Origin of the sequence: Psychromonas marina, from assembly GCF_030161115.1 — a bacterium.
In the GTDB taxonomy this organism is placed as follows: Bacteria; Pseudomonadota; Gammaproteobacteria; order Enterobacterales; family Psychromonadaceae; genus Psychromonas; species Psychromonas marina.
The window spans coordinates 288,358-346,028 of record NZ_BSPQ01000013.1; the positions used below are offsets into that span (position 1 = coordinate 288,358).

Annotated in this window: 38 protein-coding genes and 1 pseudogene (2 of these 39 only partly in view); 11 read left to right on the forward strand and 28 right to left on the reverse strand. The window is 38.3% G+C overall.

Features of this window, described 5'->3' with window-relative positions:
* A protein-coding gene (locus tag QQK09_RS13325) for a DUF748 domain-containing protein (protein ID WP_284204646.1) crosses the window boundary here: on the forward strand, nucleotides 1-396 show its 3' end. It extends 2,562 nt beyond the left edge of the window; the window shows 396 of its 2,958 coding nt (coding positions 2,563-2,958); the start codon falls outside the window, past its left edge; it ends in the stop codon at nucleotides 394-396.
* A gap of 16 nt (nucleotides 397-412) precedes the next feature.
* Nucleotides 413-1,042, forward strand: a complete 630-nt coding sequence (locus QQK09_RS13330) for a YccT family protein (protein ID WP_284204647.1) — start codon at nucleotides 413-415, stop codon at nucleotides 1,040-1,042.
* 141 nt (nucleotides 1,043-1,183) lie between these two features.
* On the opposite strand, the gene QQK09_RS13335 is transcribed toward QQK09_RS13330, so the two are convergent.
* The 12 genes from QQK09_RS13335 to QQK09_RS13390 form a co-directional block, all read right to left on the reverse strand.
* Nucleotides 1,184-1,411, reverse strand: coding sequence for a glutaredoxin family protein (locus tag QQK09_RS13335; RefSeq protein ID WP_284204648.1), 228 nt, complete (start codon nucleotides 1,409-1,411; stop codon nucleotides 1,184-1,186).
* Nucleotides 1,412-1,451: 40 nt separating this feature from the next.
* Entirely contained in the window at nucleotides 1,452-1,931 is a 480-nt protein-coding gene (locus tag QQK09_RS13340; protein ID WP_284204649.1) for an FKBP-type peptidyl-prolyl cis-trans isomerase, read from the reverse strand.
* 73 nt (nucleotides 1,932-2,004) lie between these two features.
* The gene (locus QQK09_RS13345; protein ID WP_284204650.1) at nucleotides 2,005-2,862 is read right to left on the reverse strand and encodes a DUF7281 domain-containing protein; all 858 of its coding nucleotides are present in this window, start codon (nucleotides 2,860-2,862) and stop codon (nucleotides 2,005-2,007) included.
* Nucleotides 2,863-2,921: 59 nt separating this feature from the next.
* On the reverse strand, nucleotides 2,922-4,163 hold the full coding sequence (locus QQK09_RS13350; protein ID WP_284204651.1) for a hypothetical protein: 1,242 nt from the start codon (nucleotides 4,161-4,163) through the stop codon (nucleotides 2,922-2,924).
* Nucleotides 4,163-4,786 (reverse strand): hypothetical protein, encoded by a 624-nt coding sequence (locus tag QQK09_RS13355; protein ID WP_284204652.1) that lies wholly within the window; start codon nucleotides 4,784-4,786, stop codon nucleotides 4,163-4,165. Before QQK09_RS13355 ends, QQK09_RS13350 begins: the two co-directional genes overlap by 1 nt.
* Nucleotides 4,779-8,474: an ATP-binding protein gene (locus QQK09_RS13360; RefSeq protein WP_284204653.1), complete on the reverse strand. Its 3,696-nt coding sequence runs from the start codon at nucleotides 8,472-8,474 to the stop codon at nucleotides 4,779-4,781. The genes QQK09_RS13355 and QQK09_RS13360 overlap by 8 nt, the downstream gene beginning before the upstream one ends.
* Nucleotides 8,475-8,682: 208 nt before the next feature.
* Nucleotides 8,683-9,588: an ROK family protein gene (locus QQK09_RS13365; RefSeq protein ID WP_284204654.1), complete on the reverse strand. Its 906-nt coding sequence runs from the start codon at nucleotides 9,586-9,588 to the stop codon at nucleotides 8,683-8,685.
* Nucleotides 9,589-10,187: 599 nt separating this feature from the next.
* On the reverse strand, nucleotides 10,188-11,300 hold the full coding sequence (locus tag QQK09_RS13370) for a DUF4056 domain-containing protein (protein ID WP_284204655.1): 1,113 nt from the start codon (nucleotides 11,298-11,300) through the stop codon (nucleotides 10,188-10,190).
* A 38-nt stretch (nucleotides 11,301-11,338) separates the two neighbouring features.
* Nucleotides 11,339-12,505, reverse strand: coding sequence for a BamA/TamA family outer membrane protein (locus QQK09_RS13375; protein ID WP_284204656.1), 1,167 nt, complete (start codon nucleotides 12,503-12,505; stop codon nucleotides 11,339-11,341).
* 66 nt (nucleotides 12,506-12,571) lie between these two features.
* On the reverse strand, nucleotides 12,572-15,664 hold the full coding sequence (locus tag QQK09_RS13380; protein ID WP_284204657.1) for a multidrug efflux RND transporter permease subunit: 3,093 nt from the start codon (nucleotides 15,662-15,664) through the stop codon (nucleotides 12,572-12,574).
* Nucleotides 15,664-16,773, reverse strand: coding sequence for an efflux RND transporter periplasmic adaptor subunit (locus tag QQK09_RS13385; RefSeq protein ID WP_284204658.1), 1,110 nt, complete (start codon nucleotides 16,771-16,773; stop codon nucleotides 15,664-15,666). Before QQK09_RS13385 ends, QQK09_RS13380 begins: the two co-directional genes overlap by 1 nt.
* Before the next feature lie 362 nt (nucleotides 16,774-17,135).
* Nucleotides 17,136-18,329: an acetate kinase gene (locus tag QQK09_RS13390; RefSeq protein WP_284204659.1), complete on the reverse strand. Its 1,194-nt coding sequence runs from the start codon at nucleotides 18,327-18,329 to the stop codon at nucleotides 17,136-17,138.
* Nucleotides 18,330-18,644: 315 nt separating this feature from the next.
* On the opposite strand from QQK09_RS13390, the gene QQK09_RS13395 reads away from it, so the two are divergent.
* Nucleotides 18,645-21,401 (forward strand): bifunctional diguanylate cyclase/phosphodiesterase, encoded by a 2,757-nt coding sequence (locus QQK09_RS13395; protein ID WP_284204660.1) that lies wholly within the window; start codon nucleotides 18,645-18,647, stop codon nucleotides 21,399-21,401.
* A gap of 9 nt (nucleotides 21,402-21,410) precedes the next feature.
* Here the strand turns inward: QQK09_RS13395 and QQK09_RS13400 are convergent, their stop codons facing one another.
* From QQK09_RS13400 to QQK09_RS13410, 3 genes are all read right to left on the reverse strand, one after another.
* A complete protein-coding gene (locus tag QQK09_RS13400) occupies nucleotides 21,411-21,962 on the reverse strand; it encodes a DUF1415 domain-containing protein (RefSeq protein ID WP_284204818.1) in 552 nt (183 codons plus the stop codon).
* Between the two features lie 85 nt (nucleotides 21,963-22,047).
* The gene (locus tag QQK09_RS13405) at nucleotides 22,048-22,692 is read right to left on the reverse strand and encodes a cupin domain-containing protein (protein WP_284204661.1); all 645 of its coding nucleotides are present in this window, start codon (nucleotides 22,690-22,692) and stop codon (nucleotides 22,048-22,050) included.
* Between the two features lie 43 nt (nucleotides 22,693-22,735).
* Nucleotides 22,736-25,651: a UvrD-helicase domain-containing protein gene (locus QQK09_RS13410; protein WP_284204662.1), complete on the reverse strand. Its 2,916-nt coding sequence runs from the start codon at nucleotides 25,649-25,651 to the stop codon at nucleotides 22,736-22,738.
* Between the two features lie 257 nt (nucleotides 25,652-25,908).
* Between QQK09_RS13410 and ylqF the strand changes: the two genes are divergently transcribed.
* From ylqF to QQK09_RS13435, 5 genes are all read left to right on the forward strand, one after another.
* Complete coding sequence (gene ylqF / locus QQK09_RS13415; RefSeq protein ID WP_284204663.1) at nucleotides 25,909-26,853, forward strand: ribosome biogenesis GTPase YlqF; 945 nt, start codon at nucleotides 25,909-25,911, stop codon at nucleotides 26,851-26,853.
* 140 nt (nucleotides 26,854-26,993) lie between these two features.
* A complete protein-coding gene (locus QQK09_RS13420) occupies nucleotides 26,994-27,644 on the forward strand; it encodes a hypothetical protein (protein ID WP_284204664.1) in 651 nt (216 codons plus the stop codon).
* Between the two features lie 652 nt (nucleotides 27,645-28,296).
* Complete coding sequence (locus QQK09_RS13425) at nucleotides 28,297-29,769, forward strand: hypothetical protein (protein WP_284204666.1); 1,473 nt, start codon at nucleotides 28,297-28,299, stop codon at nucleotides 29,767-29,769.
* 208 nt (nucleotides 29,770-29,977) lie between these two features.
* A complete protein-coding gene (locus tag QQK09_RS13430) occupies nucleotides 29,978-31,801 on the forward strand; it encodes a polysaccharide lyase family 7 protein (protein ID WP_284204667.1) in 1,824 nt (607 codons plus the stop codon).
* 1,072 nt (nucleotides 31,802-32,873) lie between these two features.
* Nucleotides 32,874-33,605, forward strand: coding sequence for an oligogalacturonate-specific porin KdgM family protein (locus QQK09_RS13435; RefSeq protein WP_284204668.1), 732 nt, complete (start codon nucleotides 32,874-32,876; stop codon nucleotides 33,603-33,605).
* Between the two features lie 907 nt (nucleotides 33,606-34,512).
* Here the strand turns inward: QQK09_RS13435 and QQK09_RS13440 are convergent.
* On the reverse strand, nucleotides 34,513-36,291 hold the full coding sequence (locus tag QQK09_RS13440; RefSeq protein ID WP_284204669.1) for a sodium:solute symporter family transporter: 1,779 nt from the start codon (nucleotides 36,289-36,291) through the stop codon (nucleotides 34,513-34,515).
* Between the two features lie 1,834 nt (nucleotides 36,292-38,125).
* Between QQK09_RS13440 and QQK09_RS13445 the strand changes: the two genes are divergently transcribed.
* Both QQK09_RS13445 and QQK09_RS13450 read left to right on the forward strand, forming a co-directional pair.
* Nucleotides 38,126-39,136: a porin gene (locus QQK09_RS13445; RefSeq protein WP_284204670.1), complete on the forward strand. Its 1,011-nt coding sequence runs from the start codon at nucleotides 38,126-38,128 to the stop codon at nucleotides 39,134-39,136.
* 1,058 nt (nucleotides 39,137-40,194) lie between these two features.
* On the forward strand, nucleotides 40,195-41,205 hold the full coding sequence (locus tag QQK09_RS13450) for a porin (protein ID WP_284204671.1): 1,011 nt from the start codon (nucleotides 40,195-40,197) through the stop codon (nucleotides 41,203-41,205).
* A gap of 779 nt (nucleotides 41,206-41,984) precedes the next feature.
* Here the strand turns inward: QQK09_RS13450 and QQK09_RS13455 are convergent.
* From QQK09_RS13455 to QQK09_RS13495, 9 genes are all read right to left on the reverse strand, one after another.
* Entirely contained in the window at nucleotides 41,985-43,781 is a 1,797-nt protein-coding gene (locus tag QQK09_RS13455; RefSeq protein WP_284204672.1) for a sodium:solute symporter family transporter, read from the reverse strand.
* A 579-nt stretch (nucleotides 43,782-44,360) separates the two neighbouring features.
* Complete coding sequence (locus tag QQK09_RS13460) at nucleotides 44,361-45,074, reverse strand: FadR/GntR family transcriptional regulator (protein ID WP_284204673.1); 714 nt, start codon at nucleotides 45,072-45,074, stop codon at nucleotides 44,361-44,363.
* A gap of 316 nt (nucleotides 45,075-45,390) precedes the next feature.
* Nucleotides 45,391-46,398 carry a LacI family DNA-binding transcriptional regulator gene (locus QQK09_RS13465; RefSeq protein WP_284204674.1) on the reverse strand — a complete coding sequence of 336 codons (1,008 nt, stop codon included), beginning with the start codon at nucleotides 46,396-46,398 and terminating at the stop codon, nucleotides 45,391-45,393.
* A 227-nt stretch (nucleotides 46,399-46,625) separates the two neighbouring features.
* Nucleotides 46,626-47,927, reverse strand: a complete 1,302-nt coding sequence (locus QQK09_RS13470; RefSeq protein ID WP_284204675.1) for a carbohydrate porin — start codon at nucleotides 47,925-47,927, stop codon at nucleotides 46,626-46,628.
* 284 nt (nucleotides 47,928-48,211) lie between these two features.
* Complete coding sequence (locus QQK09_RS13475) at nucleotides 48,212-49,144, reverse strand: ROK family protein (RefSeq protein WP_284204676.1); 933 nt, start codon at nucleotides 49,142-49,144, stop codon at nucleotides 48,212-48,214.
* An 88-nt stretch (nucleotides 49,145-49,232) separates the two neighbouring features.
* Complete coding sequence (locus QQK09_RS13480) at nucleotides 49,233-50,324, reverse strand: ABC transporter ATP-binding protein (RefSeq protein ID WP_284204677.1); 1,092 nt, start codon at nucleotides 50,322-50,324, stop codon at nucleotides 49,233-49,235.
* A gap of 171 nt (nucleotides 50,325-50,495) precedes the next feature.
* On the reverse strand, nucleotides 50,496-51,365 hold the full coding sequence (locus QQK09_RS13485) for a carbohydrate ABC transporter permease (RefSeq protein WP_284204678.1): 870 nt from the start codon (nucleotides 51,363-51,365) through the stop codon (nucleotides 50,496-50,498).
* Nucleotide 51,366: 1 nt separating this feature from the next.
* Entirely contained in the window at nucleotides 51,367-52,353 is a 987-nt protein-coding gene (locus QQK09_RS13490; RefSeq protein ID WP_284204679.1) for a carbohydrate ABC transporter permease, read from the reverse strand.
* A gap of 52 nt (nucleotides 52,354-52,405) precedes the next feature.
* Nucleotides 52,406-53,650: an ABC transporter substrate-binding protein gene (locus tag QQK09_RS13495; protein WP_284204680.1), complete on the reverse strand. Its 1,245-nt coding sequence runs from the start codon at nucleotides 53,648-53,650 to the stop codon at nucleotides 52,406-52,408.
* Nucleotides 53,651-54,404: 754 nt separating this feature from the next.
* Between QQK09_RS13495 and QQK09_RS13500 the strand changes: the two are divergent.
* A pseudogene (locus QQK09_RS13500) lies at nucleotides 54,405-54,760 on the forward strand (GGGtGRT protein).
* A 181-nt stretch (nucleotides 54,761-54,941) separates the two neighbouring features.
* Here QQK09_RS13500 and QQK09_RS13505 read toward each other — a convergent pair.
* From QQK09_RS13505 to QQK09_RS13515, 3 genes are all read right to left on the reverse strand, one after another.
* On the reverse strand, nucleotides 54,942-55,823 hold the full coding sequence (locus tag QQK09_RS13505; protein WP_284204681.1) for a LysR substrate-binding domain-containing protein: 882 nt from the start codon (nucleotides 55,821-55,823) through the stop codon (nucleotides 54,942-54,944).
* A 66-nt stretch (nucleotides 55,824-55,889) separates the two neighbouring features.
* Entirely contained in the window at nucleotides 55,890-57,299 is a 1,410-nt protein-coding gene (locus tag QQK09_RS13510) for an FAD-dependent oxidoreductase (protein WP_284204682.1), read from the reverse strand.
* A gap of 172 nt (nucleotides 57,300-57,471) precedes the next feature.
* Nucleotides 57,472-57,671 carry the 3' end of an EamA family transporter gene (locus tag QQK09_RS13515; protein ID WP_284204683.1) on the reverse strand. The gene runs 700 nt beyond the window's last position, so only the last 200 of its 900 coding nucleotides appear in the window; its start codon lies off the right edge, out of view — the gene reads right to left on this strand; the stop codon is at nucleotides 57,472-57,474.

The window sequence follows — 57,671 nt, forward strand, 5'->3', positions numbered from 1 at the left end:
CAACAAGCATTGGCGAAGCAACTCGACTTATCGAATAAGGATGAGCAGCAGCAACTTAATGCAATGGAGTCCTTATATAGCGATAAAAAAGGCGAAAAAGCACTCAAAACATTAAAACAGCAGTTATTAGCCGCGCAAGATGAGCAACAAAAGGTTGACGAAAAGCAGTTTCAACAGCAATATCAACAAGTATTGTCTGATCAACTAGTTATACTGCAGCCAATTGAAACATTGCAGCTTAGCGAACTTGCACAGCAAAGAATCAGCATCATTAAAAATGAGTTGATAACAATAAATAAAGTAGATAATCAGCAAGTTTTTGCACTACAACCTTCCTTAACAGGCAGTGCTGAAGGATCAGTTATTAATACTATTTTTAGTCTAACCAGCAAATAATTTAAAAGGGATATTTATGAAGAAGATTGCCACTATTTTAGCGTTAATGTTCATGCACAATAGTTATGCATTAGAAGTACAAGGAATTAATGGCGTTGAAATTTTAGCGATAGATGGGAAGAAGGTAGGTTCGTCTTTGTTTAGTAGAGATAAAGAACTTGACCTCCCTGCCGGTGAGCATCAAATCGTGGTTCGTTTTTCAAAGAAATTTTATAATGATCTGCAAGTACAAAGTCGCCCCTCTATTTTCAATATCGACTTACAACAGGATACAAAAATATCTGTTTCTGGTCTGAATACAGATTACAAAGCGGAACGTGCTATCCGTGAGGGCATTGAATGGCAGGTGATCTCTGAAGATAGCGAATACAGCATAAAAGAGAGTGATATCTTGATGGATAATGGATTTCTTCCTTATAGCAATATTGAGGAAGTGATTTCTACATACAATCAGCAAAACAGTATCACAGCACCTGCAACTGTTGCAGCTGTAAGTGCCGCTGTTGCAATACCCGTCGTTGCACCTACTGAAGTCGCACCTGCAGTAAGTGAAACAACTATTCCCTTACAAACGCTCTATCAGCAAGCATCGCGTGAAGAGAAAAAAGCATTCCGTATCTGGTTACTAGAGCAGGATATGAAATAATACCGCTAATTCGACATGATTGTCAGCTAATAAAAAAGCACTTCCCTATATCATATAAGGAAGTGCTTTTTATTTGCAGCAGAAGTTAATAGTGCCTCACGAAGAGTGTTACTGGCACCTAAAAACAGAGAACTGCTTAATCTAGCCCTGATACAACTTATTAAATTTCGCTATCGAAAAACCACTCAAGTAATCTTCACTCACTTTGATGATAGGTACGCCACGAAACCCCGTTTTAGCAAACTCTTTTTGTCCAGACGGACTTTTAACATTCACTAAACGAAATTTGATATTTTTAGATTCAAAGTATTGCTTTGCGCTATCACAATGCGGGCATTGTGCCATTGAATACAGGGTAACTTTTTTCATACTTTATTCCTAAAAATGTTTACTACTCGTGGTTTAGCAACTAGTGCCCACAACCGCCTTCAGCGTGAAGATGACCATGCTCAATCTCTTCAGCAGTGCCTTCACGTACAGACATTACTTCGATAGCAAAGGTCAGTGTTTTACCTGCAAATGGGTGGTTAAGGTCACAATCAACATTAAATTTACCCACTTTAACAACCGTTACTTCTTGTGAACCTTGGTTTGAGTTAACCACGACAACCGAACCAACTTGCAATTTACCTTCAAATTGAATGTGTTTCTTAGGGATACGTTGAATACTATCTTCACGGATCTCACCATAACTTTGTTCAGGTGTTAATGTCACTTCTAATGTATCACCAACCGTCTTACCAAGAAACGCTGCTTCAAGAGCTGGAAATACATCACCGTGGCCGTGTAAATAACCCAATGGTTTAGCATTAAGACTAGATTCAATCTGTGTACCCGCTTCGCTTAATGTGTAATGGAATTCAACGGCGCTATTTTGAGTAATTAACATAATGGTCTCTTTATTGTGTATTAGATATTTAGGCGCATATTTTAGCATGTTTTTAAGGGAATGAAGCGAGCAGTTATGAGGTTAATGGTGATAAACAGAGTTTTAATGAGTGCGCAAGCATATGTTCTTGTTTTAAGGTGATTTGTGATGCTTTCATTTTCATAAAAAGCGATGCACAGTACGTAGGAAGTTGCTGATTATTAAGGTAGCAGATCGCTTTTTGTTGCTTAAACCACTCCTGTTCAGGACCTTTTAATTCAATGTTCAAATCTAAACCATCAGCAATGGTTAGCCACTGAGTCGCACCCGATGTCAGGCTAATTTGTATTCCACTCGGATCAAGATCACTGAAACAGATCAGTTGATGGGAATCTTTAAAACGTCTAAAAAAAGAGTATGCAGTGCCTGTTTGTTGTTGCACTTGCAGATCACCGCGATATACCCACAGCGCTTCGCTTAAGGACTCAGGAATATTTAAACGCTTCAGATTTGCCATCACAACCAGGTTTTCAACGAGCACAATTTGTTGATGCTCAATAGTGTTTATGTCAGTCGCACAAACGTATTGACCAAGAGAAGTAAGTTCGCTAATTGACGTGATTTGTTGGTTAATGCGAAAATTATTGAGGCTATTGAGCAAAACAAAATCTTCACTGACCTTCAAGGCACCACCTTTCTCATCGCGCTGTGTGATCGCTTTTTCATCACGCGTTTTCTGGAGGGGATAGCTATCACGGTACAAATGAATTCCATCATGTTCACTAGCAACCAACTCAATTAACTGTTGCTTATCTTTCTCATTAAAATAGAACCAACCACTTTCAATGCAACCGATACCAAGGCAGGCTAATTTTTCAAAAGAAGAACTCGCTTTGAATTTTCCACAAACACGTAAATGCTTTTGACAATATTCAAACAGCCCTTTCTTCATCGCCCTACTCCCCTAGTCCTATTAATTCAATTTTCGTAGTTCAATTTATCGTTCAATTCTCATCTCAACAAGACCAATACATCACTATAAGTGTAGTTGGCATCAGTACCAGGAAGAACCGTACCTTTAGGTTTGATGTCTAAGGCATCCTGTTGATCATTGGTGAGTTTACAGTAGCTACTAAATACCAATTCAACCCACTCTTTAGGATCGATCAGCTGATCGCTCACAATCCAGCTTTGTAATGCACTTTGCCAGTAATTGATGGCAGAAATCGGCTCACCATGTTTAATTACCTGTTCAAATAATTGCTCTGTTTGCTCTTCAAAAAAGTCATGGTCAATGACCAACTCAGGCAGTTCTTCAAACTCAAGATCACTGCTTTCACGTTCCACCAAGCGCTCTGATTTGGCCTGTTTGCGTAGTGCTTGCACCAATGCAATGAGTGGTGTTTCTAATTCAGTGTTACGTGTATCGACATAGCTTTTTAATGGCATTGCAGGTGCTAGTTTTAGCGTTTCTGGTAATTGATCATCTTCAAACAATGTTTCGCTGATCTCAAACTCAGGGTGCTGCACTAAGTAGCGTGCCATGTTACGTAATAAACTGGCTTGCTTTTCATCACGACGCAGGCGGAATAGACTCAGACGCATGTTATCGATAATAAAGCGTAATCGCGGTAGAGTTTGGTTAAACCAATACACAAAACCACTTATCTTACGCGCAAAATCACTCGGACACGCCCAATCAGCCCACTCGTAACAGCTTTCAGGATCAATCTGTTGTAGTTCAGTCAACAGTTTTTGTGCATAGGCTAAGGCGCGTTCATTTTCACGTACCTTAGCGCTCAAGGTGCTCACAAAACCAAACTGGCTAGAGATAGCATGATGCATATTCTCTAGGCTGACATTAAGGTTATCTTTGGCTTCATAAAGTAGGTCATCAAGTTGATCTAAGTAGTATTCGGCATCATCATGCTGATTGCTCTGAACCGCCATCTGATAATCAATCACCATTTCATTAAGGGTATCGATCACTTTACCCATATCACTAAGTTGGCGATAGCTGCTCTGCTTGCGCATCAAACGATTTAGCATACGCTTTAACTCGGCGGTGACACGGTAATCGCCAATTTCATCATCAGGTCGCAATAAACCACTTTTGTGCAAACTACCTATCTTGCGTGATTCACTTTGTAGTTCGTTGACACTGCCATAGACATAAGCATCAGCAAGTAGCTGGTCATGAGCACCTATTTGGCGTAACAGATCCGCGACATCGGAAGCGTTATAAGCAGCCATTAAAAGAGTAACTCCTCTTGCGTTTGTTCAATGCTCTCTGGCAATTCAACACGCTCAGAGTCATTTAAGAACTCAATGAGTAGATAGATAAGGTCAAAACGTGCCGTGGCATAATAACGACTACTACCACTATTCTTACGCACTAAATAGCCCATCTCTTCCAATTTTTGAAAGATAAATACCAACTGCTCACGTGATTCAAGTTTATTGGTTTTAAAAGGTTTAACGGCGCTTAAACGATGTAATTGCTCACGTAGGATCTGATCATGTTCAAAGGGGTCAAACAACGCATTAATATTAACCATCGATTTTGCACGCAGCGGCAAGTCGGTTTGTGTTGCGCTTAATAGCAACTCTAAAAACTCCACCAAGGGACGAAACGATGAGCGGATTTCTAGAAACAGCTGCGTTAACTCGCCACTATTTTCTTGATCCACCGTTTGAAAGGTCACGTAATAGGCATCTGCACTATCTAGGTAAGTTAGGTTTCTATCTAGGTTCGATAAAAAATCTTCAACGCGTTCACGGTTTTCAGCAGCACTAAGATACTCAAACTGATCTGCAAAGGCGGTTTCACAGATGATTTCACCGGTTAACAATTTTTGTAGTGTTTGTTTAAACATTGTTTGTCTCCGCTTGCGCTGACTGCTGCAACTGCTTACGTTTTGCTAATAATTCATCGATGCGTGACTGCGGGATTTGCGCATGGAATATCTTATTATCTTTGATCTTATAATGACGATGATACAGTGACAGAATGTGGCGATCGGTCGACGGTGAAGCTGATAACATGCGGATATGGTTATCAGAGAACATTTTCAACAACAAGTCGATATTTTCAGCAGCCAACTCACCTAACTCATCCACGGGAAGAATAATCGTTGATGGCGACTGTGTTTCACCTCGTAACATTCCAAGAATACCCGCATACAGCGATAACATTGCTAAATAGGATAACCCTGTTGAACTGATCTTTTTCAGCTGACGTGCATTGCGTGCATATTTAAGCTGACCTTTTTCACTGATGGAAAATTCAATATCAAACAGGTTATGGTGTGCCAATACAAAACCATCACTTGGCAAATAAGTCGATAGCTTCTGCATCGCATAAACCAAATCATCAGGAATATCTCCCATTCCCTCGCGTAGATCATCTCGATGCTGTTCAAACAGTTTAGCGAACTGCTGTAACGGCCCCCAATATTCAAGCTCTTCTTGCTTCATCACCGTATATACATTGATGTCCGCAAGCGCTTCAAAGTGTGCCAATGCCGTTACATTTTTAGATAATTGTTTACCGATGCTTTTGATACGGCGACCAAAATTCTCAATGTGTTGATAGAACTCATTGATCATATTGGCGTTGACCGTCACCAACTGATAGGTGTTTTTCTGTTTCTGCTCAGCGCTGCTTAGTAGGTCAGTAATCGGGTCACGATACTTAAACAGATTACGTGCACCTTGGAAGTTATCGTTATCAGCGATGAGTTTCTGCCAATTTTCAAACAGTTCACTGCTTGCATGGTTCTTTTTAAAGGTTTCATTAAAACGCTGCAGTTGCCCTGCTAAACGTTTCTCGACTACCTCGAACTGTTTTAACCAATCAAAACAGAAACTGACGGTAAGATCCGCTTCGTTGTTTGGTTCATTTTCGCTTTCTAAAACAGAGATACCACTCTTTTCGCAGAGATGTTGGCTATCACTGAGTTGAGTAAGCAGTTCAGCAGTTGAACGCAGTTGTGTATTTAATTTTTTAAGTGATTTCTGGTTGTTGCTAATCGCATTACCCTTTTCACTTTTCAGGTCTTCAAGGCTATTTTCAAAACCACGTTTCTCAATTTCACGGTTTTGATTAACCTCAACCAACTTATCACGGTGCAGATAACGCTCATTCATGAACTGCGCATATTCACGCGCTTTACGCGACAAGATAGCACATTCATCAAGGGCTTTTTCAAGCTCAATACGCTGCTGTGTACGCTTGTCTACTTCACCATCAGGATCAAGTTCATTGAGTGCCGTGCTATGTTGTTTCTTGTAATCACGTAAACGCTCCGATGCGCTTTGCTCAATCTTTTGCAGTTGATTATCCAATTCTTCTAATTGGATATCACGATCCGATTCAACCACCATGCGTTGCTCGAGCATCATGTTATGCAGTGCAAGACGTTCGCTTTGCTGCTGCTCTTGAAAGGCTTCGATCTTAAGTCGATTGTCCTTTTGCTGACTATTGAGCTTTTTTAACTGCTCTTCAAAAGCTAACTGCTGTACTTTTATTGCGCGTGCTTTTTTATCCTGAAGGTGGACTTGTTGCGTTTTTAATTGTTCAAGCTTCAACTCATTTTGCTTACAGCGCTGCTGCGCTTCTGCAATGGTTAGCCCCAAAGCCTGAATGTCTTTATTAGCGATTTTTATCTGCTCTTCTAGCGTAGTGATGTTAGTAGTGATCTGTAATACTTTTTCATCTAATAGCTGTGCTTTTTCTCGCAGTTGATCTTCGCTGAGTTGTAAATCACTCTCTTGCAGCTGTAACAAATCGACCTGTAAACCATACATGTTAGTAGACTCACCACACCACGTCGGCGCAAGATCGGTGCGGTTAAGCAGATCAGTTGATAATAAACGACCAATATTATCTTTCCATGTACTCGCGTCAGGCTGATGGCTGAGGAAATGTTGCAATGACCCCTCTGGTGGCCTTAATTGGCATTCTACATCATGAATTTGTTGTTTTAATTTGTCGAGTGAACGCCCTTCTTTTTGGTGTTTCTCAAGCAGTTGTAGTCGTTGAGATTCAAGTACGCTGAGTTTACTATTGAGCTCATTTTGTTGCCCTAAAATCAGTGAGTGTGTTTCATGAGTCTCACCTAGGCTCGATTGATTTTCTTCCAACGCGCTTAACAGTTCAGGTTCAATGCTTGGATTACGTTGTTGCTGCTGAACCTGTTGAACTTCATTTTCTAGCGCTTGCTTGTGCATATTAAGTTTTAGATCAGTCGCATTTAACTGTTCATTCAAACTCGCTAGCTGTGCTTGCTGGTTTTCTGCAATAACTGATAGTTGTACGCTTGCAGATTCTTTAATGCTGAAGCGTTGCTCTTTGTTGGCACTCACATCAACCATTTTTTGCTGCTTAACTTGGCTTATTAACTTTTCAAATTTACTTTGAATCTTACTGATATTACCTTCAAAGGCAGCAATGATCTCATTAACTTCATTGAGTTGTTGTTGAATACGTGGTGCTTGGTCGGCCTGTAGCTGAAAACTCGCAGCATCATTGTCTTCATAATTCATTTTATCTTCATCAAGCAAGTCGATACGGCTTTGATCCGCTTCTATTTGTGCAGCTAACTTGCTGATGTCTTTGCTAAATATTGCAGATGAATCTTTAAGCTGTGTTTCTAAGCTGTCGAGCTCCGTGATCGTGGTACTCTTTTGCGTTTGGTAATTCTGTTGTTTCACTTGCAATACTTTCTGATGAGCAACCATCTCAAAATGTAAATGCTGAAGCTTATTCAACAGGCTATCTAAGCTAGTGAAATCGGTTTGCCAAAGCGCTATTTTATCGGCCACTTTTTGAATGGCACGACTCGCTTGAATATCTGCAAGCCAATGGCTGATATCCTCTTTATTAAGACTTATCTTCTCTTTTTCATCAATGTTATTTCGTGCGAGATGATCACTGGCTATCTCCACCAGCATCTTTTTAACCGCATCAAAATCAAGGTTCTTTTCAATCGTGCCATTCACCACTTTATCGATATGTGGCGCTGAGCTATCGGAGAATGAGAAACGCATTTGTAATTGACGAATATCCTTTATCTTACGACCACTGCGCAGGTTCTGTATCACTTGGCGGTATTTATCGACACCTAAGTAACTTGAACAAAAAGCGCCTTCACGACGATAATTACTTTCAATTTCTTTGATGGTTAAGCGTTTTTTATCATCGATAAAATGATGACTCTCGTAAGCACCTTCAATGAATTTATAGTGAACACCGCGACCATCACTGCAACTCGCTAACACGATACATTTTTGCCCATAAGGACGCTGGTATTCATAAACTAATAAACTGGTATCACGTGGCAGGTAATAATCAGCAAAGTTTTTAGCTTGATCCACCTTACTGACGATGTCACTTGGGCGCATACCATAAAACAGCGGTAACAGACGCATCAATGACGTTTTACCTGCTCCATTGGTGCCTTCGAGTTGAGTATGTCCAGTTAAATCAAGTTCGTTGACCTGTTTTTTCCAAAAGCTATCGATAAGAATGATACGCAGTAGTTGATAGGCTTGATGGGCCATAGAAGTTCCTTTATGAACGAATTTTAAGCAAAAATATGAGAAAAGTGTTAGCGAGCTAATTTATAAGGATTGATGAGGTTTGTCGATCTTTTTAAGCTAAGATTGTGTGTTAATGAGGGAGATTTAAGCGGATATAAAAAAGCGAGACAAAAATAATATGCCTCGCTCTTTAAAAAATCGCTAACTTGCTAATTGGAATATGGAAAAATTACTTTTGGTAGTTTAATAATGCAGCACCACGTACACCACCTTCACCACCAAACGTCGCTTTAGCCACTTTCGGTAATTTGACATCATTTAACAGATGTTTTGGTAAACGTTGCGTAAACTCATCAATCAGAATTTCAAACTTAGATAAGCCACCACCAAAAATAATGGCATCTGCATCGAGTACCATGATAGCGGTAGCAATACCTGCAGCCAAAATGTCAAAATAGATATTAATGACCTTTTGTGCAATTTTATCGCCAGCTCGAAATTTATTTAGAATGGCAGGACCCTTTAATGGACTGCTTGCATAATGCTCATATAAATTACCTAAACCAGTACCTGAAACGTAGGTCTCTAAACACATTTGGCGACCACAGCCACAGGTTAAATTTGGTAACTCTGGATATTTTTTTAATATCGTTGCAGGGAGCGGGTAATGACCAATTTCGCCGGCAAAAGAGTTTTGGCCAACAAGCGTTTTACCATCAATGCAAATAGCGCCGCCAACTCCTGTTCCTAAGGTTACACCCAATACCGTTTTACAACCGTCTGCACTGCCACCAAAATATTCAGATAATAGAAAACAGTTAGCATCATTTTCAATTTTAACTTCTCTATCAAGGATTGCAGAGAGATCTTTAAACAGTGGTCTCCCTTTTAAAGCAGGGACGTTTGCACAATATAACGTCATATCACTCGCGTTAATTGCACCAGGAAAACCTAAACCGACCTGACCTTTGCAATTAAACTTGGCATCGGCTTGATGCACCATCGTTTCAATACTGGAGAGAAAAGTCTGATAATCATGAGGGGTCGGGATCTGATCTTCAAATAAGCAACTGAGTGCTTCATCATATACACAAAAAGCAATTTTAGTACCACCAACATCAAAGCCATAAAGCATAATTATTTCCATTTTATTACGAATATTAAATTAGTTACATATATTACATAAACTTGTCACATATAAGTAGGATCTATATCAAGAGCTAACCAATAAAATAACAAATGATATTCTTTTAATTCTATTTTAACAATAACTTATGGACTTTACCCTTTACTTAACAAAATTTTAATCAGTGTAAATATAAAATTATTAGCTATTTTCATTATACAAGTTCGATATTTTCATATGCTTTAATGAACAAGTTCTTATACCAATAGAATTTAAAAGGTGATCAGAGTTTGCGTAGTGAAAATTATGACTAATAAGGTAAGAGGTTTAGCCTTTCGAGAGATTAACTTTGTTAATTCTTTAATAGTTTTTCTCACTTCATAAAACCCTATAGCACGATTTTGAACAGCTTGAGCTGGCCACACAGTGGTGAAGAGCAGGATGTTAGGGATAATTTAATACCGCTATTGATTGGCTTATTTTACATTGAGGTTGTGTTTAGTCATTCGAGACAAAAAGACTGAGGTGGTTAACAATAGGTATATACAAGTAGAGGTAATATCAGCCCATATTACTTTTGGGCTGATAAATTTAATCAGAAAAAGTGTTTATTGGCCTTTGATAAGATGATTATTACTTAATTTCTCTTTATCATCAGCAGCCTTAGCGAAAGCGGCTATGTCACTTAAGTCAGCGACGGTCCATGTACTTTTATTTGTTAGTTGAGCCGGTAATGCTTTAAAATGCCTCTCATGGTTAGTTGCAACAAACGTAGCGTCCCCCCACTTTTCAAGATACGCATAGGGTTCAAGTGAAAGTGTTTCTCTCTCATCACTATCTCCCCAATGTGGTGTGATGGTTAAGCGAGGTTGATAATCACGGGTTTTAACCACCCATTTGTCGGGTAAACGTTTTTTACTATCCCACCAATGACCATCAAGTCCATCCATCACTTCTTTCGTTCTAGCTCCGTCTTGCGCACCTAATTCTTTTAAATGCTTAAGAAATGCTATCGGGTACTGAATCTGATAGTCTGCGAGCGTTAAATCTGGATTAGCTTCTATAATTTCCATCGCAATAATCGCCCCCAGCATATTTGAATACAGATCTTCAGGAGAATAAGCAGAAGGATATTCTTTAAAACCAGCTACCGAGGTAAAACCAAACCACTGTGCAGCCTCATGCCACTGTGCTAAACGAAATGCGAGTATACCGCTTAAATTTATCTCCGCTTTTAGTTGCTCTTGTGCATTAAAGTCAAAGGGAATTGGATACAAATTAATAACACGTTCACGCAGTTCAGCCTCTAACACACGCTGCATTTCAATGCCTAAATTACCGCGAATTTGGTTATAAAGATAAAAAGTATTGTCACCTGTATCACGGACATGTGCAGTATCAATAATACCACCTCGAGACGTGTAAATAAGTCCATTTAACTCTTCAGCATTTCCAGCTAAGCTTGCCATCACCCCTTGTGTACCATCATTATAATGGTGAGAAGCTAAGTCTGAAACTTCGACAATATTATTTACTCTAAAAAAAGGGACAGGAATAATGCTAAGTTTGGATTTCATATTGATGCCAAAAGCACAACAAGGTCGCAAACCAGATGGGGCATCGACGACAACATCAACCTCATTTTTAGGTTCTGACTTTTCAGCATAACTGAGCGGGGAGAATAGATAGATGCAACTTAGTAAGACTATTTTTAATTTCATATTTACCTTCTTAATTTTTATTAGTTTTTTTATTGATTTTAAAATGCTTCATAAACATTAAAATACACTACAGAATCATCGCCAAAGGCGAGATCTAAACGAACATTTACTCTCGGTTTAAATGCAAAACGATAGCCAAGTCCATAGGTCGGTAGCCATTCATCTTCAAATAAAGAGTCAAAATGTTCGCCGACATTACCTGCGCCAATCCAAGCAACCATCCCATGTCGTTCGTTAAACCGATGACGATACTCGACCTGCGCTGCAATTTGGTATCGATCCCGGTATTGACCACTGTAATAACCCCTCATGCGTTTATCCCCCCCCAATTTGCTCATTGCAAACCAAGGTAATTCATCCTCATCACTAAGGCCTTCATAATACAGGTCGAAAGCTAACACATTATCATCAACCACATTAATGTATTCTCTGTAGTTAAAAATTAACTCTTGATAATCATAATCACCGCCGAATACATCAAAGTACTGACGTTGCTCAAGGCTAATATAGCGACCACTATAAGGGTTTCTTTCATAGTCACGCGTATCATATTCCAAAGCTAACAGCATACCGAGATTAGTTTTATCTTCTAACTCTTCACTGGTCAGTGCCGTCCCTTCTGCCTCTTGGTTATATAAGAATGTACCGGTAATACCTGCTTTAATAAAATAGTGAGGAATGAATTGATAAGAGATAGTGGGTGCTAAATTTAAATATAGCGCAGTATGTTTAGTTTGCTTACTGTCATTTTCAGCGGCTTCTTTCCCCACTCCCCAATATTGATCAGGAGAATGAGAAAGAGCACCTTCAAATCCCAATTTGATCATATTCTGATTTAGAAAAGTAGAATTGTTAACACCGACCCCAAAAGAGCCTTTAGATGAGCCATAAGCGCTGATAGTGAGAGTGGATAGTTGATTACCTGTGTCTAATCCTTGTGGCGCATACAGTCCAATGGCAGCAACACCAATCCCAAAGCCTTGTTCTGGGTTTGAAAATGGACCGGGTAACACGCCCCAGTCTATACCATCACTAACATCGACAGAATCACTGGCCCCCAAAGCAGCTAATAAACTGTCAAACCACCCTATAGATTCTGAATCCGGCGGGGTTGCTTCGTTAACATCGATGGCTTCATCCGCATTAACTTGGGAATATAAAGAAAGAGACAAAATTAAGAGTAAATATTTAAACGGTGAATTCATGTAATTATCACTTTCAAAAAGTTGGATACCAACTACTTTAATGTAATTGGTATCGCTTAAAAGATGTTAGTGAGTTTTTCTTAACTCCTCCTCTAACATCGCTTCAACATAACCGGGTGAGTGTGTTTTTCCTGATATTAAGCGATACATAGCAGGAATAACAAACAACGTAACAAAAGTGGCAAATGCCATACCAAAGAAGATAACCGTACCGACAGCAATACGGCTTTCAGAGCCCGCACCAGATGACAGTAGCAATGGAATCGCACCTGCAAGTGTTGTAAACGCCGTCATTAAGATCGGACGTAAACGTCGCGCAGAAGCATCAATAATCGCTTGCTCAATCTCTCGACCTTGGTCGCGTAACTGGTTGGCGAACTCGACAATTAAAATACCATTCTTCGTCACCATACCAATCAGCATGATCATACCAATTTGACTATATATATTAAGCCCTTGGCTCATAAAATACAAACCAATAAAACCACCAAATACTCCCATTGGTACCGTAAACATCACCACTAATGGGTTAATGAAGCTTTCAAACTGCGCAGCGAGCACTAAATAGGCGACTAATAGTGCTAAGCCGAAGACAATCAACACACTGCTGCTATTCTCTTTGTAATCTTTCGACTCCCCCGAATAGGAGATAGAAATATCAGCGGGTAATTGTGAAATTGCTTGTTTATCTAAGAAATCTAATACGTCACCAAGCGTATAACCTTCGGCGACATTACCAGATAAAGTAATCGCTTTTTGTTTGTTGTAATGAGATAACTTGCTCGCCGAAGCGACCTCTTCTATTTCAGTAATCGTATCAAGCGTAATTAAATCCCCTTTATTACTGCGCATATAGATACGGCTTAAATCGGTCGCGTTATTAAAACTGTTTTCATCACCACGTAAGTAAACATCATATTCTTCACCACGATCGATATAACTGGTTTCACTGCTACCACCTAACATCACTTCCAGAGTCGTTGATATATCCGAGACACTGATCCCAAGCTCTGCAGCAAGTTGTTTATTCATCGTCACCACTAGCTCTGGTGTTTTTTCATTATAGTCAGTATCACCACCCACTAATAAGCCTGCTTGCTCAGCGTCTTGTCTTAATACCTGTGCCCACTTTTCAAGTTCAGGATAATCAGATCCCCCTAATACAAACTGTACTGGATCACTTGAACCACCTCTAAAACCAGGCATCATAGCGCGTACACGCACATCAGGAATATCTTTTAAGGCATTGTTAATTATCCCTAGGGCATTTTGTGCACTGACCGTACGTATTCCCCAATCCTCTAAAATCATGATCACAAAACCAGTTTGATCTCCCGCATTACCTCCAAAAGCAGGTGCTTGAGTACTAAAAGATTTGATGATGCCTTGGCCAACTAGAGGAAGAATTCGCTGCTCAACAATATCCATGTTTGCATTCATACGATTATAACTGGTACCTTCTGCGCCTTTTACAAACGCAAACAACACTCCTCTATCTTCCTTTGGCGCTAATTGTGATGGCACTTGTTGCATTAATACAACACTTCCCCCAATACAGGCAATAATGACTAACGGTGCGAGAACACGGCGCTTTACCGCTTTACTAACTAACTTACGATAAGCCATCTCGAGGCGATAAAACATCGCTTCAACTTTTAAATTAAAACGACTTTGTTTGGTATTATTTTTTAGTATTTTACTGGCAAGCACAGGTGTTAATGTTAATGCGATCAACGAAGAAAATATAACCGACATCGCCAATAATACTGAAAACTCAGTAAACAATAACCCCACCATGCCATCCATAAAGGAGATAGGTAAAAATACCATCACCAATACCAATGTTGTTGCTACCACCGCAAAACCAACTTCACGTGTGCCTTTGTAAGCAGCAAGTAAGGGAGGCTCTCCCCGCTCAAGATGATGAAATATATTCTCAACCACCACGATCGCATCATCAACCACCAGCCCGATTGATAAAATAAGTGCCATTAAGGTAATTAAATTGATGGAAAAACCAAAGTAATAAGCGGCTATAAAAGAGGAAATTAACGATACGGGTACGGTGATCGCTGGAATAATGGTCGCACGTGCTTGCCCGATAAAGATATACAGCACTAATATCACTAATCCGCCAGTGATAAACAATGTGTTGTAAACTTCGGAGATGGATTTTTCAATGAACACAGTCGAATCATAGTCAACGTATAAGCTTGTCCCTTCTGGTAAAAAGTCTTGTACTTTATCAACCTCTTTACGTACTTGAATAGCAACATCAAGCGGATTTGAATCTGACTGCGGGATAATGCCTAAGCTTAAATTAACCTGACCATTACTTTTAAAAGAGGAGTTTTCATTCTCAGCACCAATGGTTACCTGAGCAACATCTTTAAGGTAGATTGGCGTGCCATCATTACCTCGGCGAACAACCAAATAATCAAAATCTTCTGGCTGTGCATATAAACGCGCTGTTCTTACCGACATGACCGTTGTGTCGTTACGTACTTCACCACCTGGGTCTTCAACATTTTCGGACTTTAATGCATTAGTAATATCGACACTGGTTACACCACGCCCAGCCATTAAATCAGGTAATAGCTTAACGTACATAACTTTATATAAACCACCACTTAAGCTTACTGAACTAACACCCGAAATTTGACCAAATCGATCTTCTAATACGCGTTGCGCATAGTCTGTAAGCTGTACTCTATCCATCTTATTAGAGTTTAAATTGATATACAGTGAAGCCTCACCGCTACCATTATTTTTAGATACCGTTGGATCATCCGCTTGATCGGGTAAATTACGCTTCGCTTTTTCAACTGCATCACGTATATCACTGACCCCCTCAGTCAAATCCCAACTTAAATCAAAAGTCACCGTAATACGTGACATCCCGTTGCGCGAAACTGATTGGATTTCATCGATACCACTGATACCTGATATCTGGTCTTCAATCACCGTAGTAACCTGACTTTCCATGATAGACGCTGCGGCCCCATCATAACGAGTCATCACCGTAACGACCGGACTCTCGATATCAGGCATCTCTCGTACAGCCAGTTTTTCAAAAGAAACTAAACCAAAAACACATAATAAAAGGCTCAGTACAATCGCCACGACCGGTCGTTTGACTGAGGTATCAGAAAGCCACATTATTTAGTCTCCTGATTTGGTTGCTCTGTCGTTTGCTGTTTACCTTTTTTGTTTGCTACCGATATGTCTTCAATACTTAGGTCTTTAACTTTCAGTCCATCAGACATATTCACCAGACCTTGCACAACAATTTTGTCACCCACTTTAACGCCAGATTCAATTAATACGCTGTCTTCAACACGCCCACCTAACATTACTTCAGTACGTTGCACGGTATTTTTATCGGTAATACGATAAACAAAACGTTTAGTCCCTGAGTATTCAATTGCTTGCACAGGAATAATTGGCTCATTAATCACAGGAAATGCTATTTTTGCAGACATCAACATGCCCGGTTTTAAGGACTTATCTTGGTTATCAAATTTCACACGAATACGTAAATTGAGCGTGTCAGGATTAATACGCGAATCGATAGCAACTAACTCACCGGTAAACTGTGTATCAGGCCAAGCACGATTAGTCGCACTCACTTGCATACCTCTAGAAAGTTGCGATAAATAATGCTCTGGTACCTGTAGGTCAAGGGTCATTGTTGACAGATCATCTAGGGTTAGCATTTCAGAACCAATTGATACAATTTGCCCACGGCTAAAATCTAACAAACCGATCGTGCCAGAGAAAGGTGCTTTTAAATAATGATAATTAACATCGGTTTGTATCGAGGTTAAACGTGCTTTTGCAATATCTACCTGCACAATTTGAGCATCTAAAGCCGATTGAGTAACAGTATTACTTTTAACCAACCGTTCATGTTCATTTAATTTTCTTAGTTCATCGGCTAAATACGCTTTTGCTTCTAATAATGCAGCCTGTACTTTTTTATCATCTAACTTAAACAGTAACTGCCCCTCTTTCACCGTCTGATTTGCTTTTACATTGATGGTGCTGACCTTACCTGATACTTGTGTTGCGATGCTTACAAATTGATCTGATTGTAATTTACCGATTAATGAAAGATGTTGTGTAATTTCATGATAGTCAACAACCGTGCTGTATACAGGAATAACAGGTGCACTTCGTTTGCTGGCGCTAGGGTTAGCAAATAGCGATGAACTGCTCCATGTAGATAAAATGATGACCACTGTAGTCAATAAAGCAGATTTCTTCATTATTTATGTTCTTCCGATTTGAGGGGATAAATTAGCACTAAAAAAATAATAATAACAATAAGTTATAATTATTATTTAAACAAAACAATTTGTCAGGAATATGTCGAAAAGAGAATAAATTGTGACAGATTGTGTCTGACAAAGGCTTTCTGACACACTTTGACACATATGCGGTTAAAAATCATGCTACCACGGCACATAGGGTATTTTGATTGGTAATTGGCAGTGTGAATAATTGATGGTCAGGAAGGGATTGTAAGGGGGTAGGATGACAGGTTTAAAACGCAACATATAAAAAAGCCAGTATCGCTACTGGCTTTTCATGTTATTAATTACCCAATCACAATGTGATTGAGAATTAATTACTTGGAAGTTAATGCTAATGTATCTTGAGCAATTACCCATTCTTCATTAGTTGCAATAACCATTGCAGGTGTACTGTCAGCAGTAGTGATAATACCTTCAGTACCGAAACGGTTTTTCAAGTTTGCTTCACTGTCTACGTTGAAACCAAGTAGGCTTAAACGCTGAAGTGTTAATTCACGGATTGGTGCAGAGTTTTCACCGATACCACCAGTGAATACAACAGCGTCTAAACGGCCGTCTAATGCAGCAGTGTAACCTGCGATGTATTTAGCAAGACGGTAACAGTAAATTTCCATTGCACGTTTTGCAGCAGCGTCAGTTAGGTAGTTATCTTCAACGTAACGACAGTCACTTGTTTTTTCAGTTAGACCTAAAAGACCTGATTCTTTAGTCAACATTGTGTTGATTTCATCGAATGAATAACCAAGTTGATCATGTAAGTGGAAAATGATCGCAGGGTCGATATCACCACAACGTGTACCCATTACAAGACCTTCAAGTGGTGTCATACCCATTGAAGTATCTACTGATTTACCATTTTTAATCGCACAAACACTACCGCCATTGCCTAGATGACAATTGATAATGTTTAGTTCATCAAGTGGCTTGTCTAAGATTTTAGCAACTTCAAGGCTGATAAAGTAATGACTTGTACCGTGCATTCCGTAACGACGGATACCATTTTCAGCGTACAATTTGTACGGAAGTGCATATAGGTAAGCATGTTCAGGCATTGTTTGGTGGAAAGCAGTATCGAATACAGCAACATTTTCTAATGTTGGGAATGCAAACTGTGCAGCTTCAATACCTTCAATATGTGCAGGTGTATGCAAAGGAGCAAGTGTAATGCTTTTAAGGCTTGTCATGAAATCTTCACAAATAACAGCTGAAGAAGTAAATTTCTCGCCACCATGAACAACACGATGTCCAATTGCATGGATACTATTTTTAAGCGCTTCTTTACCCGCTAGAATTTCATCTACGATGTAAGCTAATGCTTCTTTATGAGCAGCCTGACCTAGTTCAGCTTTACCTTTAACGCCTTCTAGCTTCCATTTGATAGAAGCATTTTCTAAATGAAGACATTCAGCAAGGCCAGTTAGTAGCTCATCACCACTTACAGTATCGATAATGGCAAATTTCAGAGAAGAACTACCGCAGTTAAGTACAAGAATCAGCTTATGGCTCATATCCAGATATCCCTTAATATAAAAGTGTATTTAATAAATAGTTGCAGGTTATGAAAAGCACAACCCGAATAAACACGGCACACTACACAGTAAGGACATAGATCACAAGAACAGAATTAAATCATGAGATAAAAAATATATTTACAGCCCACAAAAGAATACACTGAACTTTCAAAACCCTTGTTTATTCAGAATCTGATTCGTCATCACCCCTACAAAGGTCAAATTAAAGTAATTATAGTTTGATTTTTTTGTGTGTTTTTTCATAGATGTGCTTAACTCATTAGAAATTCACTGAAAATGATGAGCCGCTTTATGGGTATTAATAGTATAGATAATAAAGCAGTGTTTTCTTTCAAGTGGTATGAAAGCCTAAAATTCAAAATAGCAGCTCTATTTTTAGTGCTATTTTTTATTATTGCGCTCTCCGTAATGCTGATCTTAAACACTTTTGCAGAAAAAATGATCCAAGATGAAGCCTATTTACGATTAAATAATGCCAGTAGCGAAGTCATTTCCGAGCTAGAAAGGCATACCATACTGAGTTCAACATTAGTTGATACTATGGCTAATCTTGCTGAACAACTGCCTTATGATAGCGAATCATACTATGCCCTATTCCCACAAGTAATTAATTATAAAGGCACAGAAGCTTTCATTGCAGGAGGCGGGATTTGGCCAGCCCCTTATGAGTTTAATGAAGAGGTCGAAAGACATAGTTTTTTTTGGGCGCGTGATAAATCAGGAAAGCTTAATTTCTATAATAATTACAATGAGAAAATGGGCATGGGTTATCACCATGAGGAGTGGTATGTGCCCGCAACACATCTTTTAGAAGGCGGTGTATATTGGTCTAAATCCTATACAGACCCTTATTCTCTAGAGCCGATGGTCACCGTCAGTGCACCAATCACAAAAGCCAAGAAAAATATTGGTGTTGCCACCATTGATCTTCGCTTAGATGGCTTACAGCAGCTGCTCACTAAGGTAACAAAATCATTTGGTGGGTATGCTTTTGCCATTGATCGTAATGGCACATTTCTCTCCTACCCAGAAATAGAACAAGTTATCTCTACGGTCAAAAACCGAGATGGCAGTGAATTAAAATCATTTGTCAATTATCAAGACTTTTCACAACAATATCCTACATTTATGCCATTAAGTCAGTTGTTAGACGAACAACGTCAGTCATTGCTCAGTAAATTAGAAACTAATACGCGTTTTGGTAAAAAGTTATCCGCGACTATTGCACTCAATAGTTATCAAATAAGTGAAGAGGAAGCAAACCTTATCGTCGCGTCATTATTCCATTCACGTAGTAATGCAAATGATGAGACGAAACGCGTTAATGTACAGTTAAAAGATGATCTACTACTCCATGAACCAGTCTTCGTTTCTATCAGAGTCATGCCCGATACCTACTGGAAAATTATTACGGTCATGCCATACAGCCAAAGCGTCGGGGCAATAACTGCTACTTATAAGCAGCTTATTTTTTACACTTTTATTGCGCTACTGTTTACCGTTTTCATTATTTGGCTGGTAATACGCCATATAGTAAGCTCGCCAATTAGTCATTTAGCCCAGCAGGTACAATATCAAGTAGACGACGATCATAGCCCGATGAAGTTATTTGATACATCTGCAAAAGGAGAGCTAAAAACACTCGTTGAAATTTTCAACCAACGCACCGCGCAATTACTACATAGTCAGAAGAAGGTTGAAAAACTGGCACATTTTGATGCGTTAACAGGGCTACCTAATCGACGTATGCTGATCAACCGTATCAATAATAAACTTGCGGGTTATGATAGAGAAAACTGTTTTGGTGCCCTGTTATTTATCGATATTGATAACTTCAAGCGGATCAATGATTCACTCGGTCACGATGTCGGTGATCAGCTATTACTGCGTGTTGCAGAGCGCTTTACACAGACAGTACGTAAAGAGGATACCGTTGCACGCTTAGGTGGTGACGAATTTGTGGTTTTAATCACTAAAAATTATACTTTTTCTAAACAATTAAATTACGAATCAACGGTTGTCGCACAAAAGTTAGTAGAAGCGATGCAAGCACCTATTTCTTTAAACAACCAACTTCATCATATGACCATTAGTATTGGTATTAGTGTTTTCCCTCAACAACGTAATTGCTCCGATGAACTGCTTCGTCAAGCAGACACGGCAATGTATAGGGTAAAAGCAAAGGGTAAAAATGGATACTGTTTCTTCAATACCGAGATGCAAGAACGTGCATTTCGACGAGTTGAGATAGAGCAATCACTGCGCGTTGCTTTAGATACAAATCAGCTGTTTCTTGTCTATCAGCCACAGGTTGATAATCAGGGTAACTGTTTAGGCGCTGAAGCACTCGTTCGTTGGACCCATCCTGACAAAGGCGTGTTATCCCCTATTGAGTTTATTTCGATTGCAGAGGAATGTGGCTTGATCATTGAACTCGGAACATGGGTTATTGATGCCGCCTGTGCTCAATTTAAAACCTGGTCCGATAACGGCAACCATTTGAAAAAAATATCGGTTAATGTTAGCCCGAAACAATTTCGTGATATTAACTTTGTTAACATTGTACGTGATGCGATCAAAAAGCATCAGATTAATCCCAAACGATTAATACTAGAGATAACAGAGGGTATTGTGATTAAAGATATTAGCGATACCATCGATAAAATGACCGTTTTAAAATCACTAGGCGTGCGATTGTCTATTGATGATTTTGGCACTGGATACTCTTCATTGCGCTACCTAAAAGAGCTGCCATTAGACCAATTAAAAATAGATCAAAGCTTTGTTCGCGATATTATCAATCAACCTAAAGATGCCATGATTGTGACAACGATTATTTCCATCGCTAATAATTTAGAACTTAATGTCATTGCTGAAGGTGTTGAAAATAAAGAGCAGGTGACGATGTTAATCGATAAAGGTTGCATGCAGTTTCAGGGATACTATTTTTCTAAACCTAAAACAGCTGCAGACTTTACACAATATTTAGAGGAACAGGCGATCGATAACGTTCACCAATTTGGCATCAAACCATCAACAAACAGCTAACTTTACCTGCTACTTTTTAAGCAAACAACTTGCCAATAGATCAGCGAAAAAAGGGTTACCTTTTTTCGTGGCAAAAGCGATATTTCGCTCCGGTATCGCATCCACATCCGGATGGTTTTTAATCGCTAGTTCCATACTGCTCTCACGAATAATGTGCAACGTCGGGTAAGGAGAACGATTAGTATAATTTGAGGGTTCGTTTTGCGGTTCCCCTGCAAAACAATAATCTGGGTGGAAGTTTGCTAATTGATACACTCCCTCATACTCCTCCATTTCAAGCAGATCATTAGCTAGTTCAACAAGATCTAAAAAATCATAAAACCCTTCAAATCCGGTAGGCATAATAAATAAACTTGTTTCCGTTTCACTGTGCTCATCTAAAAAACGGCACTCATTTAATAAGCACTGCAGCACCGTTGCTTTGTCATGCCCCTCTGCGACTTTATAACGGATAGAGCCTCGCTCCACTTCTCTACGCGCAAAAGGGCAAATATTGTATTTCACTATCACCTTACTCACCCAGTTTTTAGTTTCTTGTATCGTATTTTCTGCGCTGTTCATCATTTTCTCTATCCATTATTCTTAATATTTAAAACCATAGCTTAACATCATACACAATTGGCATTACCAATTGATTAAAAACGCCCTACAAGTGCCCTACCTTCACTAGAATAACGGTTTCTTGTTCAACATAAGGGTTATGCTCACTCAAATGCGGGCTTCTGATCCAGCTACCTTTCGGGTAACGTCCGTGCTCATCAATAAATTCGCCACTAATTACAAAGATCTCTTCACCACCAAAGTGACGATGTTTTTGAAATTTTTCACCTGCAGGCCATTTCACTAAAGCAGTCGACTCACCTAAATGTTGATGCAGGGGCATAACTTGTAAACCGCCTATACCCGGCAGCCAAGGTTGCTGATGAGTATCAATCACCAAGTGCTCTTTATCTCCACCTTGAAACTGGTGTAGCTTAACCAATATTACACATCCCTCTTTACTATAGGGCGCGTGCAGAAAGCCTTCTGGGTTTCTAAAGTAACTACCCGCATGATAATCGCCCGTGTGGTCAGAAAAAACACCTGACAATACCAATATTTCTTCACCTAAAGGATGATCGTGCTCGCTAAACGTTGCCCCTGCATCAAATTTTACAATACTCGTTGCATGGCCTCGTTCAGCGTCTTCTCGTGCAAGAGGCTTACGCCAAACACCTGCTTTAGGACTGGCAACCCATGCTTGTTGTTCGGTGTTTATCACCACCTTTTTATCGAAACTCATATTTAACATGTTATCTCCTTATCCTGTTACCCAGCGTTTTCAGTGAAAAAACCTACACTTTTATCTTTGGCCATTGTAGTTGTGCTTTATCAATACCGTTTTTACAGCTCAATGGATCATTACCTTTATAGTTTCTGCATCCCCAAAACTCCCCTTTATTACTTTTGCGTAATACCATTTCAGCACCACACTTTTCACAAACAGGTAAGATATCGTTACAAGTCGGATTTAAGCAGGTTTTAAAACCCGGGAATCTGTTTTTTGTCATGACACTTGCACATTTTTCGCAAGCTCTCTCTTTATGATCACAACGAGGAAAATGAGAGCAAGAATAAAAGTTACCATAGCGACCGACACGGGGTTTTAGCGTGCCCGTTTCACAGATTAAACAACGTATCTGCTCAACAAATGCTTGATTAACAGTAATGCCAAACTCATTCAGTTCAACATCATGCTCTGCAATCAACTCTTTAACAAAAGTGCTAGCATCGGTCATATCAGCAATGATATAAGATCTATCCTTCGCACGCGTTAACGCCACATAGAATAAACGCCTCTCCTCTGCGTGTTCAAAATCCTCCTGTTTAGCAAGTAAGGCCTCTAAAATAGGCGGTGTCGCTTTAGTGGAGGGAAAACCATGCTTGCCTGATTTGAGCCCAAGAATAACCACGTAATCAGCCTCTTTACCTTTAGCCGTATGAAAAGATTGTGTTTGTATGGTTAACATCGGATATTTTTGATTTAACTTTGTGATAGCCCCTTTATTAGGTAGTTGAAACCAAAAACGGGCGAGCAGGTAAACTGACGTTTTTTTATCACTTTTAGCGGTGATTGCTGCTAATACATCATCAATCGCGCCATTTGCCATTTCATCTACTAAGGGCTGATTTTGTGTGGTAGCGCCACCGGCACTTCGACGTAAGATTGATACCGCGGGTGCAGAGACCTGTTTTTTAGAATGAATAATTTTATCTATTTGCGCTGGATTTTTACCAACAAAAGCGGTCGCCACTTCACCTATTTTATTATTAAAACGAAATGTTTGATCAAGCTCTGTTTGTGTTGTTGCACCAAAATAATCGGAAAATCCGGTCGTGAGGCTTACATCTGCGCCGCTGAAACGATAAATAGCTTGCCAATCATCGCCCACCGCAAAAACAGAACAGTCTTGATTATTATCACGCAACGCCTTTACTAAACGAGCTCGTGGCTCAGAAATATCCTGAAACTCATCCACCATAATGTAACGCCAAGGTGATTTAAACAGCCCTGCATTAATATAGTTAAGCGCTTTGTTGATCATATCTTCAAAGTCTATCTCACCATTTTTCGTTAATGTTGCTTGGTATTTGTCTATTATAGGCGTCAGTAACGCGAATACTTTCTCCGTTTGCTGCGGGGCGACTGCGTTTGCAATCACTTGTTTTTCAGTACTTGCATCTAAACAGGCCGCTTTATAAAGTCCGACTAGCTTTGTAAATATTTCAGCAAGTAGTGTAATACGTCCTGTTTCTCGTAACGTTACTAACATTGCCTGATCGGAAAGTCTGCTACATTCAAACGCATTTATTTCAAAGTGTTCTTTTAGGGAAGGTAGAAGTGTGCCAGCTCGATGTTGCGCGTAAGTAAATTCAATACACTGTGTACTATTCTTCTGATGCGTATCGCGCTTCCATTGCATCGATTGATGATATTTTTCTTGATCAATGTAAGATGCAGTTTCACCATTTTCATCAATACCATAATATTCAATATATAGGTTCAACTCTGGAAGAAAAAAATCGGGCTGATACTGTTTACGCTCAATCGTACTAACTTCAACTTGATAATTGACTTCATACTGATATTCAACACCGTGAGTAAACAACCAATTGGCAATATGCAACTGCCCAAAGCTTTTAACCAACTCTCCTTTTAAGGTGCGAATATCGTTATCGGTTAAATATTGGTAATACTCACCGAGGGTTTTAAAATCAAATTCATTTTTTTCAACGTAATAATATTGACTGAAATACCCTAATACCAGCTTACGGTATGGTGCCTGCTGCTCTATTAAATATTCGAAATAACTTTGTACCCACTTCGCTTTGGCTTTTTCATCCTCAGCAAACCGTGACAAATTTGGCTTTGCCCCTTCAACTTGTGCGATAATGGTCAACCCTAAACTATGAAAAGTAGTTGCTGAGACTTTATCCGTTGACAGTTTTTCTTTAATACGTTGATCCATCTCATCGGCCGCTTTTCTACCATAAGCAAGCAGTAATAGTTGATCATTATTCGCTTGTCCGCTATTTAATAGATAACCGGTTCGCCCGACCATAACACTGGTTTTACCCGTTCCTGCGCCCGCTAATAACAGGTTATTATCATCATCAATGATACAAGCTCGACGTTGCATTGGGGTTAATGGATTTGTTTCAACTGTGTCGAAATAGCGCTGATAAGTTGATAACTGTTGCTGAATATAAGTTTCACGGCAGGCATCAAAATCAGATTGTTGCCAGCGATGATAATCGGCTAATAACTGCGTCAGTTTACCCGTTTGTTGTAAACAACGACTCGACTTAGCCCAGGGAAACCAGCGCTGATATTCAGTGTTCACTACCAGCTGTATCTTTTTGATAGCAGATTGGCGTAAATAGCGACGACGAATAACACTATCCACCTTGTTTATTAGTGTTTGCAGACGGTTTTTATGATTTTCAATCCATAATGTTTCAATCGTCTCTTGCTGTTTTTTATCACTACTGTAATCGAGCTTACTGAGCACATATTGCTGTTCAAGCGTACTAAAGGAAATGGTTTGTCCAAACCAACCAGCAATAAACTGTGGTGGCGATAACATCGCTTGCCAACTAATTTCCGTTATCTGTTTTTTAACAAGGATCGTCAGTCCTTTATCATCGATGATTATTTTCGTGCGGTTGCCAAAGAGTCGGCCGAAAAAACTTGAAGAGATTGATTTCATTAACGTAAAAAAACCTAAAGAAGAGGAGATTGAGTCATTATTCTATCAGCCGTGATAGCCTAGAGCATAACAAATACGAGCTTATCTTTAAAAACCAAGCAATTACTCAGTGTTAACCACTGCACAACCCTCAAATAAAATGTATCTCTGCGCTCTCATCAGTTAAAATGCTCCACAAAGTTCATTATCAATAATACAAACATGCTGATTAAGCAGTTTATAAGCGTGTAAGTAAAAATATAAGGCAGTAAAATCAAATGGCTAGTACAAGTATTCAGTGGTTTCCTGGGCATATGCACAAGGCACACAAAGAGATCAAAGAAGTATTACCACAGGTTGATATCATCATCGAAGTGGTTGATGCACGTATTCCTTACAGCAGTGAAAACCCGCTGATTGCATCAATTCGAGAAAAAACACCTTGTATTAAGGTACTTAATAAATCTGATTTAGCGGATCCTGAGATCACTGCATTATGGGTTGATTACCTTGAGCAAGAGGAAGGTATAAAAGCATTAGCGATCACCACGAATAAAATCGAACAAGTACACCAAATCACTAAATTATGCCAACAGATGCTACCGAATCGTTTAAGTCAAGATAAACAGATTCGTGCCATGATCATGGGTATTCCCAATGTAGGTAAATCAACGATTATCAATATTTTAGCAGATCGTATCATCGCTAAAACGGGTAATGAACCTGCGGTAACTAAAAATCAGCAACGTATTCGCTTACCAAGTGGCATTATGCTTTGTGATACACCGGGATTTTTATGGCCAAAAATAGAGAACCAAAATTCAGGCTATCGTTTGGCAGTAACAGGCGCGATTAAAGATACCGCGATTGAGTATGAAGATATCGCTTATTATGCTGCAGAGTATTTAATCAAGCACTACCCAGATCGTTTAAAAGCACGTTATGAGCTTGAGGAAGTGCCAGAAACTGATCATGAGTTAATGGAAGCGATTGCGCAACGTCGAGGTTGTTTACGTGCAGGCGGACATTTTGATATCTATAAAGTATCAACTATTTTACTAAACGAATTACGTTCTGGTGCATTAGGGCCTATCAGTGTCGAAACACCTGATATGGCAGAAGTCGAAAAAGTTGAAGTCGTTAAATTGATGGCACAACAAGCAGAAGATAAAGTAGCCAAAAAAGAAGCACGTCGACGCAGAAGCCGTAAAAACAGAAGATAATAACCTTCCTATAATCTGTGAATACTCGCTAACTTACTTATCTTAAAGTAGATTCTAAGTGCGAGATCACAGATTAATGTCTCTTTATAGACCTTTTGTTGCTATTATACTAAGTAAACTCGTTACTTAGGTGTAATCCCATGAAAATATTAACAAAAACCCTGCTGCTTAGCCTCTGTACTAGCCCCTTCGTGATGGCTGATGATGAGATCAATTATCTCGATTATCGTGCTGCAAACAGTGCTATTAACTACAGCTTTATCAATATCGCCGCTGGTGCCAAAGGCTATCAAGAAATAAATAATAATCTCACCGTTGCTGGTATCAATGGACAAGCACTGCTTAATGAATCGTTTATCTTCAAACTTGGTTATAAAGCAGAATTTTACGATGAGACAATTAACGCTACAGAGATCTCTTTTCAAGACAACTTTGCGAATATTGGCATAGGCTGGCGTTATCCTATTTTGAAATCAACGGATCTTGAAATCGATGGCAATCTTATATATTACTGGAATAGTGAAACCGATAATGATGACATTGGTTTAAAAGTGGGTGCAGCGCTTAATCATGGCTTTGGAGAAACCTTTGATGCCACATTAGGTATTCATTACCAGTCAATAGACCAAACTGATATTGGTAGCATCGAATTAGCCTTTACTAAATATATAACCCGTTATGTGGGTGTTGGCATTGATGGTTATGTCGCTCAATTTAATGACTCAGAACTCGATAAAACACTGGGTAACATCGGTTATCTGGGCGTACATCTAAAACTGGCTTTTTATTAACGTAAGTTTCTATTATTTAACTAGTATTAGACTGAATGTCGTTGTTATAACATATTGCAAGAGTTGCATGTTATAGCAACTATATCCGCCTCTATCGACTAAGCCCTCATGGTAACCCTCTTGAATAACCACCTCCAAAGTTCATATTAAAATACCTTACTCTTCTGCCGGAAAGTGACAAAGTCATCAACAACTCAGAGAAACCAGTAAAATTACTCAATGAGTATTTATATACCTCTCTTTTAATCCCTCGTTTTTTCACAATAAATCAAACATAAATTATCCTCCCACCTAAAAATCATATACCAATGTTGTATTACTTATCTACCAAGCTGTAACAATAAAAGCACAAACAAGTAACATTCACATCAAAAAAACAAATACAGCAAAGCAATCAAAAAGCATTTGACGTTACAGATCACATAAAATCTAACTCAAATACAAGCCCGTACAAATACCCTTATTAATCAAGCGTTAAAAACATCAAATAATGAAAAAAATAAAGATTGATCTTGGTTTTTAATCATATTCAACGCTTAACGTGAACGAGATCGTTTTAATTGAACACAACCTTTGATGATAAAAAATATTTTTAATAGACTCAAAATACAAAAAATCATATTGTATTATTTAACAAATATAAGGAAGTAGCATGAAAATAACTAGAATTGTAGCCATCTCTTTAACAGCAGCACTTGCATTTGGTTGTCGTTATGATGCCCCTGAAGAAGAGCAAGACCCTGGTACAATTGACCCACCAGCAGAATGTACGCCGGGGGTAGATTGTGAAGAGGTAGAAGTAGTTGCAAACTCGGTATTAATTCTAGATGACTCAACAGAAGAGGCCGGAGAGATGCGTTTTAACCTTCCAAGTGCACAGCCTTCTGGCGAACTATCAGTTAATATCAAAGTTGATTCTGCAGATGAAAAACTAAGTTACATTACTTTATTTGGCTCATCTACATCTACAAGTAATGCAATTCTTGATCTTAAAATGGGAGGCAAAAACTCTGATTACGCAAGTGATGCAGGTGATGATGAAACGGTTATCAAGTTACGTGAAAACAACGATTCTGCTGGTAATAAAGTTGAGGATCAAGATACAGGCTTAGCCTACCCAGGTAGTGAATGGGTAAATGTTTCTCTTAAATGGGGTGCTGGCGAAGTTATCATTACATTAAAAAATCATGCCTCTGGCGAAGAAATTGGTTCTTACACCTCTCCAATGCAAAATGTGCTAGATGTTGAAAAAATCACCTTTAAGATTTCTGATTCTGGTGGTGTTACCACAACAGACGCACCTTATTATATTGATGACATTTTTGTATACGATGCTGACGGAGTTATCACTTACGAAGATAGCTTTAATGCGGAAGAATTTACAAAGACTTATTCAACGAAAGCTTCTGTTGTATTAACGGATGCTGAAAATGCAAATCCAGTAGATGAAGATGACGGTGGTGAAGAGCCGGGAGAGCCATCGGAACCATCGGAAGTATTCGAAAATTTTGATTCATACGAAACCGGTGTAGAGGTTTCTCTAGCCAACGGCAGTGCTTGGAAAACTTGGAATACAGGTGAAGATGAATTAGGTGCTTATGCGTTAGCTGAAATAACTGAAACTCAATCATTTAGTGGTACAAAGTCTCTATATTTATTTGATGGTTCAACTAAAACAAAACCATCTGCAGCCTTGGAGTTCTCTGCTGGGGAGGCGACTGAAGGTTCAGTTTCATTCTATGCTCTTCTTCCAGCAGAATCTGAAGAAGAAGGCACTGTAAAAAATGCAAAATCAACCTATTTTAATATTGGTACTAGTAAAGATAACAGTGGTAGATATTTTGAAATTAAAGTAAGTGGATCAGGAAAAATTCAATATGAAGCTGGTGATTCAGACCCTGAGATAACTACGATTACAGCAGGCGAGTGGGTTAAATATGAGCTTAGCTGGACTGCAGAAAACCAAGTAACTGTAAAAATAAATGGTGTAGATTTTGGTCCTTATGAGCAAATAGATACAGGACTAACAGGTGGTACACCTACGCAATTCACAGTTTATACTGGCGATAACAGCGGCAACAACAATACAGCTTATATCGACGATGTGGATTCAGAATTGTTCTAATCAAGTTTGATTAGGTAACTAACTGTCAAATATATAAATAAGGCCGACTTTTTAGTCGGCCTTTTTGTAGCTCATTTATAAAAACAATACTGCATATAATGGCTTGACCACTACGCATAGATCAACAACCGATAATTTTTTATTAATTTAATAACCCCTTATTCAATTAGCAATAATTTATTAAAAATTACAAAATGGATACTACACAGTGAAACTTAACTTAAAAACGCCAATTACAACGCCCCTTGTATTATCATTATTACTTTCAGCATGCGGTAGTAGTGATAGTAATTCCAACGACGATAAAGATGTTCTCCCCCCTGTGTTTGATGGTGTACCCTACGATTACGCGCAATATCAAGACGCCCTCGATAATGCTAACTTACAACTTACAGACCTTGCTGACTGTGAAAATAATGATGTTGACCAAAGTTGCTCAAAATCAGATGTTGTCAAAGCAGGAGGTTACCAAGACTATGACAATGAACACTTCTATATAGATAGCACCTCTGGCTGGCTTACTTTTGCAATGAGTGGTGATAGCAATCGTTCAGAATTACGTTTTGTTGAAAACTTCAAAACCAATTTAAGCGATACACAATATCAATTATCTGCACAAGTAATGCCTATCAACCCGAATGAATCAGTACAAAATAGCAGTGATGGAGAAGAGATCACCCTATTACAAGTACATAATAAAGGTGAGTCAGGAGAAACAGACGAAACCGTTTTATCACACCCTCTACTACGTGTAATTTGGGATGGTGAAAATCGCACCGATGACAATACAAACCTATCCTACAATAACGCCTATTGGGCAGTATTGAAAACCAATGCGTTTGAGTGCTCAGATACATCGAAACCAGCGTACTCTAATAACTGTGGTGACTCATATGATTATTTATATCTTGGCGATTTTAATCAAAATGAACAGACTTCATTTGATATTATTGTAGGTAATGAGCGCTTAATTATTAATGTCGATAATAGACAAAAAGTGGACGTTGACATTAGTTACTGGTCACACTTATATAGCTACTTTAAAGCCGGTGTTTATAATCAATATGAAAACGGCAACAGCATTGCTCAATTCAAAAGTATTACTTACAGTGAAAACCCTTTTGATGATGAGTCATCAACTGAATTACCAATGAATGATTTAGATCCCTCGCTGCCCCCTTCTGCTAACTTTGACCTGTCATTATGGTATATCAGCATACCTGTTGATAATGGTGAAGGTGTTGCCACCGGTATCAAAGAAGAAGAACTGAACGACGGTTATGAAAACACGGACTATTTTTACACTGCAGCTGATGGTGGCATGGTATTTAGAGTGGGTAAATATGGTTATAAAACGTCAATCAATACTAGTTATACCCGTACTGAATTTCGTGAAATGTTACGTGATGGTGAAGATATCGATACCAAAGGCGTCAATGGTAATAACTGGGTATTCTCTTCAATATCAGTCGATGAACAAGCTAAAGCAGGTGCTGTTGATGGCATATTAGAAGCGACATTAGCTGTAAACGAAGTTACAACCACGGGTAAAAGTAGCGAGGTTGGTCGCGTTGTCATTGGTCAAATTCATGCTCCAGATGATGAGCCACTGCGCCTTTACTATCGTTTATTACCAGGACATAGCAAAGGATCAGTCTACTTTGCCCATGAAGCTAATGGAGATGTTGTAGATTCAGAAATTTATATCGATTTAATTGGCAGTAAAAGCAGTAGTTCAGAACCTAGTGACGGCATCGAATTAGATGAAAAATTCTTCTATCGCATTGAAGTTGAAGGTGATGAACTTACCGTCACTATTAAGCGTGATGATAAAGCCGATATTGTCGAATCAATCAGCATGGCGAACAGTGGTTATGATGTCGCTGGACAGTATATGTATTTTAAAGCGGGGGTTTATAACCAGTGTAAAACAGATGCTAATGGCGATGAGGTCGATCCCGAGGATTTTGCTACAACCCCCAATACAGAGTTTGCACAAGCCACCTTCTACTATCTAAAAAACGAACATTAACTTTATAAGTTAACGTATAAACGAGGAGACTTTACTGGATCTATAAAAGGGATTATTACATTTAGTAATAGTTCCTTTTAATTGTATGAATAAAAAGTGAGATTTATTTATACTGACAATTAATCATGTCACTACCGACATAGATTCTCCCCCGTTACCCCTCCTAAAAACCGTTTAAATTCACGATTTATTGATAAGCATCATTTATATAACCCCATAAATATCGATTTTACCCCCCTCTGTTATGCTTCTTTTTTTACACGACTTTCGTCAGTTAATATTTATAAAAAATATTGCCACAAATAAAAGTACATCCATCAAAAGTGATAACATTGAGCATGGTATTTTTCCCAATATCATTAAAACTATTATCACTTTTTCTAGAAAGTAGTAAATAACTAATCAATTGCAGTTAAGCCATCATTTGAACGGCTAAGTAATTTAAATTAACTATATTTGCCAATATTTTATCACTTAGGGCCAAATAGACTCGTTCGATATCTAACATTGATAACACCTAGTATCAAGAAACAGGTATTGCATTCAGTTTAAATTGATCACAACACCAGAGAAATAATAGATTAGCAACCAACACAATAGTATTTATAAATTAACGTAATACAAATCAACGAATAAACATATAAATAAAATCATATAAATAATAACTATTAACTAAGAATTAGAGAACAAAAAACAGTAAGCCACTGATTTAAAAGCAAATTAAAACAACCTTAGCACTAAACACCATCAGCCAAATTAAAAACAAGACAGCGGTCACAGACCTACCCCCTTAAAATTAGGTATTCTATTTGTAGTATTTTAGACCAGGGAAATGAAAGAGTTAAGCGACAAAAGCTCCTACATAATGGTCACTACTTATTAATTTATTGGTTATCAAGTAGCAGGTACAAACATTAGCTTATTTGTAAAAAAGCGAATGTTGGGGTGCAACAGGAATAGCGCTCTTATATTACCAAAACTTAAATCAGTTGCGCCGAGTGCGCCACTCAACTTGTAGCGATATAAAAATAATATTAACGCTACAACACAATTATTTAACTGGAAGAAAATAATGAAATTACAACATAAAATTGCCTTAGCGATTTCTGCATCACTTATCTCAGGTGCTGCTTTTGCAACACAAATCGATTACCGTCATGAATGGAAAGCTGAAAGCAAAACTCAAGCTAACCGTATTAAACTAGGTTCAGGCTTTAAAATCAATGATGATTGGAAAACCAATGTTGGCGTTGAAATGAAATTTCAAAGTGATGATGCTGAACGTTCGTTTTCTGATCTTAAATTAACAGAAACAGAATTAGATCTAGGCGCAACTTACAAAATCAATAAAAACTGGGAACTTAAACCTGGTATGCCAATCGCAATGACTTCTGTGCGTACAGTAATTAAACCACAGCTACGTGTTGTTTATAAAGCAGATATGGGTCTAACAACTGCCTTACGTTACCGTTATGAAGTTGCTAACTATATCGACGGAGAAGGTAAAACAGGTCTGGATGACGTGTACTCTGAACGAACTACACAATCTAAAGTAACGTTAACGGGTGCATACAAGTTTGAAGATCTACCAAACCTTAAAGCAAGCTACGAAGCAAACTACTGGAAGTCTCATAACGACCTGAAAACATTTGATAATGGCAATGATAATTACGACCTAGGTCTTAAAGTCGGTTACCAACTTGGTGATTGGCAGCCATATGGTGAAATCTGGGATTCAAGTGTAAGTTCAAGCCATGACCAACGTCAATTAAAATACCGCCTTGGTATTAAATACAAATTCTAAATTGACCTTAAGGTGATCGATAGACAAGCGCTATTGACAAGTTAATTTCGGTTGCAAGGCTGTTCACTGAACAGCCTTTTTATTTATCAGCCATCAGGTAGTTCCTCCACATTTTTCTCACTCTCTGCATACAAATATCCGAGTTTTTTATCTTTTTACACGTTGAGATGATCACTGACTTGTAACTAAAGCTATCAGCTAGAGCAATAATGAATCCTACACAATTCAATCGCCCGGCGATTAAGTACCTGCAAGCTATATAAAATAGCGATTATTACCTCTTGCACTATCTTCCATTTCGCATCTAAAACCAATTTACAACGTTGGGAAAAACTAACCATAAACGGTCATGGTCCATACTGGTATCCCCTTTGTTATAGTAAAACCATATCATCTAATCTATCACTGCTAGTGAAAATAAAAGACAGCCCTACTGTATTGAGTTGCCATAGCGCGTAAAGCCTCAATGACGCGCCTGCTCCCTATCACAGAGCCTCAATAAGGCCTTATTACAATAATATGAAAGAGTCTATCAATACACTACAAAGGCATCAAGGTAAGCTTAAATTTGCAGGAGGAGATACAGAGGAGTAATAGCGATGTTTTTTAGCCAGATAATATAATTAGTTTCGTTGAGGTCGAATCTAGACCATCACAACCAATGTTAATCGCTTAGCTGATTCATCTATTAAGTTAATGACAATACGAGTTGTTGTTGAACGACAAAGGAATATCAACGCACAGACCAACAGAGTGTTCAATAATTAAGATCTGTGGATGGGTTGGAACTGAACAGAGGCGTTATAAAAGTATATAAATTGGGTATAAAAAAGCGGTTAGACCGAATAAACTGTCTAACCGCTATATATATTTATACATTTGAACCAGAGATAAAACTAACTATTAACTAAGCTTTCTTAGCGTTAGCTTCTTCTTTAGTTGAGCCGTCTACCGCTTTAATCAACAGAAGACCAACAGCTAGTACGATACCACCACATAATACGAAGATTAGACTTTGCATGAATGGGTTTGGCACAAAGAACATTGCCATGATACCAACACCAGCAGAGCTGATTAATAGACCAAGCATTTTACGTTGCTTGTTATCTAGTACTTGTTGAGCAGCAGTTTCATTAACAAGCGGCGTCGCTAAGTTATTGAAGAATAAATCAACATCTTTCTCACGTTCAGCAGATAATGGTTTGTAGAAGAACGTAGTCGCACAGAAGAAACCACCTGTGATGACAATGTGACCTAGCAGACCAAGACCAACTTTAAGATCTTTCCATTCACGACCCGTTAGTGGCGTTTCAAGGCTGAACCAGTTTTGGATATCTTCCGCAGAGATAACTAAACCTACGTAGTAAGATACACAACCACCAACGATTAATGTTGCCCATGCAGCCCAATCCGGTGTCTTACGAATGAAGAAACCACAGAAAGCAGGAACAGTCATTGGGAAGCTGATTAACGCACCCACATACATCATTGTATCGAATAAGCTCAGGCCTTTAAGTGAGTTAATAAATAACGCCACCATAATAATCACAAGACCAAATACAGCAGATGTAATCTTAGAACATGTTACAAGCTCTTTCTCAGTTGCGCCTGGACGTAAAACAACTTGGTAGAAGTTTTTAACAAAGATACCAGAGTTACGGTTTAAGCCCGAGTCCATTGAAGACATCGTTGCCGCAAACATCGCAGAGATAAGTAGACCAACCATACCTACAGGCATGTATTCACTTACAAAGTAAAGGTAAGCATAATCTGCAGCTTTTTTACCCGCATCAGGGTAAACAGCAAATAGGTCAACACCTGTTGACGCAAGGAACCAACTTGGTAGGAACCAAATAATAGGACCGATTGTCATTAGAATACAAGCAAGTAGTGCTGCTTTTTTTGCATTCTTAGAGTCTTTTGCCGCAAGGTAACGGTAAGAGTTAAGCATATTATTAGTGATACTGAATTGCTTAACAAAGATAAAGAATGACCATAAAGCAAAAATACTAAAGTAGTTAATTTCTGTACCAACAAGGAAAGTAACTTCACGTGTCGCTTCGAAACCCTCGATGATATTAGAGATACCACCACCTTGGTTAAGTGCAACAATTGCACACGTAATGGTTACTGCCATGATGATAACCATCTGCATAAAGTCAGATGCGATTACCGCCCAAGAACCACCAGTCACAGACATACCGAGTACCACTAAACCAGTAATCCAGATAGTTAACTCTATATCAACACCAAAGAGACCAGAGGCGATAATAGCAAGACCGTTTAACCAAATACCCGCATTGATTACACTGTTTGGCATACTTGTCCAAGTAAATACTTGTTCATTTTTGCTACCAAAACGTTGACGTACAGCTTGAATTACCGTTACTACACGTAGTTGGCGGAACTTCGGTGCAAAGTACAGGTAGTTCATTAAGTAACCGAATGCATTTGCAATAAAGATAATCGCAACGGTAAAACCATCGTTATACGCTTTACCAGCAGCACCGGTGAATGTCCAAGCACTAAATTGTGTCATGAATGCGGTTGAACCTACCATCCACCAGAGCATATTACCGCCCCCACGAAAGTAGTCACTGGTATTGGATGTAAATGTCCTGAACATCCAGCCAATTGCGATTAAAAATAAGAAGTACACACCCACGATGAGTATATTAAAATCCATGTTAAAGCCCTTCGGTTAATTAGAATTAACCAGACAATATATGAAGTCGTGAAGTATTTGTATTACAATAATAAAATACTGTGATTCAAATCATATTAAAAAAATCAAACACACAACAACAACAAAAAAATCAAAAAAAACAAAAATACCAACAATGCATTGAAATCAAATAAGTTACCATCAAAAACAGAACAATAAACAACCTATCTTAAAGTGGGAGCATAACCACGGTGCATTTATGGAGATTGAGCTGTAAATCAAAATCATTAGTATTACTAATGCAAATTCAAATGGAAATAAATAGGTAGTTATTACATAAAAGCATGAAAGATAATGGGGAATAATGTGCATTACTATTAATTAATTTTTTTAGATACACAGGCATGTAAAATACGTTGCTAATTTGTATCAATTAAAATCTACAAAGAGTTGTAATGACAATGTGAAACGACTCAATACGTATCGAATAAAAAACACCCTATGCTACTAGTGTTTGATATCGCCAAATCCCCCCCCCCATGATCATACAACACAATAAAAATCAAACTGACACCAATCGCGACATCAATTTTTAATCCAAGAATAAGCAGCAAGCAGCGTTCTTCAATGTGCCCCCTTTAGCTGCATTTAACTACAACCCCAATATCACACTCAATTATTTCACAATACAATGATTTAATAGAGTAAATGTCATACTAATTTCTATGCCTAAGCTGTTACTGAATTGGCATCTTAAATAGAAATTGATCGTGATTATTGCTTTGTTTGCGTAATATACTGGCATACATTGCTGAGATATTAGAGATTGTATTAGACACTAAGTAGTAAGATATATTTCTAAATATTCCCCCTTAGAAACTTAAAAAATTCATTTTTTAGGCAAAACAATTAACCTGGGAATGATCTGTTATTTTGGATGCTGTATTAGGATAAAATGCTCAGCACTTTCTAATCTTCGTTACTCTGTAGGTAAAGACGACATACTTTTTAGCCATTACTTTCTATCTACCTCGTGAATGACTCCATCAATTAATCATATTAATTATTTTTAGACAGAGAAATTAAGATAGTGCCAAGAAACGACTAGGCACTCACCTTAACTTTGTAAGATAAATTTTAATACTTTTTCTGCTTTTCAGTAACCCAATTAAATATTTTACAGCGTTTATAGACTTAACATTCACCACAATAGAACTGCCACTAAAAATATTCCGCGATTAAAGACTAAAAAAATACTACGTTACTATTGCCCTCAGAAAATGACCTGCGGGCATAAATATAACCGATATAAATTAGACAATTAACCTACTTCCTTTCCATATAATTCTTCCTATCACTTACGCTTAACCAAAATTATTAATATTTGGCTTCGAAACTCCCCCCTATCTCACACACATATATTTTCATTGTGTTCATTGCTCCCACAGAAAATATAACCATCTCCAAAATAGCTTGCAAAGGAAATAAACGCACACCAAAGGATCAACAAAAGATAAAGCACAAAACAAAAACCTTAGCGTGACACCAATCACAAGCACGGCCTTTTATAATACAAAAACACAAAAAAAATCGCATAAAATAGAGATGTCAACACAGAACCAGATCACAGTAAAAAACATAACATACACAACAAGCAAATAAAAACAAACACTTACAATAACTCGACAACAAAAAACAAGAAAGTTCCATCAGGTTGCAGCAAAAGATTTCAAATGCTAATCTCATTTTCAGTCAGCGGCCATCAGCGCTGTTGTCATAAAGTATTATCAATGCAATATAAATGCGCTTCATAAAGGCGCGATTACAACTCAAATCTTAAATAGGGAAGTTTAATATGAAAAAGGCTATTCTTGCGGTTATTATTCCATCAATATTATTTACTAGCTCTGCATTTGCTGGTATCTATTTAGTTAAAAACGATGATGTTTCGGTTAACTTTAATGGTGATATCGATCTGAAATTGCTTTACAAAGAAAATAACGATGTAAATACATCATCAATTGATGCTAACTTCGATGATTTTGACTTCACATTCAAATACTTCGTTTCAGATGGTTTAACATTAATCGCAGAAACTGATTGGACATCAGAGTCTGATAAAAAAAGTGGTGTTGTTAATGCTGGTGTTTGGGCTGGTTTTAAAACAGATTATGGTTTATTACGTTTTGGTTACCAAGCAAACTCATTTGACCCCTTTGGTATCGATAGCTCAGAGTTAACAAGTGCAGGTATGGCATCTGGTGACTTAGATGGTGACGGTACAGATCACCCAGAATCAATCGTTTATGAACATAAAATTAATAACGTTTGGTTCAGTGGTACCTACGGTTATGAAGGCGCAGATAAAGATCAGTCTCGTCAGTTACAACTAGCAGTTAGATATATAGTTAAAGACTTAAACTTTGGTGCAGGTATTGGTAATACAAAAGCATTTGAAGATGATGACAGCTCAGCCACTTACGGTGATGTAATAGCAGACGGTACTTATGCTCAAGCTGAAGTTGATTACACTTGGGGTAAATTACGTACAGCTGCACTTGTTTCTTACCTTAAAAATGATACAAATGATCGTGAGTTAAATGGTTATGAAATTGATGTGAGCTACATGATCACATCTAAACTAAGATTAGCAGCGGGTTGGGATCGAATCGACCAAGATATGGGTGCACTTGAAGATGATAACTCAATTGATAACGTATACCTTGCATTAAAATATAAATGGAATAAATATGCATCTATCCATGCAGAGTTAGGTCAACGCGATGGTGATTTTGCAAAATTTAATGGTAGCGATAAAGCATATGACGAGAAACTTGCTGGTATCCTTCTTGATTTAGATTTCTAAGCTTATCTTCATCAGTTAGCATGATGTAAATTTACGCCTTAAAGAGTTACCTTTTTAAGGCGTTATTTATTAGTGAACTAATACCCGCCATTACTTAACTCTGTCAAATTTACCATTAACACACTATTAATTTATCTAACCCATAATAGATGATGTCATAGCAACTGACTCATTAGCAGATCAATATCCCTGCTTAATAAGCTTTATTACTTAGTTGTAAATGTTGCATTAACGTAAGGTTATGGGGGCAGAGTTTAAAGCTTGTTGGCAGAAGTGATGATCAGCAGGCGCATAGTTACTTAATTAGTTATGTAATAATTGCGTAATAGATGGTGATTAAATGTAGATGGCTACCTCTTATTCTAACCAGCAATATAGGAAAAATATTCATATAGATTGGTAGTACGTTCTTCTCTTCGTCTTTAACCAGTAGTAAACCAATCGCAAAAACAATACCGCCTTGGTGTTAAATATAACGTCTAAACGAACCTAGTTTAATTAAATTATTTAGCCCCCTCTAAGGAGGATGATTTTATTTTTTATCCCCACCATTGATGCCAATAATTTATGTTAGCGCTAGTCACATCAACCTAGTTCCACATTAATTTAACTTCTACAAGACACTCTCTCTATTAGGTAGTTTTATCCGCTTTATTGCCAATAAAATAATGAAACCTTCTACCCACAACAAAAACACAAAAAAAACAGAACAAGAAAATAAAAACAAAACAACGGTTCACTTATGGGTGACCAAAATCACAAACACAAACAAAAAACACAATAAAAACACTCAATGTAAATGATAAATTAGTGATGCAAATACAGAAACAGATCACATTTCATAATAAACCACTGTTTCATTAAGCACTACATCAACAACTTACGTTTAGACGTTAGAAAAAACCATTACTTACCCTCTATTTGCAGCATAAAAAATCAAATGCTAATCTCCAAATCAGTCAGTAGACACCACTGGCAATACATTGTTTTTTTAACAGCAACTTACAGAACCACTGCTTTAAAAAAACTTTTGAAATGAAACTATAGGGAAATTTAAAATGAAAAAGGCTATTCTTGCGGTTGTTATTCCATCAATATTATTTACTAGCTCTGCATTTGCTGGTATCTATTTAGTTAAAAATGATGATGTTTCGGTTAACTTTAATGGTGACATCGATCTGAAACTACTTTACAAAGAAAATAACGATGTAAATACATCATCAATTGATGCTAACTTCGATGATTTTGACTTCACATTCAAATACTTCGTTTCAGATGGTTTAACATTAATCGCAGAAACTGATTGGACATCAGAGTCTGATAAAAAAAGTGGTGTTGTTAATGCTGGTGTTTGGGCAGGTTTTAAAACAGATTATGGTTTATTACGTTTTGGTTACCAAGCAAACTCATTTGACCCCTTTGGTATTGATAGCTCAGAGTTAACAAGTGCTGGTATGGCATCTGGTGACTTAGACGGTGACGGTACAGATCACCCAGAATCGATCGTTTATGAACATAAAATTAATAACGTATGGTTCAGTGGTACCTACGGATATGAAGGCTCAGATAAAGATCAGTCTCGTCAGTTACAGCTAGCGGTTAGATATATCGTAAAAGATTTAAACTTTGGTGCTGGTATTGGTAATACAAAAGCATTTGAAGATGATGACAGCTTAGCTACTTACGGCGATGTAATAGCAGACGGTACTTATGCTCAAGCTGAAGTTGATTACACTTGGGGTAAATTACGTACGGCTGCACTTGTTTCTTACCTTAAAAATGATACAAATGATCGTGAATTAAATGGTTATGAAATTGATGTGAGCTACATGATCACACCTAAACTAAGATTAGCAGCAGGTTGGGATCGCATCGACCAAGATATGGGTGCGCTTGAAGATGATAACTCAATTGATAACGTATACCTTGCATTAAAATATAAATGGAATAAATATGCAGCGATCCATGCAGAGTTAGGTCAACGCGATGGTGATTTTGCAAAATTTAATGGTAGCGATAAAGCATTTGATGAGAAACTTGCTGGTATCCTTCTTGATTTAGATTTCTAAGCTTATCTTCATACGTTAGCATAGTGTAAATTTACGCCTTAATGAGTCACCTTGTTAAGGCGTTTTTTATTATTGTCCTAATACCAATAGCCCTCACTACTTACCGCTGTAAATTATCCTTAATACACCATTAATCACGCGACTCGATTAACTGACATCGTACTTCCTTCATATAGTAAGTTATCACTATTGGATGCTCTAATAGCATGCTGCTCATTGGCCGATCAATATCTCTGCCTAAAAGGCATTATTGCTTAGTTGTAATCTTGTATTAACGTTAGCATAGTAAAATTATAAGAAATACAATTCAAAAACAATCTGTTACTGATGGCCTGATGAATGTTAGCACTTACTAAGTTCGTCATGCTTATTGCATATCGGATAATAAAATATTCGAGGCTTGTTAGAAAAGTGATGATCAGCAGGCGTATCATTGCGAAATAGATAACAATTCAATGAAATGTCGTTATCTATTATTTTCACCAACAATATAGGTCAAATACTTATAGGCAGTATGTTCTTCTTTTTATACCAAGTCGATTGATTTAGTGTTCAAAAATTGCGCCGGAAAAAGACGTTAGTTCAAGGCGCAAGTTGCAGCTAATGGTTATTCCCTTGGCAAAACTTGTAACGTAGGAATAACGTCTTTTAACCAGCAAGATTGGTCAGATAATTAATGGATTGGGTATTATCAGCCATAAAAAAACGGTCAGACTAAATAGCCTGACCGTTTATAATGACTGAATTCAATCATTGATAAAGATTATGGAACAACTAACTTAGCTTAATTCAGCTAAACGTTCTTTGTCTTCTTCATCATTATCATCTTCTTGCTCAACTGTCTTATCTACGGCTTTAACCAGTAGTAAACCAATCGCAAGAACAATACCGCCACATAATACAAAGATTAAGCTATCCATGAATGGATTTGGTAAGAAGAACATTGTCGTAATACCAAGACCCGCTGCACTGATTAATAGACCTAACATTTTACGTTGTTTATTATCAAGACGTTGCTGAGCATTCGACTCGTTATATAATGGCGTTGCTAAGTTAGTGAAGAACAAATCAACATCTTTTTCACGTTCAGCAGATAACGGCTTGTAGAACAACACAGTACTACAGAAGAAACCACCGGTAATAACGATATGTGCCATTAAACCAACACCAACTTTAAGATCATTCCATTCACGACCTGTTAGTGGCGTTTCAAGACTGAACCAGTTCTGAATGTCATCAGCAGTGATCATGAAACCAACGTAGTAAGATACACAAGCACCAACAATTAATGTTGCCCAAGCAGCCCAATCTGGCGTTCTACGGATGAAGAAACCACAGAATGCTGGAATTGTCATTGGGAAGCTGATTAACGCACCAACGTACATCATCGTATCAAATAAGCTCAAACCTTTCAGTGAGTTAATGAATAACGCAACCAGGATGATGGTGATACCAAAGAAACCAGAAGTGATCTTAGAACACAAAACAAGTTCTTTTTCTGTTGCATTTGGACGTAAAACAACTTGGTAGAAGTTTTTAACAAAGATACCAGAGTTACGGTTTAAGCCTGAGTCCATTGAAGACATCGTTGCTGCAAACATCGCAGAGATAAGCAAACCAACCATACCAACAGGCATATATTCATTTACAAAGTAAAGGTAAGCATAATCACCCGCTTTACTGCCCGCTTCAGGGTAAACAGCAGTCAGATCAACACCTGTTGTCGCTAAGAACCAGCTTGGTAGGAACCAAATGATTGGACCAATAGTCATTAAGATACAAGCAAGCAATGCTGCTTTACGTGCATTTTTTGAATCTTTAGCAGCAAGGTAACGGTATGAGTTAAGCATGTTATTAGTAATACTAAATTGCTTAATAAAGATACAGAAGCCCCAGATTGCAAAGATACTGAAGTAGTTAATGTTTTCACCAACAAGGAATGACTCTGATGGGAAGTTAGCTACGATATTAGTGATACCATCACCGTGGTGAAGCGCGACAATCGCACAGGTAATCGTTACCGCCATAATGATAACCATCTGCATGAAGTCAGATGCGATAACGGCCCAAGAACCACCAGTTACTGACATTGCTAATACCACTAAGCCAGTTGCCCAAATTGTTGTTTCAGTATCAAAACCAAAGATACCAGAAGCGATAATAGCAAGACCGTTTAGCCAGATACCAGCATTGATTACGCTGTTTGGCATGCCTGTCCAAGTAAATACTTGCTCATTTTTGCTACCAAAACGTTGGCGTACTGCTTGAATTACCGTTACAACACGTAGTTGGCGGAATTTCGGCGCGAAGTACGCAAAGTTCATGAAGTAACCAAATGCGTTTGCAATAAAGATAAGCGCAACAGTAAAACCATCAGTGTATGCTTTACCTGCAGCACCGGTGAATGTCCATGCACTAAATTGTGTCATAAAGGCAGTAGAGCCTACCATCCACCAGAGCATATTACCGCCCCCACGAAAGTAGTCACTTGTATTTGTTGTAAACGTTCTGAACATCCAACCAATTGCGATTAGAAATAAGAAATATACGCCAACAATTAGCATATTAAAATCCATAGTTTAAACCCTTCGTTAATTAATTTAGATTGAAGATATATTAGTACCCCCATTATTTGTATTACAATAATATTGTATTGTGATGAGGTTCAAACTAATTTTAGATACAATGCACTTCATGATTTAAAAGGGATTTTACCTTCACATAAAAACGATTATAAGACTTTAATTTCAGTAGTTTCAGCCCTACTATCATGTAAAAAAAGGGACGAAGATCCCGACATGAATGACGTTAGTCTTCAACCGAAGGATTATTACAAGTAATATAAAGTGAATTTTAAATTCTAAATGAAGTGATTTGCTAGCATAAAAACGTGTTATTAGTATGTACTATGATTACTGATATCGATTTATCAATAATAATGATCTAGCTTTTATCATACAAAAGAAGTATTCAAATAATGGCTACATAGCTAAATAAATAGTGATCACAAGTAAAGATATCACACTCATTATTATATTGAATATGACGGAGGCTGGATTTCATCTTGAAAGTAGAAGGCAGTTCAAAGCTTATCTAAACCAGAACTGCGCACCTATTAATACCCTATATTTAAAGAGTAAGCTGAGTCATCGACATTAATTGCTTGTTGGTAGACGGTGTTTACTAGAAGCGAGCAAATCAATATTGGCTTGTCTCGCTTTATCCGGGTCACCCGCCATAATCGCAGTGTAGATCGCACGATGCTCTTTAATACACGTGCCTCCTTTTTCAGAAGAGTGCCCAATAAAGCTTTTAAACATCGTTGCTAAGATATTTGCAAAGGGTAAATAAAAACTGTTGCCCGATGACAGAAAGACGAGGCGGTGGAATTGCATATCAACCTCAACCCAACGTTCTGCATTAAAGTTCTTAGTTAGATCATCCATCTCTTGAAACGTTGCTGAGAGTAAAATACGTTGCTCAGCCGTTGCATTTTGTGCAGCTAATGCTGCAGCTGCTGGTTCAATCGCGCGGCGTAGTGCAATAAATTCTTTATAAACATCCTCATTATTACCAAGATCAGTCACCCATTCTAATAACTGAGGATCTAAATAGTTCCAATGCTCACTACTTCTTACACGTGTCCCCACCTTTGGCTTAGATTCAAGTAAGCCTTTTGATGTCAATAATTTTACTGCTTCGCGTAAGGCAGTACGGCTTACATTAAACTGTTCACAGAGCACCATCTCACTTGGAATAATTTCATCTTGCTTTAACTCATTAGATAGTATTTTTCGTGCGATGGAGCGTGCAACCTGTACATGCAGACTCCTTGTGGCTCTGGATATTTGTAGAAATGTATTATTCATAATGTTCCTTGAATTAATAAAGCTAAAATTATTATTGCTGAATAATATTATAAATAACATGACTTTGATATGCTTTAACTGGCGCAGACTCTAGTTTTAAAAAAATAAAAGTAACCTAATCCATTTATGAAATCAGAATACAGGCAGAAGTGCTCTATCACTGCTTAACAGGGCGGATTCAACGTTGAAGTGCATAACTACTAAGCCCCTATAACTTGCATACGTTCAGCCATTAAATTTTCTGGCGTTTTGTAATTTAGCCACTTTCTTACCCTATCATTCAGCTTCACTATCACATCAGCATCATACTAATTAACTATGTATTTAACTTACGTGTTGAATCTCGCACAATCAGGTCAATGGGGGGTGTTTTCACAACGTGATCTCGTCCTCTTAATAGGTTTAAAATCGTTTGTGCAGATACCCCACCTAACTCATAGATTGGTTGTTTCAAGGTAGTTAATGCAGGAGTAAAGTATTGAGACGTCGACAGATCATCAAAGCCAATCACTGACACATCATCGGGTACTTTTATGTTGTTATCATGCAATGCTTTGATTGCACCATAAGCGGAGAGATCATTTGCAGCAAAGATCGCAGTAAAGTGCACATTACTTTTGATTAATTGTAATGTTTCTTGGTACGCGGTTTCAGATTGAAAATCACCTTGGCGTACTAGTTTTGGCATCACTGGTAACCCCCATTCATTTAAAGCACGTTGGTACCCTTTAAACCTAGCCATCGAATCAGGTTGATTATTTAAGCCTTTAATATGTGCTATATGCTTATGACCTTGCTGAAGCAAGTGCAACGTAGCAATATAACCACCTAATTCTTGATCTAAATGAATTGAGCGGACATTTTCCCCTTCTACATTATACCCAATAACAACAACGGGCGTTTCAGCAGCAAAGGTAACCACTTGTTGCTCACTTAAATTACCAGTAACCACAATCACACCATCAACATTATTGCTACTTAAATATTGTAATGCATCTGTTGCCAACGCCTGGTTCCAATGCGCTGAAGAGATTACTAATGAATAGCCCTGCTCTATCAACACTTGTTCCATATCATTTAATATATGACTACTAAAGGGACTGACTGGATCCTGAATGATGACACCAATCGTCATTGATCGCTGGTTACTCTTTCCTTTTAAAGGTGAATTAGGTTTATATTGCAGACTTCTAATCGCTTCTTCTATTTTTTGTACTTTATCTGGAGACACGTACGAAGTACGATTAAAAAAACGAGAAATGGTGCTCGGCGAAACACCCGCTAATTTAGCGACATCATAAGAAGAGGTTTTTGTTTTACTCATTTTTTTCCTTGTATAATTCCATAATGGAAGCGTACATCATCATGTTCAGTGTATCATTTGATATGATAACCGCCACCCACACACAAGCAAAACATATACCCATTAACATCAATAGCTTAATTATTTTCAACTTTGAGAGTTAACGACATATATATAGAAAAAGTCAGCCTAAATTAAGACTGACTTTTTAATACGTATAAAGCTCAAATTAAGTTAAAAAATGGTGTTTACCACCATGATTCAAACATTGCACCTAGCGCTAATGTATCTTGCTCTGCTTGATATGGTTTGCTCGCAACTTCATTATCTGCACTACCCACTGTTGCGTAAAAACGTATCATTGGGCGCGCACCAGCCAGACCAAAGCTTACATTTTGAGACAGTGTTACTTTCCATGCTGAGTTTTCACCTGCATTTTCATAATCAACTAATGAGTAACCTGCTTCTAACCAAGTCGAGTGCACGGCATTCCAAGTCATCATTGGACGTACGATCGCACTGTAGTTGCTTCGGCTCTGACTTACATCCGCTGAATTATCTGCATTATGGTACGCTACTAAGTACTCAGTATTAAATGTTTCAGAGGATTTAACATTGCCACTAAAACTTGCATACCAAGTGGTTAAATCTTCTGTTTTCCAGAATACACCATTATCAGCATTTTCTGCATAACGTAGAATTAACTGTGTGCCACCCATTGACCAACTACTGTCTAAGACTGCAGCAAGCTGAAATGCATCTGATTTATTCGCATTTTTAAGTTCACCTTCAATACCATCGCCAGCATCTTCATCTGCCTCGCTGTAGTATTGATCACTTTCAAAACCATAGTTCGCTAGAAAGCTTAAGGTACCAGCAGCGCCAACACTAATGCCATGTAATTTAGTCGTGATTGCATAATTACCACTATCCCCCGTACCAGAGCTTGCTTGAGCAACACCTGAAATATCGAATTTTATATCGCCTAAACCGAGGTTATACACACCGGCGCCTTGGCCATCATGCATCATCCAAAAGTAATCATTTAACCCCTGTTGCGGACGTTGGTGAAAGTCACGACCAGCCCATAAATAAGCAGTCGGTTGTGATTCAAATACATTCGTTGCCCCTGCATAGAATTTTTTAAGACCAACATTGTCCGACCAATGTTCAAGCATCACCGCCACATCCCAAATAGCACCATTATCTGCAATAAATGCTTTGGTAAACTGAAACTCACCACCATTACCTTCATTACCTAAACGACCTGTTGCATTACCTGCACTCTGACCCATTGCACCAACATATTTATTCACATCATCTGAGTAATGGAAACCATAGCGTGCATAACCGGTAAATTTAAGGCCCGTATCTGGTATTGGCATACCTTCAGCTAAAACAAGTGGCTGTTGGCGATCATAAAGCGGATCAGCTGGCTGAGTTAACTCTGGATTAACAGCTTTCACTTCTGCGGCGTCTGCAGCAAAAAGGCTCATCGGTACAAAAGTAGTTGCAATCGCTGCTGCTAATGGTAGTAATTTAAATTTCATAATATTCCCTTACTTTTTTTATGTTTAAATTTAACAAGTCAAATGCAATTTACAATTGACCATGGCTCCGCCTTGATTAAAATCGAACAAAAAACAAACTATTTTTACGTTAATTCCTAAATTTTGAGCGTAAAAATCCCTTGAATGATAAATTCAAAATTTTACAAAACAGGGTGTTAAAGCGTCCTGCTACTTGCGTTGCTCAGCAATACCCATAAGGCAAGCTACAAATAATACCTGCGGTGGGTCCTCGATCCTTCAAAGACTGCCGCACATATAAAAATTTATTTCCTTTTCATTGTCATCTGTAAAAAATGATAAAGTGCGCCTATTAATCCTGAATCATTTTTAAACTGTGTGCTTTCAACACAAACAAACTCATCCACTAAAAATTGATTAAGCAAAGCGTGACCATTAAAAACCTCTTGAAATTTAGCTTTTATAGCAGGAAAAATTTCATCTCTGCCACTGATAGCGCCCCCAATAAGTATTTTTTTTGGGTTTAAAATAAACGTTAAGTTATATAACCCGATAGCAATATTTTGATAAAACTCTTCAATTACTTTCAATGCAACCTGATCGCCCTGCTCTGCTAAACGATAGATATCCATACCAGACATATTTTCCAACGGTACCTGCTGTTGATTGCAATATTTTTTAATCAATCCATGACCTACAGAAGCGCTATGGCTCATGGTGCTTCTCTCTTTATCTTGCACTTTAAAAATATTTTGAGTTAACATATAACCAAACTCACCCGCCATATAGCTGTGACCGCGAACGAGTTCACCGTTAACACATATCGCCCCACCAACACCGGTACCAATGGTGATACAGATAAAATCTTCACAATGCTTCGCACCACCCAACCACTTTTCCGCTAACGCCACGCAATTAACATCGTTCTCAAGTTCAACAGGTAAACTGAGTTTTTCAACCATAATATTTTTGAAATTAATGCCAAAAAAATCATCAATAGCGCCCGCTGTTTTTAAAAAACCACTATTAACATCAACAAAACCAGGCATCGAAAATGCAACCCCTTCTAATGTGTACTTTTCTGCCAGTTTAGTTTTGACAGAAACAATGTCGCTAATTATCTGAGTACCACTCTCCGCAGTATCCATGCTATTTTTCTCAACCATCTCACCATGCTCAGTTAACACAGCAAATTTAATTTGAGTTCCACCGATATCAAATGATAAATAATGTTTCATCTTTTTCCTTCTCTTTACATCCTGTCATGCCCATACCGATTACTATCTCGTTTAAGTATGAAGATAACCTTTAACTCATTGATATTGTTTATGATGCAAGTGATTTTTCACTGCTCGCATCAAAAAGGTGAATACTATCTAGGTCTATATTCAACTTAACCATGTCAGAAATAACCTCTGTTGCTTGTGTTTCTACCACTAAGGGCAAGCTTCCAATATCTGTTTTAAGTAAAATACTCGCGCCTAATAACTCTTTCTCTTTAATCGTTACAGGACATTCAAATACACGCTGATGATCTATTTGCTGCGCGCGAAGATGGATATCTGTCGGTCTTATACCCAGGCATACTGGACGATTTTTCTCTGCTTGCTTCTGAAAACGTTCTGGTAAAGGAATGCGTAATGCATTCAGTTGAATATACCACTCACCCTGTTCCTCAATCAGGGTTGCATTCATCATGTTCATTGCAGGATTACCAATAAACTGAGCGACAAATTTGTTAGCAGGTCGTTGGAAAACCTCTGTTGGTGTACCTACTTGAGCGATATAACCGTCATTTAAAATAACAATACGATCAGCGAGTGTCATCGCCTCAATTTGATCATGCGTTACATAGATGGTGGTAGTCTGTAATTTACGATGTAACACCTTCATCTCTTCACGCATCACACCACGTAGTTTTGCATCTAAGTTAGAAAGAGGTTCGTCAAAGAGAAATACTTTTGGCGTACGTACCATTGCACGGCCCATTGCGACACGCTGCCTCTGACCACCAGAAAGCTCTTTTGGCTTACGATTTAGCAGTGGTTCAAGCTCAAGAATATTGGCAGCTTTTAATACTTCAACATCAATATCCTTTTTAGTCATTCCCTTTAACTTGAGCGCAAATGCAATATTTTCATAGACAGTCATATGTGGGTAAAGTGCATAACTTTGAAATACCATTGCTAAATCACGGTCTTTTGCATCAACCTTATTGATCAAACGCTCGTCAATATATATATCCCCAGAAGAGATGCTCTCTAAACCAGCAAGCATACGTAAAGTGGTTGATTTCCCGCAGCCGGATGGTCCTAGAAACACCACAAATTCTCCATCTTCAACCGTAAAATCAAAATGCTTAACCACTTCAACGTCATCAAACGATTTCTTTATATTTTTAAAAATTACCTTAGCCATTACCTTTCTCCGCAATACACTTTGCTTAGTCTTTAAAATAAGAATGTGTACTGTTTATTTATATTTGTGTATGTCGCGCTTTGTGTTGCGAATCTCTACCCCTTTAAAGTCTCTTTAAGCGGGGTAAATTGCGACCTAAAATCTCAGTTTTTATGATTACTTAAATGCTCATTACCCTTTCACAGCCCCAGAGGTTAAACCGCTTATCATCTGCTTAGAAGCACATACGTAAGTAATTAAAATTGGTAATAATGAAATTGTTGTCCCCAACATCACTGAGCCCCAAGGTGTATTTGGAATCCCCTGTACACTACGTAAAGCTTGAGTAATCACATATTGATCGGGTGAATTTAGTACCACTAAAGGCTGCATAAACATATTCCAGAAAAATACAAACTGTACAATGGCGAGTGTTGCTAAAGCCGGTTTCATTAACGGTAAAACGACACTCCAATAGGTTCTAAACTCACCAGCCCCATCTAGTTTCGCGGCCTCAAGTAACTCTTTGGGAATCGATGATACAACATGTTGTCGTATCAAAAAGATCCCAAACGGTGTTGTCGTGAAGGGTAACCACACTGCGATATGGTTATCTAATAAACCTAAAAACTGCACAATTAAGAAATAAGGTATCAAGCTTAATACAGGTGGAATCATCATCGAACCAACCAGCATCGCGAATAGGAAGCTTTTACCTTTAAACTTAAACACCGCAAATGCATACCCGCCCATACTACAAAATAACAGCGAAATAGTTGTACCAACAAATGCCACATAGATACTGTTAAACATCGCCTGCCAAAAGGGCATTATCTCAAGTAGTCGTTGGTAATTGATTGCTAAACTATCACCCAATGCAAAACTGATAGTGGTGCTGAATATTTCACTTCTATCTCGTGTTGACAAAATAGCTGACCATATAAATGGGAATACAGTCAGAATGGCTGAAAGAATCAACACAGTTGCCAGTAGTACCATTGCTGCTTTGGTTAAAAATGTTGTCACTTCTTGACTTGGTTTTAAAAATGCTAATGTTTTCATATTAATGTCCCTGCAACCCTTTTTTACCAAAGAAGATAAATTGAATACTGGTAAAGAAAGCAATCAACGCAAATAGTAACCATGAAATTGCTGATGCAGTGCCCATCTCTAACCATTCCCAACCCACTTTATAAAGGTACATTGAGATAGTTAATCCAGCCTGCCCAGTTCCGCCGCTTCCACGTGTTAGAACAAAAGGTTCTTCAAATAACTGTAAATTACCAATAATTGTCATGGTGATAGCAAAGAATACAAAGGGACGGATCATCGGCAGAGAAATATGCCAAAAACGGTGGAATGCATTTGCACCATCCATCCTTGCTGCTTCTAAAATCTCTTTAGGGATCGTCATTAAACCCGTTGTATATAAAACAATATTGAAACCGGTGTATTTCCAAAACACCATAAAAGCAATTGATGGTTTGAGCATGTCCGCATTTTCTAACCAGCGTATTGGTTGATAATCGTTAACCCAACCAAATGCCCAGCCAAGGTAAGATGAATCAGCAAGCGCAATCAGTGCTTGGTTGATAATTCCTGAATTAGGTGAATACATGTTAAAAAAGATCAATGATGCCGCTACGGTTGAGGTTATAAAAGGTAAAAAATATGCTGATGTTAGCCAATGGCGCAATCTATCACTCATCGACACTAAGACATAAGCAACTGGAATCGCAACTAAATGTTGTGCTACACCCGATGTAATCGCCAACCAAAATGTATTCTTCAAAGAGCGCCATAACCACGGGTCCGTTAAAGCAATATAATAGTTTTCAGTACCAACATAAGACATTGCTGAAAGCCCTTCCACGGGGTTCCACTGATGAAATGATAGAAAAACAGAAAAAAGTAATGGGAAAATGCCAAAAACGGAAAATATAATTAAAAACGGTAACAAAAAACCATAAGGAGAAAGAGATTGCCAGTTAAAGCCAGGCTTACTCTCCTTTTCAATTTCCGTTGTACTTGACTGTAAAGTTGTGCTCATTTTAACGCCCTCTAAAATGGAGGTGCCATCAGGCACCTCCTAAATACCTAAGTTACATATTACGTGTACGACGTTTAATTAGACGCTCAGCTTCAGCGAGTGCTTCTTTAATATCTTTACCTTCATCAAGCACTTGCATCAGTGCATTCTCTAAGATAATCGAACGTGCAACATGATCGCCCTTGCCAGGTTGAACAGGTTTAATATTTTTAGCCACTTCAGCGAAAACTTGGCGCGCTTTTTGTCCACCAAGGAACTCAATAGGTTGATCAAAAAGTGCGTCGTCGTAAGTGGTTATGTTTGATGGGAACGCCGCTATTGTTGCAAAAGCAGTTAATTGCGAATCAGGATTAGTGGTCATATATTCAATTAATGCCCATGCCTGATCAGGATTTTTAGACTGTTTAGGAATTGAAAGGAATGATCCCCCCCAGCTGCCGTAAATACCATCAGGAAGGTTTGACACAGCCCAACTACCACTTGTATCAGGCGCAATCCAGTTTTTCAGGTGACCTAATAACCATGCGCCAGAAAGCTGTGTTGCAAAAGTGCCATTTCGAAAGCCTTCATACCATTCGTTTGACCATGCAGTGATACGTGCATCTAGGCCGTTATCACGAATTGTTTTTGCCACCGTAAACGCCTTAACAAAACGTTCTGAAGTAACCACGGAGTTACCCTCTTTATCAAAATAAAGCCCCTCCCCCTCTGGCACAGTGGTAAAGATAATAGCTTGTGCAACATCCGCTGCTGAAGCGATTAAAAAGATATTATCTTTTTTCAGTTTTTTACCTAATGCAATATAAGCATCCCAATCGGTAATAGCAGCATCAACTTTAACGCCTTCTTTTTCAAAAATATCGGTACGGTAATACATCACACCAGGACCAAGATCTACTGGAATACCGTACATGCCACCATCAGCACCTTTACCTTGTGCCCATGCATAGGCTGCAAAACGATCTTGATATTTATCTACGCCGTATTTTTCAGATAAATTGACTAAACCGCCCGATGCCACAAAAGGTCCAATTTTTTCTACATCAACAACGATGACATCACCAGCCCCTGATCCTGTTGCTAAATTGGTGGTTAATTTAGTATGGTGATCTCCATGGTTATTCATTAAGTAATCAACTTTAATACCCGTCTTTTTTTCAAAGTCAGGTAATAATACTTTTAAGCTACTATCAAAATCGGGAAAACCATCAAAACGAATATCCGCATCCGCCGCATTAGCTGTCGATGCTAATCCAAATATAATTGCGCTTGATAATGTCAGCATTTTTAAATTCATTATTTATCCTTAAATCGTTATAGGTTGTGGGTTCGCCATCATCACTTACAGAAATAACATTAAGTACATATCGTTTCTAAAAAGTGGAAAACAACATTTATAGAGGCTTAAAATAAGAAGTTAATTTCAATATGCTTTTCATCATATTATCGATAGAAAAATCAATCTTTAGCCTTACAACTCGTCATGAGCATAGGGGCATAGTACGGAAAAATATCACTAACAATATGCTACATGTCACACTGCATTTCAGTTGACATAAATGAAAGTATAAAATATGACAAGCTTCTTTCTATCAGGTGATGCTATGAAACAGTTTCATGGGATTCCCCCATATTGATTAAAATCGAACACATAAAGTATGTGTTTATCGGTATGTGGAATTTATGACGGCTAAAGCAGAGGCTGAGTTTTATTAGCCAACGGCGATTTCTTTCTTATACACAAAAACATTAGCTGTCGATAACTGAATAAAAATCCATTAAATTTCAAAGCATTAAGAAATATAAATCAGATTAGATCTAGGGTTTTGAAGATTATTGCAGTCTTATAGTATTAGTGGAATGTGATTAAAGGTAAGCATGGTACTGCGATTTTAAAGAGTATTGTGCGTGATATTGTACTCAGGATATAGCGAACAGACATACGTATGGATGACTAATAGCCATTATGACTGGATGCAATCATCATAATTTATTATTTAACGAACAAGATAGCTCAGAAATTTATGCGGATTCGAGAAGGTGTAGCAATTATGCATCATGAACTTGTAGATGTGAGCATTACAGGTCACTCTACTAATCCAACACGTTTTCAACACCCTGTTGCTGGTATCTACAAAGCAGAATGCCATCGTGCTAGAAAAGCTTATTTTTCTGTCGCATCTGGTGGTGGCACAGGTCGTACACTCCATCTCGATAATGTGGCTGCGGGTCCAGCATCTTATGGCATGACCGATACCATGGGTAGAATGCATGCAGGTGCACAATTTGCAGGTAGCTCTTCTGTACCATCACATGTTGCATGATGGGTTTTATAGGTATGGGTAATAACCCGATGGTTGGGGCGACAGTTGCACTTGCAGTAGAAGTTGACCAACGTTTAAACTAAAAAGGCTTTAGATACGACTAACAGGTAGGGTAAATTCACTTTAACTTTCCTATTATGACTAAGGGATTTTGGCCACTAATTAAGAGTAAAACGGATCATTTTCTAGGGCGCTTAGTGCCCCATTGCGCCTTAGAAAGCTATAAAACTGTGGCCAATATTACTTAGCCACAACACCAAAAATCTAACGACTAAATCCCGCTAATAACCATTGTTTAAAATCCTTAACCACTTTTTTGTGCAAATTTACTGGCTGACAAAGTAAATAGTGACAACTTTTACTGCTGAGTGAAACGTCGCTTAATTTTACTAAACGTCCCTCTTTTAACTCATTTTCCACTAATAACGATCTCACAAACAGAATGCCCAAACCATTAAGTGCCGCTTCAATGGCTAACTGGCTACTCTCAAATTGCAGTGTTGGTTCATTTACCTTTCCCTTAAAGTGTTGTAAATCAAACCAGTCCTGCCATTTTTCATGGTATCCAAAAGTGGTGATTTTTTCAGTTAATGCCATATCTTCCAGTGTTTGTAAATCTAACTGTTTTTGTAAACTTGGGCTGGCGACCACGATCCATGATTCATCGCTTAATTTTATTGAGTCGGGTTGCGACCAATCCCCATAACCATTGATAATTTCTATATCGACATTGTCATTTTGTTGCGGGTAAAGTTGATTAGTGGTGAGCATTTTAATCGTGACATCGGGGTGTTGACGCTTAAAATCGGCTAAACGAGGTAATAACCATTGTTGGCAAAAACTTTGTGCGATACGCAGGGTGAGTTGTTGTTTTTTATTACGTTCAAAGAGGTTGATGGTGCCATTTGATAGGGCATCAAAACTATTACTCAGTAATGGTAAATAATGTGTCGCTTGATCGGTTAATTGTAATGATGAACCTTGGCGGATAAATAGTGTTGCATTCAGATACAGCTCAAGTTGTTTAACCTGCTGGCTAACGGCTGTGCGACTAACATTTAATTCATCAGCCGCTTTACTTAAATTTTGATGACGAGCAGCAGCTTCAAAAGCACGTAAGGCATTTAAGGGGGGGAGGTAGCGCATCTACTTATCTTCTTTGAATAACTAAATGCGCAACATACCCTTCTTCTATTACACCGTTATGACAAGTTACAGTTTGTCAGCTTTACCCGCAGCACCGGCTAATTTCGCGAACCATTTATCAACAATAAATGGCTGTTGTTCGTTATCTTCCGCTTCCTCTTTACGTCTTACCGCATTACGCACTGTCATTGCGCCCAACCAACGAAATGGTTCCGGAGGAAAGTAACCTCTTGGTCCACCAGCGAGCCCACAACGGCTCCACTTTTCATCATTACCTAATAACATTGCGGTTAATATTTTTGCGCCAATACGAGTTTGCGCGACACCATTACCCGAGTAACCTAAGCCATAAAAAATATTTCCTTGGCCTTTGATATTACCAAAAAAGGGTAAGCCCGTGACTGAGCGATCTGATCCCCCCGTCCAACTATCGGCAAATTCAGTTACATTCAATTTAGGGAACAAGGTATTAAACGCAGTGGTTAATAACGATAAATAACCTGTTTGTTGATTAAACATCGGCTCAACTTGATTCGCAAAAGAGAAACGATTGCCCCCTTTACCTAACATTAAACGACCATCAGCAGTATCTCGGTAATAGTGAACAAAAATACGAGAGTCGACCACGCTGGCACCTTGTTCAGGACCGTGTTTTTTGAGTAGTTCTGGAATCGGTTGGGTGATCACCATATCAGATGAAACCACCACAATGCTGCGTTTAAAGGCTTTAAATTTATCAACCATCCACGCATTAATGGCTAGGACTACTTTCTTCGCTTTAATAGATGCATGCTCAGTGATGACGGTGGCAGGCAAGCCATAATGTAACGATTGCATTTCGGTATTTTCATAGATCTCAACCCCTAATGATAATGCAACGGTTCGTAAACCACGCGCTAACATGGCCGGCTGTACTGTGCCTGCAGCCTCTGAGAAATACGCTTCGCTATTTTTTTTAGAGCCAGTTTTAGCCTCTAATGTATCTTTCTCAGAAGGTTGCCAGCTATTGATTTTTAAGCGTTCTAATTCAGCCACCAGCGGTGTCATTGTACCTTGTTGCGCGCTATTCGTTGCCGTGTAATAACTGCCTTTGATAAACAGTTGTGCATCTATATTATGATCGGAACAAAATTTCTTTATCTCAAAAATAACTTGCTCAGACTCTTTCACTAACCACTTAGCTTGCTGCTCTCCGAAGAGTTTCTTTAAGGTGGGGAATTTACTTGACCAAGTTAATAAGCAACCACCGTTGGCTCCCGATGCGCCGCTTCCACATAATTCTTTTTCGATGATAGTGACTTTTTTATTCGGTGCTTGCTGTTTATGTAAAATAGCAGTCCATAGGCCGGTATAACCTCCACCAACAATCAGTACATCGGTTTCAATATCTTGCTGCAGAGGAGGTGCAACGCTTGGTTTTTCATTTTCTAATGCATCTTTTAACCAATAAGCGAGGTGTTTTTTCTCTGTCGTCATAATCATTCCTAAATAGCGTTAACTGCGAATAAGATACTCAGTTTATAAGCCTTTTTAGATAACATTAAGTCGTGATTATTAACCTTAAACGTAAGATTTCCTTACGCTAACTGTCATAAATAGTTAACACTTTACACGCCATATTTATAGCCCCGTATTTATAAGGGTGTATTTATAAAGCAACCACTAATCCACTGAGAATCAACACACAACCAACAAGTCGTGTTGTGTATACCTTTTCTTTTAGCACCACCACGGCAAGCAACAAACCAAAAACAATACTGATCTGCCTTAGCGCGACCACTAAACTCACGTTATCCGTTAATAGCATCGCATACAAGACTAATCCATAGGTGAGCGCCATGATGGATC

Excerpts from the sequence above, each read along its gene's own strand:
- QQK09_RS13330 (WP_284204647.1), top strand. The coding sequence starts at position 413 with ATGAAGAAGATTGCCACTATTTTAGCGTTAATGTTCATGCACAATAGT.
- QQK09_RS13335 (WP_284204648.1), bottom strand. The coding sequence starts at position 1,411 with ATGAAAAAAGTTACCCTGTATTCAATGGCACAATGCCCGCATTGTGAT.
- QQK09_RS13340 (WP_284204649.1), bottom strand. The coding sequence starts at position 1,931 with ATGTTAATTACTCAAAATAGCGCCGTTGAATTCCATTACACATTAAGC.
- QQK09_RS13345 (WP_284204650.1), bottom strand. The coding sequence starts at position 2,862 with ATGAAGAAAGGGCTGTTTGAATATTGTCAAAAGCATTTACGTGTTTGT.
- QQK09_RS13350 (WP_284204651.1), bottom strand. The coding sequence starts at position 4,163 with ATGGCTGCTTATAACGCTTCCGATGTCGCGGATCTGTTACGCCAAATA.
- QQK09_RS13355 (WP_284204652.1), bottom strand. The coding sequence starts at position 4,786 with ATGTTTAAACAAACACTACAAAAATTGTTAACCGGTGAAATCATCTGT.
- QQK09_RS13360 (WP_284204653.1), bottom strand. The coding sequence starts at position 8,474 with ATGGCCCATCAAGCCTATCAACTACTGCGTATCATTCTTATCGATAGC.
- QQK09_RS13365 (WP_284204654.1), bottom strand. The coding sequence starts at position 9,588 with ATGCTTTATGGCTTTGATGTTGGTGGTACTAAAATTGCTTTTTGTGTA.
- QQK09_RS13370 (WP_284204655.1), bottom strand. The coding sequence starts at position 11,300 with ATGAAATTAAAAATAGTCTTACTAAGTTGCATCTATCTATTCTCCCCG.
- QQK09_RS13375 (WP_284204656.1), bottom strand. The coding sequence starts at position 12,505 with ATGAATTCACCGTTTAAATATTTACTCTTAATTTTGTCTCTTTCTTTA.
- QQK09_RS13380 (WP_284204657.1), bottom strand. The coding sequence starts at position 15,664 with ATGTGGCTTTCTGATACCTCAGTCAAACGACCGGTCGTGGCGATTGTA.
- QQK09_RS13385 (WP_284204658.1), bottom strand. The coding sequence starts at position 16,773 with ATGAAGAAATCTGCTTTATTGACTACAGTGGTCATCATTTTATCTACA.
- QQK09_RS13390 (WP_284204659.1), bottom strand. The coding sequence starts at position 18,329 with ATGAGCCATAAGCTGATTCTTGTACTTAACTGCGGTAGTTCTTCTCTG.
- QQK09_RS13395 (WP_284204660.1), top strand. The coding sequence starts at position 18,645 with ATGGGTATTAATAGTATAGATAATAAAGCAGTGTTTTCTTTCAAGTGG.
- QQK09_RS13400 (WP_284204818.1), bottom strand. The coding sequence starts at position 21,962 with ATGAACAGCGCAGAAAATACGATACAAGAAACTAAAAACTGGGTGAGT.
- QQK09_RS13405 (WP_284204661.1), bottom strand. The coding sequence starts at position 22,692 with ATGTTAAATATGAGTTTCGATAAAAAGGTGGTGATAAACACCGAACAA.
- QQK09_RS13410 (WP_284204662.1), bottom strand. The coding sequence starts at position 25,651 with ATGAAATCAATCTCTTCAAGTTTTTTCGGCCGACTCTTTGGCAACCGC.
- ylqF (WP_284204663.1), top strand. The coding sequence starts at position 25,909 with ATGGCTAGTACAAGTATTCAGTGGTTTCCTGGGCATATGCACAAGGCA.
- QQK09_RS13420 (WP_284204664.1), top strand. The coding sequence starts at position 26,994 with ATGAAAATATTAACAAAAACCCTGCTGCTTAGCCTCTGTACTAGCCCC.
- QQK09_RS13425 (WP_284204666.1), top strand. The coding sequence starts at position 28,297 with ATGAAAATAACTAGAATTGTAGCCATCTCTTTAACAGCAGCACTTGCA.
- QQK09_RS13435 (WP_284204668.1), top strand. The coding sequence starts at position 32,874 with ATGAAATTACAACATAAAATTGCCTTAGCGATTTCTGCATCACTTATC.
- QQK09_RS13440 (WP_284204669.1), bottom strand. The coding sequence starts at position 36,291 with ATGGATTTTAATATACTCATCGTGGGTGTGTACTTCTTATTTTTAATC.
- QQK09_RS13445 (WP_284204670.1), top strand. The coding sequence starts at position 38,126 with ATGAAAAAGGCTATTCTTGCGGTTATTATTCCATCAATATTATTTACT.
- QQK09_RS13450 (WP_284204671.1), top strand. The coding sequence starts at position 40,195 with ATGAAAAAGGCTATTCTTGCGGTTGTTATTCCATCAATATTATTTACT.
- QQK09_RS13455 (WP_284204672.1), bottom strand. The coding sequence starts at position 43,781 with ATGGATTTTAATATGCTAATTGTTGGCGTATATTTCTTATTTCTAATC.
- QQK09_RS13460 (WP_284204673.1), bottom strand. The coding sequence starts at position 45,074 with ATGAATAATACATTTCTACAAATATCCAGAGCCACAAGGAGTCTGCAT.
- QQK09_RS13465 (WP_284204674.1), bottom strand. The coding sequence starts at position 46,398 with ATGAGTAAAACAAAAACCTCTTCTTATGATGTCGCTAAATTAGCGGGT.
- QQK09_RS13470 (WP_284204675.1), bottom strand. The coding sequence starts at position 47,927 with ATGAAATTTAAATTACTACCATTAGCAGCAGCGATTGCAACTACTTTT.
- QQK09_RS13475 (WP_284204676.1), bottom strand. The coding sequence starts at position 49,144 with ATGAAACATTATTTATCATTTGATATCGGTGGAACTCAAATTAAATTT.
- QQK09_RS13480 (WP_284204677.1), bottom strand. The coding sequence starts at position 50,324 with ATGGCTAAGGTAATTTTTAAAAATATAAAGAAATCGTTTGATGACGTT.
- QQK09_RS13485 (WP_284204678.1), bottom strand. The coding sequence starts at position 51,365 with ATGAAAACATTAGCATTTTTAAAACCAAGTCAAGAAGTGACAACATTT.
- QQK09_RS13490 (WP_284204679.1), bottom strand. The coding sequence starts at position 52,353 with ATGAGCACAACTTTACAGTCAAGTACAACGGAAATTGAAAAGGAGAGT.
- QQK09_RS13495 (WP_284204680.1), bottom strand. The coding sequence starts at position 53,650 with ATGAATTTAAAAATGCTGACATTATCAAGCGCAATTATATTTGGATTA.
- QQK09_RS13505 (WP_284204681.1), bottom strand. The coding sequence starts at position 55,823 with ATGCGCTACCTCCCCCCCTTAAATGCCTTACGTGCTTTTGAAGCTGCT.
- QQK09_RS13510 (WP_284204682.1), bottom strand. The coding sequence starts at position 57,299 with ATGACGACAGAGAAAAAACACCTCGCTTATTGGTTAAAAGATGCATTA.